The sequence below is a fragment of the Tautonia marina genome, from assembly GCF_009177065.1.
Lineage (GTDB): Bacteria > Planctomycetota > Planctomycetia > Isosphaerales > Isosphaeraceae > Tautonia > Tautonia marina.
On record NZ_WEZF01000001.1, the window covers coordinates 1 to 56,167 of the forward strand.

The window sequence follows — 56,167 nt, forward strand, 5'->3', positions numbered from 1 at the left end:
CGGAAGGTAGCCGAGCAGGAGCAGGGCGCGGTTCATCTCGTCGCGGTCCCAGATGATCCCCTGTTCCAGTTTGGCGTCGAGTTGGACCCAGTGGCGGCTGAGCCACTCGCAGCCGAAGGAGGAGCTTTCCAGATCAAGGACGGTGTTCATGGGGTCTCGGGAGAGGTTTTGCGCGAGGCGTCGGACGGCGTGGCGCTGTTTCTTTTCCCAGCGCTCGACGGCGTCGCGCGAGGACTGGGCCAGGGTGGCTTCCTCGACGGTGCGGCAGCGTTCGAGGCGGGCGTAGGCGAGGGCCGAGGCGCGGATGAGGGCTTCCTCGGCCTCGGTGTCGGCGCCGAGCTGCTTCGTCCAGCGATCGGCGAAGCGTTGCATGAGGGCGGCCTCGGCGGCGCCGTCGGGGAGCTGGGCGGTCAGTCCGTGGCGTCGGGCGTTGTGCCGGCTGCGGCGTTTGCCGCGCTCGGAGCGCGGTCCCGAGGGGCGGGGGGCGTCGGTGTGGGTGTTGGGTTCCTGGGGACGGGGCGATTCATCGGGGGATGGGGAGATCTGGTGCTGGCTCATGAGGGTTGACCTTTGCAAGGGGGGCCGGGGCGATGGGTCGGGGAGATCGTGCTGAAGCGGGATCGCGCGCGGCGGCGTCGCCGGCGCGGCATCAATCGAGGGACTCGTCTCTCATTACCATCGTGGAAACAGGCCGCGCCAGTCACAAAAAGCGGGAGGAGAGGGAGATTGGCCCGGTCGGGCGGCTCTGGGGTGCTGACCCGTGGTGATCGGCCAACGGGCCCTTGTGCAGGGGTGGATCGGGGCGGGGTGGTGAGGGGAGGCCGAGCTGGAAAGGGAGGGGCGAGGCGCCTTCGTCGGCCTCGTGCGGCTGCGCCGCCCGGACGACGGCCGTCGTCCGGGCCACCCGCGAGCCCGATTGACGAGCACCGGGGCCAGCCAGTGAGACGTGATCAAGGCCATCGGGTCCGTGATGGATTCCGACTGCGAACCCCTCTGATCACCGCCCGAACGCTCCCGTTGCCCCCTCGGTCACTCGCGCACCGGCCACCCGTCGTGGTCCCCGAACCGAGTCGCGTAGTTTCGGCCGCTCTGGCCGGGTATGCTGGGTGGAGGAAACCGCGAGTCGTCAATATGGTCTGAAGCTGCGTGAGTTCGAGATGGAGATCCGCTTTCACTACGACCCGGACACCGGCCTACCCCACATGTATGGGCACGGTGTGACCGAGGAGGAGGCGGAGTTCGTTCTGCGCCACCCTGGCGAGGATCGTCCCGGCCGTGACGGGTCGCGTCACGCGCTGGGGCAGACCGCTGCGGGGCGCTACCTTCGCGTGATCTACGTACCAGACGAGGACGGAGACGGCATCTTCGTGGTCACGGCCTACGACATCCGAGGCAAGGCGCTGCAGGCCTATCGAAGGAGGAGGAGACGATGAACGAATCCAAGTATCCCGCCGGCTGGGACGCTGCCCGGGTCAAGAAGCTGATCGACGCCTACGAGAGCCAGTCGGAGGACGAGGAGGTCGCCGAGGACGAGGAGGGAGTGTCCGAGAGTAAAGGCCAAGCCGTCGTCACGGTGCCCGAGGAATTGCTGCCAGAAGTCCGCCGCCTCCTGGCAACGCACAAGAGCGCCTAACCCCTCTCATGGCCTTGGCAGTAAGGCGGGCGGGGTGGCACTGGCGGATGAAAGGTGCTGATGTCTGGGTGCCATTGGCTCTGCCAGTGCTCTGGTTCGGCCCGGCACTGGCAGAGCCCGTGGCACCCAGCGAGCAACCGGAGCCACCCAGGGGGCGGGGTTCCTGTCCGAGTTTGGGGTGAAGCTCGGCGCGGGGGGGGGCGAAGCGTGGAGTCATGGCCATCGCTTCGAGGGAAGGGGACCCGGCAGGAGGGGTTCATCCGATGAGCAGGTCGATGGGGCTGCGGACGCCGAGGGGGCCGGTTTGCAGGACGTGGGTGTAGATCATGGTGGTGCGGACGTCCTGGTGGCCGAGGAGTTCCTGGACGGTGCGGATGTCGGAGCCGGATTCGAGCAGGTGGGTGGCGAAGCTGTGGCGGAAGGTGTGGCAGGTGGCGGGCTTGGCGATGCCCGAGGCCCGGACCGCCGAGGAGACGGCATGCTGGACGGCCCGTTCGGCCAGGTGGTGGCGGCGGACGACGCCGGAGCGCGGGTCGATCCCCCGCTTCAGGGCCGGGAAGACGTATTGCCAGCCGGGCTGCTGGTCGGCATTGGGGTATTTGGTGGCCAGGGCATCGGGCAGGTAGACGCGGCCGTAGCCCTCGCGGAGGTCCTTCGCGTGGACGGCCAGGGCGTGCTCGATCTGCCTGCGGAGCGGGTCGGCCAGCGCCTTCGGGAGCAGGGTGACGCGGTCCTTCTGCCCCTTGCCGTCGCGGACGACCAGGTGGTTCTGGCCGAAATCGACGTCCTTGACCCGCAGGCGGAGGCCCTCCAGCAGGCGGAGCCCGGCGCCATAGAGCAGGCTGGCGATGAGCCATTTCTCGCCGGTGAGGAGGTCGAGGACCGCCTTGACCTCCTCTCGGGTCAGGACGACGGGGAGGCGATCAGGCCTCCGGGCGCGGACGACCTCGCCGACCTCGCCGAGGGGCCGGTCGAGCACCTCCTGGTACAGGAACAGCAGGGCCGCCATCGCCTGGTTCTGGGTCGAGGCCGCCACCTTCCGCTCGACGGCCAGGTGGGTGAGGAAGGCGTTGATCTCGTCTTCTCCCAGTTCGATCGGATGCCTGGTGCCGTGGAAGCGGATGAACTGCGTGATCCAGCCGATGTACGCGTCCTCGGTCCTGATGCTGTAATGCCGGACCCGGATCGCCTTGCGGACCTGATCGAGCAGCTTCGCCATCGCCGTAGATCCCTCGCGCACGGTCTTCGTTCGTGTTTGTCCGTCGAAGACCGGGAATTTCCTTGCAATCTCCCGCGATTGCCGCCACATTATGATGTGACGCCCGGGATGATACGAGCGTTCAGTCGTGTTCTTTCACGAATTTTCGGTCGCCGGTGTGTCGCAATTGCGACGAATCGTGCGCCGAAACAAGGTTAGGCGGCGCGGGAAGTTTCGTACGTGGTGACCGCCTTTGCACGACTTTGCGGTGCTGTCCCACCCCCGGCCAAACCCGTCGAAGCCGGGACGATGGAAGGCTTCGCGGCGGTGGAAACGCGCCTGGCCCTCGAACTACCCAACGACTATAAGCGCCTGGTCTGCGCCTATGGCTCCGGCTCCTGGAAGGGGTTCCTTTGGGTTCTCAACCCGTTCTCGCCGAACCCGTACCTGAACCTCTTGGAGCAAGCGCAGCGGCATCTCGACGCCGAGCGGGTCATCCGCGCCGGCTGGCCCGCCGATGCCCCGTTCGCCCTGTACCCCGAGCGTGGCGGGCTGTTCCCCTGGGGCATGACGGACAACGGAGACCGGCTCTACTGGCTGACGGAGGGCGACCCCGGATACTGGCCGACCGTCGTTTACGAGTCGCGCGGCCCGCGGTATGATTTTCACCGGTTGGGGTGTTGCGAGTTCCTGCTGCGCTGGGTGGCCGGCGAGCTACGGGTTTCCGTCTTCCCGGACGATTTCGAGTACGGGTTCGCGGGTGCATTCGCGCCAATCGAGGCCGCCTAACCTCGCGCTGCAGCGGACCCGGCCCGCCGCGGCGCTCGGTGGTCAGTCACAGCTTTACCTCGGCGGGCCGGTCCGCTGAGCTTGGTCGTTAGGCGTCTCGGAGGGCACACGTTGGGCGAGGGCTGGCGGCAACTTCGCGTCGAGGGGCTTGGCCCCGTCTCCCGAGTCACGGCCGTCTTCCAGGTCGGCCCGCCCCTCGCGGCACTCCCGTTCGCCAGCCTCAAGGTCAAGGTCGTCGAGCGGGCCGACGGCTCCTTCCTCGGTGTCCCCAACGTTGCCGTCTTGTCCCCGGACGGCTCCCCGGATTGGGTCAGCGGGCTGGGCGGCACCGTCGAGGAGGCCCTTGCCGATACGTTGCGATTCTTCGTAAGCTCGCTGGGAGGTCGGTCGGGGCTGGGCGAGGAGTCCTTCGCATGGGCGGCGCCGGAGGACTTCTGACGCCTAACCTCGCGCTTCAGCGGACCCGGCCCGCCGCGGCGCTTGCTGGTCACATCAAGGTTTCCCTCGGCGGGCCGGGTCCGCTGAGCTTGGGCGTTAGGCGTCCCTCCCGAGACTTCTCGCCGTGGGAAAGATCGTCTGCGGCACTTGCATCGCATCGCTCGGCGGTTTCCTCATCCTCTTCGTGCTCGCTTTCGCCAGCATGATCGACCCGGCTCTGTCGGGGAGGCAGTGGTGGTCCGAGTTTGTCGTCCATATCAGCTCGGGTAATGGCTGGCCTCCTATCTTCCTGGGGGCTATCCTCCTCGTATCGGGTATCGTGCTCGTCGCATCGGGGGCTCGGGGGCTGCGCCGGGGAGGCTGACGCCTAACCTCGCGCTGCAGCGGACCCGGCCCGCCGCGGCGGCTTCTGGTATCATCAAGGCTTCTCTCGGCGGGCCGGTCCGCTGAGCTTGGTCGTTAGGCGGCGGAGAGCCATGCCGGCGTGCGATTCCGCCGAACTTGCGTTCGAGAACGCCCGGGTCCTCGACTTGGTCCAGGCGATGTTCGGCGCCATCTCGCCCAACATGCGGGCGATCTCATTGGAGTGCGTCGACGGCGGGGTCCTCCTTCGCTTCCTCCTCGCCGAGGAAAGCGAAGTCGATCGCGAGGAGATCGACGACATCCTCTTCGAGTTCGAGGCGCTGCAGGAGCGAGCCATCGAGATCAGGTCGTCCGTCGTGGTATCATCCAGGCCGGAGGCAAGGGTCGAACTGCCCGGCCGCTGGGTATTCGGCCGCAAGGAAGAATATCCGGTGCCTCCGGGCGGAGACGCCGCCTAACCTCGCGCTGCAGCGGACCCGGCCCGCCGCGGCTCTTCTTGGTCAGTCTCAGCTTTCTCTCGGCGGTCCGGTCCGCTGAGCTTGGTCGTTAGGCGGCGGAGGGACTATGCTGTCGTACCCGCCTGATGGTTCCGACTTGCCTGAGCCGTGGGAGCCCATCGCCGACGAGTCGCGAAGCCTTGAGTTCCCGCGAGTCATGGGCGAATTGTTCGGGGGTTACGAGGCCGATGCATCCCTTTCGGCTGAACTTCAGCGCGAGTGCTGCCCGGCCCACCCCTTGCGCGATCGGACTTGCGTTCCCGTCGCCGCGGCGCGAGACGACCCGAACGAGTTCCTGTTCGTCACGGACCACCCAGAATACGCGATCGCTTTCGTGCATCTGACATGGTCGGTCGAGAGGGACCGGATGTTTCCCTACACCGTAGGCTATGGCTCCTGGGAAGCGTTCAGGCGGGCCTGGCAGAAATCACGCGCCTAACCTCGCGCTGCAGCGGACCCCACCCGCCGAGGCGCGGTCTGGTAGACTCGAAGGTCGCTCGGGCGGGTGGGTCCGCTGAGCTTTTTCGTTAGGCGGCCTTCACATCAATGGCCTTCCGCTGGTCAAAGCCCCTTCGTCTCCTGATCTTGGCGCCTCTCTGCTTTGGCGGCGCGCTCGGGGCCATGCTTGCGATGCTGAGGTTGTGGCTCGCCGTACCGACTTGGGGTATCCTCGGAATCGCTGCCGTCATGATCCCGGCGTGCTGGGCCTTCGCCATGGTCACGGCGGATTGCCTGACCGGTTTCATCGAATGGCTCGCGCGTGGAGGGCGGCGGGACTCCGCCTAACCTCGCGCTGCAGCGGACCCGGCCCGCCGCGGCGCTCTTTCGTCAGTCGTACCTTTCTCTCGGCGGTCCGGTCCGCTGAGCTTTGGCGTTAGGCGGCGGGGGCGAATGGTGCACATCCGGCCTGAAGACCGGTCGTTCCTCGGCGATGTCTCTTCCTTCAACGGTCGCTACAATGCCGTGCGCGTCGGCCAAGGCATCCAGGAGTTGCACCACGGCTTCTGGAGGGACGCGGAAATCGCGAAAGCCGAGGCGATCAAGGCAGATTGGGAAGTGCCGAACGGCCTGGTCCCCTTCTACGGCGATTGGCATGACCTCATCTGTCTGCACGCCGATACCGGCCGCGTGGTAGCGATCGACGATCGTCGCCGATTCGTCGCTGAGTGGCCTTCTGCCCAAGCGTTCGCCGACTCACTCTGCTGGGTCGCGGAGGAGCAGTCGGCAGGGGATTCGGGGATCGTCGAGGATGAGTCGTGGCTCGACTTCTAGGCCCGCCTAACCTCGCGCTGCAGCGGACCCGGCCCGCCGCCGCGCTTCTTCTTCTTGTCGTAGCCTGCTCACGGCGGGCCGGTCCGCTGAGCTTGTTCGTTAGGCGGCGAAGATGGATGCTACCGATCGCGTTCTCGGTTGCGACCGGCTCACGTCCGTCTTCGGGTACTGGCCGACGTTCCACGACGCCGAGGTCGTCTGGCTCCGCCTGGACCGACGGCCGTCCGGCGAGGGTTACGGCCCGACCGTCGAGGCGATGATCCACGCGTTCGAGATGACCAGCGAGGTCGGGTCCGACGGGTGCTACGTCCTGCGGAACCACGTCCTGGTCCACTTCTGCTTCCGAGACGTGGTCGAGCTGCGACTCGATGGCTTCAACCACCAGAACGCCCTTAGCGGCCTGGTTATCGCCGATCTCCGCGAGCGCCAGTGGGAGCACATCCACTTCCAGGTGTCGCTTGACCCGGCCTTCGGCGTCGGCGCATCATTCCAGTGCCACGAGGTCGAGGTCGTGAGCGTGACTCCGTGCGACAGGGAGGGCGCAGCGGTCGCCGACGCCTAACCTCGCGCTGCAGCGGACCCGGCCCGCCGCGGCACTCACCGGTCATGCAACGGTTTCTCTCGGCGGGCCGGTCCGCTGAGCTTGGTCGTTAGGCGGCGGGGGCCCTATGGACGAACTCCCGGAGGTGAAGCTTGTCCCTGCCGATGGCCGCGAGGTCTCCGGCGGCACCCAGTTCGGCGGCAAGCCAACCTTCATTCAGGGCGACTACACCCCCGAGTGCTGCGGGCATCGCATGGTCCTGCTGGCCCAGCTCGACGGCCTCGACTATCCGGAGGCTCGTCTACCCGACAGCGCCTTGGTGTACGTCTTCCTGTGCCCGAAGTGCTTCGATGTTTCGGCCGAGCTTCAGTGCATGTAGAATCGCCGCCTAACCTCGCGCTGCAGCGGACCCGGCCCGCCGCACAGGTTTCCGGGAGTTCGGTAGGCTTGTCTCGGCGGGCCGGTCCGCTGAGCTTTGTCGTTAGGCGGCTCGGGAGGCCCTTATGCTCAAGCGGCCGTCGTTGCACAACGGTTACTTGTGGGTCTGCCGCACCGCCTGGTCGGTCGCACAGGCCCAACGTCTGGAGCAGGAACTCGGCAACATCCGCTGCGAGTTGCGGGTCTGGGATGTCCCCGAGCCGGGTGACCCGTCCGCAGGGCAGATCGTCGAGTTATGGGTGCACCCGGACGACGACGCACGAGCATGCGACCTCGTGAGTCGCATCTCGGCCGATCATCAGCCTCCGAGCACAAGGGATTCCGATCCGTTTTCCGCAAACTGAGGCGGCGATAGCCCGCCTAACCTCGCGCTGCAGCGGACCCGGCCCGCCGCGGCGCTCGCCGGTAGAATCGAAGGTCACACTCGGCGGGCCGGTCCGCTGAGCTTGGTCGTTAGGCGGCGGAGGGGCCTCTTGAGGATCGAGCAACCGAGCGACTTGAGGCCACTCTACGTCGCGTTGCTTCGAAGGAGCACGCGCCTTGGCATTCGGCAGGTCATCGGCTTCGGCCTGCTTCCGAGTGTCCTCATGACCGGCATGCTCGCGATGCAAGCGGCCAACGGTGAGCATGTCTCGCCTTTGCGGTGGTTCGCCGGTCTTGCAATAGGCCCCCTCTGTCTCGCGCTGTTCAAGCCCAGCATCATGCTGCTCTCCGGCGGCGATCGCTTCGCAGAGTTTGTCGACGGTCGAGTCCGCCTCCATCCAATCGGTTACTCGTTTCGTCCGGGGGACCTCGTCCTGGGAGACGTCGTGCCGTACAGCGACTTCCCCGGGGTCTACTGGTTGCACCTTGGCTTTCGTCGCTCACCCTCCGCTCGCCCACTCTACTGGTCCATGCTTGTGGAGGCTCCGGATCAGGCGGAGGGCTTTATTCGGGAACTCAGGGGCCATGCCGCCTAACCTCGCGCTGCAGCGGACCCGGCCCGCCGCCGCGCTTGCTGGTATCATCAAGCTTTGTCTCGGCGGTCCGGTCCGCTGAGCTTTGGCGTTAGGCGGCGGAGGGCCACATCGTGACCGCGAGGGCCGTGGTTCTGGCCGCTGAGTCGCTGGCGTGCATCTACGTCGGTTTTCTGGCGTACATGCTGTCGGGCTGGATGCTGGACGACGATCTAGCCTTCCGACTGGCTCCGTCGGGCTGGACGTGGATCGCGGCCCGCCGTTTCGCGTCATGGGCGCTGGTCGGCCTGGCCTTCGGCGGCGGCATCATCCTCGCGAACCGGCTCCTGCTCCCGCGCGCCAAGCGGGCGTCCCTCTGGCTCGGCGTGTCCGCCGCGGTGCTCATCCTTGCTGCGTCGCTCGCCGGCGCTGTACGCTTCATAGTCGAGAAGCCATTCCTGTAGGCGGAGCGAGCCGCCTAACCTCGCGCTGCAGCGGACCCGGCCGCCGCGGCAGGTTTCTGGTATCGAGGTTTCTGGTATCATCGAGGCTGTTCTCGGCGGGCCGGTCCGCTGAGCTTTGTCGTGAGGCGGCAGAGAGCGTACGGGATGTTTGGCCGATTCAAGCGTGATGGAAGGGGTGCAGCGAAGCCTTCGCTCCACTCCGTCCGCTTCGACACGACCGGCTACGACTTCCGGGGCGAGCCGCAACCTGGCGAGGTCCAGGTGTGGTACACGCCCGAGGGCGACGGCCTCGGCGTGTACTACTTCCCGGTTCCACCCGATCTGCCCGCCAACGCCTGCTCGGTCGAGGAGTTGGCCGGGTTCTACCAACGACTCCTCGGGAACTCGGGCGGCAAACTGGTCGAGACGGAGGTGGTGATCGCGGGCGGTTGCCCGGCGATTCGCACCATCCTGTCCGTCCCGCAACAGCCGCACGGCCGCACCTGCCTCGGGTCGCTCACGGTGCCGTTCCGGGATTTCAGCTTCGTACTCAAGTGCCAGTGCGCCGAGCACGGGGTGACCGGCCTCAAGGCCGCCGTACTGTTCGACCGCAGTCGGGCTGCGAACGAACCGATACAGTTCGAGGGCGAGCGGTTCCACATTCCGGGCTTCGACCCGGACGACCCGAAGCACGACACCGAATTCCCGGACGACCCGGTTGCACGCGCCCGGCGGGTGCTGGATCATGTGGCCGGGTCTCTGGTGGTCGCGGCTGAGGTCAGGGAGCTTCCGGGGTTCGCCCTCCCGCAACGGCCGGCCTAACCTCGTGCTGCAGCAGACCCGGCCCGCCGCGGCGGTTGCTGGTCACTCGAACGGTTACTCTCGGCGGGCCGGTCCGCTGAGCTTGGGCGTTAGGCGGCGGGGGCTTGTTGTGGCTCAGGACGAATTCCCCGATCCTGAATCCGTCGCATCGCGGCTCGCTCTGGCGCAGTTCGTCGATCGCCTCCACGCTAATCTCCAGGCCGCGCCCTCCGATTGGGAGAACCCTACGCTGGAGCAGTTCCTCGAGGCGCTCGCAGCCTACCTGCGGGATGTGCCGGGCTATCTGAAGAATGCTCGCTCTCCCCTCGATCCCGAGAGGCCGAGTTGGGAGCTGTTCGCCTTGGTCCTGGCCGGGGCTCGCGTCTACGAGTAGGCTGATGCCCCGCCTAACCTCGCGCTGCAGCGGACCCGGCCCGCCGCGGACGGCTTCAGTTGATCATCGAGGCATCACTCGGCGGGCCAGTCTGCTGAGCTTGGGCGTTCGGCGGCGGAAACGCGGAGGGAACACAGTGGTCCGTAAGTCGTCCAAGGCCGCCGAGCCGGTCGCCGAGGAGCCGAAGCTCCTCTCGGGTGGCAACCCCCAGATTCCGAAGGGCGACGGCGACGCGCCCGTGCAGGCCTACATCGCCGCCATGCCCGGCTGGAAGAAGGAGGTCGGGCGCCACCTGGACTCGCTCATCGTGCAAACCGTGCCCGATGTCCGCAAGGCCGTGCGATGGAACACGCCCTTCTACGGGCTCGAAGGACGGGGCTGGTTCCTCGGCTTCCACTGCCTCACGAACTATGTGAAGGTTGCCTTCTTCCGCGGCACGTCGCTCGATCCGGCGCCTCCTATCGCTTCCAAGCAGGAGGCCGTGAGGTACCTCCACATCCACGAGGGCGATCATCTCGACGGGGAACTACTCGCGAGTTGGATACGGCAAGCATCGGAGCGGCCCGGAGAGCCCTGTTTCTAGCGGGGGCGGGGAGGGGCACGAGGGATTTCCGGAGACTTGCGAGTCGCGGGAGGCTGCCCGACCCCGCGCATGAGCGGACCCCGGCCGCCGCGATGGGTTCTCGTGGTCCCGAGGTCGTGCTCGCTGGCCAGGTCCGCCGATCTCTGGCATTTGGACCCTCGGAGGGTTCATTGTGACTCAAGGTCAGAAACGTTCGATCTTTCGTTGGATTCACATCATCTCTACCATTCCGGTCATCGGCTCTGCTTAGAGTCCGTTCGAAGAACTACCGAACTCCGCACCTGTAGTTCGGTACGTTGCCATACCCGCGATCATCCTTACAGGGCTATGGATGTGGAAAGGCCATCTCCTTAGGCGTCGGGCTCTTCATTACGTCGAACCTCGCGCCGCGGCGGTCCCGGCCCGCCGCGGCGGTTATTTGGTATCATCGGGGCTGAACTCGGCGGGCCGGTTCGCTGGGCTTGGGCGTTCGGTCACTCTTCACTCAAAAGGACTGATCCGATGAGCATCATGAAGGACGTGAATTCCTACTCGAAGGAGCTTACGAGTGAAGAAATCAGCAAAAAGGCGCACAGGGATTTTGTCGGAGGGTTGTGGGATGAGTTAGGGAAACTGCAACTTGAGTTTTTGATCAAGTCGGGGCTCAAGCCGAACCATAAGCTTCTTGATATTGGTTGCGGCTGCTTGAGAGGCGGTCTTCACTATCTGAAATATCTTGACGTTGGGAACTATTATGGATTGGATCTCAATGAGTCATTGATTGAAGCCGGGAAAATCGAAGTGGACGAGGCGGGGCTTTCGCACAAGAAGCCGAACCTGATTGTTGACGATGCTTTTAAGGTTGGGGCGTTTGGCGAAACGTTTGATTTTATGGTGTCTGTGTCGCTATTTACCCATCTTCCATTCAATATGATTGTTCGGTGTTTGACGCGAGCGAGAGAAAACCTGTTGCCGCATGGCGTGTATTATTCGACCTACTTTCAGGCTCCAACGTCTTCGTACCTGGAACCGCTCAGGCAGGAACCTGGTGAGATTGTCACACACTACGACTCCGATCCCTTTCACTGTTCCGTGGATGAGTTGGCTTATCTGGCGAAGCTTGCGGGGCTTGAACTCAGTGTCGTTGGCGACTGGGGGCATCCGAGAAATCAAAAAATGGCGGCGTTTCGGTTGCCAAAATGACATCACAGGGGGTTGCGCCGCCGGCAATTCCGCGATGCGTCCGTGCCGCCGGTAAGCTTGATCGGGAGGCGGCGGTGTGATGCCTCGCGGAATTGTGAGCGGGCTCTTGCACGGTTCACGGAGCGGCATCCGCATTCTCGTCCGCGCGGGGCGATCTGTGGTCGTCGGACGCCGCCCAGACTGCGAGGTCGTGCTCGATCGCCGGGTGGTTGGGAGTCGAGCGTTTCTGCTCCAGACGGACAAGGGATGTCTCGTTCTGGAAAATGTTCATGCGAGGCTCCCGATTCGCGCTGGGGAAGGTTCTTGTTGCTGGCGCTTGTCGGGTTGATCGGGGTCGTCAAGGGAATGGCTTCTCGGGGATTGTCGCTCGGAGGACCGAAGCAATGTCCGAAGTGCGGAGGCGGACTGTTGAAGTCGGAGTCAAGAGGGAGATGCGAGGACCTGAACTTCTCGGTCGAACTTTCGTGTGAGAACTGCGGGCATCATTTCCGATGGCGACCACTTCGACCCCTCGCCCGGGGTCGGCTCGCGCGGAACCCGGGGTAACTGGCGTTTGGCGGGACGATGCCGAAGGCGAGAGGATGTCCCGCCCCGGTCCGTCTCCCGCATTGCCAAGGATGGCTTTAACCCTGCCACGGCGATCCCAGCGCCAATTCATTACCGAAGAGGAACTTGGAGATCGCTCGCATGATCTTCGACTCGTTGGCTGGCCGCCTGGGTCGGGCCTCGAATTGCACCTCTCTCAGTCCTTCCAGGTATCGTTGCGGGGTGGGGTCGGGCATCCCGGCGCGATCGGGGATGAAGTACAGTTCGTGCCAGGAGAACTTCGGCTTGTACCCGAAGAAGGACAAGCCCAGGAGTTCTCGAGTGAAGACGCGTGGTCCCCACGGTTCGAAGAAAATCGACCTGTTTGAATTGAAGAATTGTTTCCAGGTGTCGTCGCACATTTGTGATCGTCCATGTCGGTTGATGACGCCCTGCTGAGCTTTGTTTGAATACGTTGCGAACAGTTTCCGCCATGCCGCTTGTTCCTCGGGGATCAAGCCCAGCCTGAAGATCTGGCCCGAGGTGATTCCCCCGAGGATCAAGGCGTCATTCAGGATGGGGGTCCAGTTCTGTTCGCTCAGGATGCTCCCCCCCAGGGTGACCGGGGAGGCCAGCCGCGCGGCGGTCTGCTGCTTCAGTTGATCCCGCTCCTGTCGCAGTTCCGGGGTGTTCGCCGAGCGTTCGAGGAACCTCGGATTCAAGACCCCGGCACCATCCTTCGGGAACCTGGCCCGTAAGGCCCGCGTCTGCCGCTCGTTCTGCACGATCCTCCCCGTCACCCTGTCCTGGATCCCGTTGGCCCCGGTCACCCCGAAGTTCTTGATGAGCTGGATGTTCATGCGGATTGCTGTCCCGCCCAGGATCGTCATCTTCAGCTTGTTGGTGGCCGTGGCGGCGTACAGGTTCCACGCGGCCTCGATGTACTCCTCCATCATCTCGTCATCGTTCCAGCTTCCCGGATTCCATTTGCCGACCCAGGCGTTGTCGTCCCGATACTGCTGCTTGAGGTCATCCAACTGGGCCTTGAAGTTGTCCTCGGAAAGCATGTGCTCGCTCCGGTTGTTAGGCGTCTCGTCCGAGGTTCGCCGATGCACTGCGGATCCATCGCGGTTGCACGCCGAGAGGCGACCGGAGGTCTCGACTCGAAGACGGGGGCGTCCGCAGTCGGGTTCGCGGATCGGCTCGAAAGGGATGGCGACTGGGCCGGGGCTCGCGGTTCGTCGGGGTTGGCCATCCTGTCCAAGACGCCGATTGGCGGTCACCGGCTCGCGAATGATGCTCACGCCGGGTGAAGGCGGCCGACAGCCACGGTCTCGGTATGCTAACCCCGTCTCCGAGTCGAAACCAGACTCGGCTTGCTGGGACCGGCTCGTCAGGACGCGACCAGGAGATGCTGACGGTTGATCTTCCTGCAAGAACGTATGCCGAGTGGCCAGGACAGCGCGTGGAGAATGTTGGATCAATTGTTGACATGCGGGTACGCGACGCCTTTGGGGAGGCGTTGGTCATGAGGAATCGGCCTCGAAGGATGTTCAAGCCCAAGTGTCATCCGCTCATGCCTTACGCGGTGGCGACTTCCCGATGGAGCATTGATTGGCAGGATCGTATCAGGGACCATTCCCATCGAGGGGGAAGCGCCCGGAGCGCTGATGTTCTTCATGAAAGGAACGCAAAGGAGATTATAGATGCCCGGACATCGAATCTTTGCGATGCCGTTTGCGGGGGTGTATCCCCGGTATGTCGAGAAGGCCATGCGCAAGGGACGCACGAAGGAGGAGGTGGACCAGATCATCTGCTGGCTGACCGGCTATGACGAGGCGGGGCTGCTCCATCAGATCGAACAGAAGACGGATTTCGAAACGTTCTTTGCTCAGGCGCCGGCAATGAATCCCAATCGTGCGCTCATCAAAGGGGTCGTCTGTGGCGTCCGCGTTGAAGAGGTGGAGGATCCGTTGATGCAGGCGATTCGCCAACTGGATAAGCTCGTGGATGAGCTGGCCAAGGGAAAGGCGATGGAGAAGATCCTTCGCGCGTGAGGATTGCGGCGGGTGGCCGGGGCAGAGCGAGTCTTCGAGCGTGCCCCGGTGAGAGCAGGTGTTGCGGGGCGGGGCACGAAGTCGTTGCTTCGGCCACCCGCCCGATCGGCCGAAGGGTGATGGGACAAGGCCGCCACATGATGGCAACGTCGAGGTGCCCGGGATCAACTCGGTCGAGTCCGGGGAGCAGGGGGAGGATCGAGTTCCTCTCGGGAAGGCGGAGCGCGGTGCCGTGACATCGGAAATCGGGACGAGCGGACCGGCCACGCCCTGGCGGTTGATCGACGTGATGGTGATGATCGCGGCGGTCGCGCTGGGGTGTCAGGCCGCGATGATCCTGTCGCCGCGGGGGCCGACCACGGTCGGGGATCTCGTGGGAGGGGGGGGGACGCTCTCGGCGATTGACTGGGTCGAAGTGGTGGTGGATGTCGGCCTGTACTCGTTGCCGTTCGGGATGACGGTGACGCTCGGCCACCTCGTCCTGCTGGCGATCCGGCCGGCCGAGACGCGGCGGGCCTATTGCGGGACGCGCTCCGGGAAGGCCCAGGTGGTGAGCTCGGTGGTTGTGGCGTGGATCTACCTGAGTGGATGCGTTGTTTACGTCATCGACCAGGTCTTCAAGATTCATTCCCTCAACGTCATTTACAGTCTCTGGACATTCAGCATCATCCTTTCACCGCCAGTGCTGGGGATCGGCTTTCTCGTGGCGCTGGTCGGGCGTTCCGGAGACGGGGCGGGCGGGCTTGGCCGGCTCGGTAAGGCGATCGCGGCATACTGGGTCATCGTCATTCCGATGTTCGCCTACGCCTTGATCTTTTTGTCAGATTAGCGCGGTGTTCGTTTGCATGGAGCGTCTCTGCCGGAACGGGGGACGGGCACCTCGAAGACGCGGAGCCAGTCCCCCGTTCCTGACACGCAACAGTCACGCGGAAACAGCGCTCGCCTTCCCTGTCGTCGTTCGGGACCGGAGAGGGAACAGAGATCGGACAGATTGCATGAACGCCGGTGTCGATCGGTGGAGGGGGGATGGCCCGAACCACGCGGCGAGCGTTACCGTCCGAGAACCACGCCGTAATCGTAGAGTTCGTCGATCTGCTGCTCAGTAAAGCGATCAATGCGTTTCTTTTCGGTGAAGCGAGCGATCGAGCAGCTGAGCAGATAGCGCGATTTGGCACTGAGGCCGGCGATGGGAATCAGCGGGTTGCGCGACCGGTGGATGCAACGTCCGCCATCCCACTCTTCGAGCTCCCCGCCGGGGCCGACTCGGATCTCGTACATCGACGAACGGCGCACGGTTTCGCGGCCTTCGTTGGGGCCAATCTGGTGGCTCTGCGTGATGTGTCCGTACTCATTGGGCCCCTGGGCCGGACTGGTCAGGAAGTAGACGGTGGGATTCTGGTCGATCTGACCGGTGTAGCCGATGATGTTCTCGACGATGTAGAAATCGGCGCGATCGTTCATCTCGATCTCCCAGGAGGGTTGATCCCCGGGCGGCCGGGACAATCTGTTGGGGATGTTCGATCGATCATTTCCTAGACGACAACAGACGCGAATCTCTTCGGTTGAGGGGAGCATTTCCCCGATGAACCGCGCCGAAGGGGGGCCGGATCGGCGCGAGATCCTACCATGGCCTTGCTCAGCGAGCCCCCCCTCAGGCGATCGGCCGAGGCGGGTGACCTCCCGCTGAGTGTTGGTCTCGTGCGAGCGCGAGATGGTGCGATTGGCGTGGAGTGCGGGCGGGGCGGGGCGTGTTGAAAAGGGGGGGAGGCTCATTTAGAGTGAGTCGGCAGACAAAAGCGTTCTGGAGGAGCAAACGATGCCGATTCATGTGCAAGCGTTGTCCCGAAGAGGGTTTCTGGCGGGCAGCGCGGCGGCGGTGGCCGGATTGGCGGTGGGGAGAGGGGCGATCGGGGCGGAGTGGGACGCGAATCGGTTTGCGTTGCTGTCGGATACGCACATCCCGAGTCGGCCGGAGATCGAGGCCCGAGGGGTGAACATGACCCGCAACTTGCAGCGGGTGGTGGGCGAGCTGCTGGCTCTGGAGCAGAAGCCGGCGGGGGTGATTCTGAACGGCGATTGCGCGTATTTGAAAGGGCTGCCCGAGGATTACGCGAACCTGGCCTCGTGTGTCGAGCCGATGGCCGGAGGCGGGCTGGACCTGCACGTGACGATGGGGAACCACGATGATCGCGGGCCGCTCTACGACGCTTTGGTGATGCAGAAGCCGGATCGGGTGGTGGTCGCGTCGAAGCATGTGAGCGTGATCGAGTCGGAACACGCCAATCTGTTCTTGCTCGATACGTTGTTTGAGGTGGACGTGGTGACGGGGGAGCTGGGGCAGGAGCAGCTGGCGTGGTTGGCCGAGGAACTGGATCGGCGGAGCGAGAAACCGGCGATCCTCTTTGCGCACCATAACCCGCAGTTTACGCCGCCGGAGGAAGGAACACGGTGGTCGGGCATTCAGGATACGGCGGCCTTTTTTGAGCTGATCGCGGCGAGGCCGCAGGTCAAGGCGTATGTGTACGGGCATACGCATCGGTGGTCGATCGGGCGGAGGGACGGGCTGTACCTCATCAACCTGCCGCCGGTGGCGTATCTGTTCGAGGACGGGTTGCCGAACGGTTGGGTTGATGCGCACCTGAGGGCCGGAGGGATGACGCTGGAGTTGCGGGCGATCGACCCGAACCACCCGCAGCACGGGCAAGGCGTGGCCCTGGAGTGGGCGTGATGGGCGGGGGGAGGGAATCGGGCTGTTGAATTTTCGAGAGGGTCAAGACGGCGGGGTGCCGCGCCGATAACCATAGAGCCCGGCGGCGATGGTTGACGTCGCGACGAGGCGGCACACGAGCCCGCCCGCCGGGGAGTCTTGGGGAAGTGGTCGTGATTGTCTGGTCAATCCGAGGCAGTCGTGACACAATATGCAGCCCGCACGCGACCGCATGCGGGCCGTGATCTGGGGACAGGTCCCGGCCCGCGTGCGTTCGCCACAGGTTGCGAATGCCCCCAAGAACTGGCACCTGGGATGCTCCACCGCGCGGCGGCCCCCGACTCTCGGTCTGGGGACCACTCCCAATTGGCCCACCCGAAGAACATCATGCGGGAGTTGGGGGCCGTTTCGCGCACTGAGTCGCCTGGAACACCGTCGGGATCGCGGGGGGAAGCTGAGCGTCGAGGCTTGATCTCGCCCATCAGTTTCGATCGCTCCCCCCCCGCGGGTCCCCGGTGGTCTCGTCTCGGCAACCCCGGGCCGGATGTCCCCCGCGTCCTGACCGACGCGGAGGAGCAGACGGGAGGCATCGCGGACGAGCCCGGGGGGCTGGCGTGATGCTCAAGGTTAGCAACCGATGGTGGCCCGCGTCTGAGTTGCGGGGCGGATGAGGCCGTACTCAAACTTCGTGTCGCTCCGCAATCCCGGTTGGTGAGCAACCGGGGCCACCCCAGTCCTGGGACCTTGTTCGCGAAGGTCCCCGATCGTTTTGACGACGGTGAATCACCACGGATCGGCGCGTCGTCCGTTTCTTTCTCTCTGACCCTTTTTTTCTTCCAAACGAGCAAGCACCCGATGAGTACCCATACCCACAACGCGATTCCCGGCATCCGGGGGCAGAACGCCCCGAGCGGCACCGAGCCGGCGACGATCGTGGCCATCAAGGGGCGAGAGATTCTCGACTCGCGCGGCAACCCGACCGTTGAGGTGGACGTGATCCTGGCCGACGGCACGCTGGGCCGGGCGGCAGTCCCCTCGGGGGCGAGCACGGGCGAGTTCGAGGCGGTCGAGCTGCGAGACGGCGACAAAGGGCGCTACGTGGGCAAAGGGGTCCGCAAGGCGGTCGAGAACGTCAACACGCAGCTTTCGAAGGTGGTCGTCGGGCGAGACGCGGCTGATCAGGTCGGGCTCGACCGGGCGATGATCGCGGCCGACGGGACCGAGAATAAGGGGACCTTCGGCGCGAACGCGATTCTGGGCGTTTCGCTGGCCGCGGCGAAGGCGGCGGCGGCGAGCAAGGGGTTGCCGCTCTATCGCTACATCGGCGGCGCGAATGCTCGGGTCTTGCCGGTGCCGATGGCCAACGTGATCAACGGCGGCAAGCATGCCGACAACAAGATCGACTTTCAGGAATTCATGATCATGCCCGTCGGCGCGAAGAGCTACGCCGAAGGGCTCCGGATGGTCGCCGAGGTCTTCCACAGCCTGAAGTCGGTCTTGAAGAAGGCCGGGCACAACACGGCTGTGGGGGATGAGGGCGGATTTGCCCCCGACATCAGCAACGAGGAGGCGATTCCGTTCATCCTCGACGCCGTGAGCAAGGCCGGTTACACCCCCGGCCGCGACAAGGACATCGCCATTGCGCTCGACCCGGCCTGCTCGGAGTTGTTCGAGGAAGGGGGGCGCAAGGGGTACAAGTTCTGGAAGTCGGCGCCGGACAAGCTGTTCTCGGCCGAGCAGATGATCGAGCTGTTCACCGGCTGGTGCGACAAGTACCCGATCGTCTCGATCGAGGACGCGCTCGACCAGAACGACTGGGACGGCTACGCGAAGCTGACGGCGGCGCTCGGCAACCGGATTCAGATTGTCGGCGACGACTTCTTCGTGACCAACACGAAGCGGCTGAGCGAGGGGATCGCCAAGCACTGCTGCAATAGCATCCTGATCAAGGTGAACCAGATCGGCACCCTGACCGAGACGCTCGAAGCGGTGGACATGGCCACCCGCGCCGGTTACACGGCGGTGATGTCGCACCGGTCGGGCGAAACCGAAGACGCGACGATCGCCGACATTGCCGTGGCGACGAACTGCGGTCAGATCAAGACCGGCTCGGCCAGCCGATCGGACCGGATCGCCAAGTACAATCAGTTGCTCCGGATCGAGGAACAACTGGGCGAGTCGGCCGTCTTCGACCCGACCCCCTTGACCCGCCGAGGGGCCTGACCGCCCGCTCGATGAGCCCGATCGGTTAGAATGCGACGGAGGCGACGGCCCAATCTGTGGGGCGTTCGCCTCCGTCGGTCGTTTGTGGCCCCGGTCGGAAGTCAAAAGGGAGCCTGGGTGATGGCGACGCTCGTGCTCGATTCGTACGTCGAAGATCAGATCCTGGAGCAGCGGCGGGCTTCGGGGGGGGATCGGTTCGATGAGGTCTGGGACGGGGTCTATGTAATGTCGCCGCTCGCGAACAACGAACACCAACTGATCGCCACGCGGCTTTCGACGATTCTTCAGGTGATTTTGAATTTTGGAGAGCGAGGGCTGGTGTTCGCCGGGGTGAATGTCAGTGATCGTGATGACGGTTGGAAGCAGAATTACCGCTGCCCCGATGTGGCCGTCTTCCTGAACGGCACGTCGGCGATCAACCGGGAGTCGCACTGGCTGGGGGGGCCGGATTTCGCGGTGGAGGTGGCGAGCCAGGGGGATCGGTCGCGGGAGAAGCTGGGGTTTTATGCGACGGTGAACACGCGGGAAGTGTTGATTGTGGACCGCGATCCGTGGGCGCTGGAGCTGTATCGGCTGGTCGAGGGCACGCTGACGCGGGTGGGGACGAGTCGGCCGGGGGATGCCGAAGCGTTGCCTAGTGAGGTGGTGCCGTTGGCGTTCCGCCTGATCGCCGCCGAGCCGAGGCCGATGATCGAGGTCGCTCGCCGAGACGAGAGGGGAGAATCGTGGCGGATCTGAGGTCAAGGGGATCAGGGCGGCCGGATCACCAGGGAGCCTGAACGATGGCAACGCTCGTGCTCGATTCGTACGTCGAAGATCAGATCCTGGAGCAGCGGCGGGCTTCGGGGGGGGATCGGTTCGATGAGGTCTGGGATGGGGTGTATGTGATGGCGCCGATGCCGAACGACGAGCATCAAGAAATTGTGATGGGTCTGTCGTTTGTCTTGCAAACGGTGGTTGGCCTGGCGGGGCTCGGGCGGGTTCGGCCAGGGGTGAACGTGAGCGATCGAGATGACGGTTGGAAGCAGAACTACCGATGCCCTGACGTCGTGGTGTTTTTGAATGGGACGTCGGCGATCAACCGGGAGACGCACTGGCTGGGGGGGCCGGATTTCGCGGTGGAGGTGGCGAGCCAGGGGGATCGGTCGCGGGAGAAGCTGGGGTTTTATGCGACGGTGAACACGCGGGAAGTGTTGATTGTGGACCGCGATCCGTGGGCGCTGGAGCTGTATCGGCTGGTCGAGGGCACGCTGACGCGGGTGGGGACGAGTCGGCCGGGGGATGCCGAAGCGTTGCCCAGTGAGGTGGTACCGCTGGCGTTTCGCCTGATCGCCGCCGAGCCGAGGCCGATGATCGAGGTCGCTCGCCGAGACGAGGCAGCGGAGTCGTGGCGGATCTGAAATCCTGACGACGGGCAGAATTCGTTTCCAATCGGATGAGCGGACGATCGAAGACCCGGACACGCAGAGTCATGGAGGAGCGGAGCCGGGGGATCGGTCTCCGTGTGCAGTGATGCGTTCGGAAAAATGAGACGACAGCGGATTTTTTTCGTGCGGCAGAACGATGGGGAACGCGTAGAATCGAGAACGTGAGATTTTGTCATAGAGACTTCTTCTGTGAATGGTCGGCCGGCCGAGGTGCTGCCTGGCCGGGAGAATGGACGCAACGATGGCGAAGCGAGCTGATCTCCGAGTGTCTGGTGCGGACACGACACTCGGCGTGACCCGTGCCGGCTACGCGGCCCCGGCGATGGCGTATGGGGACGTGATGCGCGCCGTTGTGTATGGCGACGCGATGGTCGATGGAACGTCGTCGCAGGCGGCCCAGCGCGTCGGTGCAGAGCAGGAGGTGCAGGAGGTTTCGGGGGCCTTTTGGTATGCGAGGCCCACCTTGCCGAACCGGGTGGGGGTGGTGATTCCGACCCGGAATCGGCCGCACTGGCTGCCGCACATGCTCGGCTCGCTGATGATGCAGACGCATCGGCCGGAACGTGTCCTGGTGGTGGACGACGGCGATGACGATTCGGCCGAGGAGGTGGTTGGGCGCTATCCGGGGGTGGAATACCTGCGGGCGAGGGTCGGATCGGGCCTGAGCGGCAACCCGGCGCGGAATGTCGGGATGCGAGAACTGGCCGACCTGCCGTATCTCTGCTTCCTTGATGATGATGACATGATCCCGCCGGATTACCTGGAGGTCTTGCTGGCGACGATCGCCACCGACTGCCGGGCGGCGGCGGCCTATCCTCGTTTGTGGTTCTGTGGCTCGCGTCAGGGGACGTTGAGCGTTCCGTACCATCCGGACCTGCTCGGTCGATCGAACCTGTCGGGGGTGCCGGCCCTGATCCGGACCGATGCGCTGAGTCAGGTCGGTGGCTGGCCGGTCTTCGCTCCCGATCCGAACGGCACGGTTCCTCACGACGACTGGGCGCTCTGGCGGCGGTTCCGCGACCACGGCTGGCGGATGATCCCCGCGCCGGTGGATTATTACTACTATCGCCACGACGACGGCGTTTGCCGATCGAAGGCCCGCGCCAACCACCAAAGCGAGTGGCGGCGGACGATCGACCCGACCGACCTGGTCACGCTGGCGATTCCCTGGTCGGGCCGGGAGCATTTGATCGACGCCGTGCTTGACGCGGTGGCGCGGCAGTCGTATCCGGCGTCGCAGTTGCATTTGCTCTTTTATGATAATTCGGGATCGGAAGCGGTGGGGAAGCGGCTGCGTCGGTGGTTGCTGGAGCAGGACGGCTATGCCGGGCACTCGTACCACCGCGACCCGAGGCCGGCGGTGGCGGGGCTGTCGGCCTCGGAGCTGGCCGATGCGCCGCTGGACGAAGGGGAGCAGGGGCGTCGGCGGCATGGCCGGGCCGTGAACCACCGAGTGGGAGCGATCTGGAACCGGATCGGGCAACTGGCCCAGACCGACCTCATCTGGTGTCTGGAAGATGATGTGATTCCCCCGGCCGATGCGCTCGATCGGTTGCTCGATCGGATGGGGCCGACGGTCGATGGAGTGACGGCGAACTATCGCTCTCGGGTGGTTCCGGGGTGCAGCGTGGCCTGGCGATACACGAACCTGGAGACGGGGGAGCTGGTCCACCTGGAAGGGGGGGCGGGCCTGGAGCCGATCGGGGGAACGGGCCTCGGGTGTGCGTTGGTGCGTCGCGGGGTGTTTCGGGAGGGGCCCGCACGGTCGGGCGGCGAGGCGGTCGGGTACGATTGCAATCTGTGGCTGGATGTGGCGCGACGGGGCGGAACGGTGTTGATTGATTGGGAATTGCGGTGTGAGCATCGGATCGGTCGTTGGGAAGGTCGGGAAGGTGTCGCAGCCCTCGAAGGTTCGAGGGAAATGGTCTGAGGCATCGGGTCCGCCGGCGTGCCGTGGTGAGGATGGGACCTCCCGGCATCGGTTGGCGATTGTGGGAGTGATGATCTCATGTCGAGCAACACCCCGAACCCGCACCTTGAGCCAACAGCACGTGATTCGGCGGTCGGTGGTCGCCGCAAGGCTCCGCCTCCTCCTCCGCGTCCTGCCAACTCGGTGCAGCCGACGGAGCCGGGGACCGAGGTCGGCGAGACCATGCCGATGTCGGCGATTGATGTGAGGAATGCCGCCCGAGCCGACGAGACGATCCGGCTGCAGCCCGACTCGGCCCCCGATCCAACGGTCCCGGTGGCGATCGACCGGGTGATCGCGGGTCGGTACTGCCTGGAGCGCGAGCTGGGCAGGGGGGGCTTCGGGGTCGTGATGCTGGCGTACGATCGGGAATTGCAGCGGCAGGTGGCGATCAAGATCGCGCGGCGGACCTCGGACCTGAGCATCGACTCGTTGATGGAAGAAGGCCGCAAGGTTGCGCAGCTCGATCACCCGAATATCGTTCCAGTGTATGACTGCGGATACTTGGATCAAAAGACGGTTTTTATCGTCTCGAAGTACGTGGACGGGGGGAGCCTTTCGAGCCAGCTTGCCCTGCGACGGCTGCCGGTCGACGAGGTGGTGGCCATCGGCGGGCAGGTGGCCGAGGCGCTGGCCCATGCGCACGAGAAGGGGTTCATCCACCGCGATCTAAAGCCATCGAACATCCTGCTCGATTTGCGGAACAACGCCTACGTCGCCGATTTCGGCCTGGCGCTGCGCACGACCGACCGGAGCGACCAGGACTGCGTGGAAGGGTCGTTGCAGTACATGAGTCCCGAGCAGGTCAGCGGCAAGTCTCGGCTGGTCGATCGGCGGACGGACGTGTTTTCGTTCGGGGTGATCTTGTATGAGATGCTGACGGGTCGTCGGCCGTTTCCGGGGCGATCGAGCGCCGAGTACCGCGAGCAGTTGATTCACGATGAACCGCCGCCGCCACGTCGGTTGGTGCCGGACCTCTCGCCGTGTCTGGAACAGATCTGCATGAAGGCGATGGCCAAGCACCCGGCCGATCGGTTCGCGTCGGCCTGGGAGCTGGCCGAGGCGCTTCGACCGTGCCGATTGGTCCCGAGCCGCCGCGAGCGTCGGGCCCGTCTGAACCGATGGGTGATCCCGGCGGTGGTGGTGCTGGGGGCGGTGGTGCTGGGGCTGGGGCTGGGGGCCTGGGTGTGGTCGTGGAGGGGGGCGGGGGGTGGCCCGGCGCTGCCGGAGCGTGTTCCCGCCGTGGCCTTGCCGCTCGATCGGGAAGTGGCCGAATGGGTGCTGTCGCGGGGAGGAGCGGTCGATTTCAACACGCACCCGGCGACGATCACCCGGCTCGACCAGTTGCCGGATCCGTCGGCCACGGCCGCGCTCCGGACCGTGGAACTGATTGGGATCAAGCCGATCAGCGGATCGGAGATGGCGGCCCTCTGCGCCTTGCCGAGCCTGACCTACCTGCACCTGGGAGAGGCGGATCTGAGCGATGAAGACCTGATGCTCATCTCCCAGTGTTCCAACTTGCAGATGCTCTGGGTCTGCTGGAGCGATTTGACGGATCGAGGGATCATGCAACTGGGCCGCCTGAAGGAGCTGAGATACCTGGACCTGCGACGGACCCAGCTGACCAACGCCGGGGTGCCGGCGTTGGCCAAACTGCCGAACCTGGAGCACGTGATCCTCTCGGGGACCCAGATCACCGACGGCGGTTTGTCGCCCTTGCAAGGACTGCCGAAGCTTCGGCGGCTCATCCTCAACCAGACGATGCTGACCGACGCCTCGATCGACGACCTGCTGAACTTTCAGGGGCTGACGCGGATCGAACTGAAAGACACTGGCCTGACGGCCGAGGGGGTTGATCGGCTCAAGGCGGGTTTGCCGGGATGCGAGATCGTGCGCTGAGACGGACGAAGGGCCGATCAGCGCTGATAAATGGGCAAATAGCGATATTCGACCGCCAGGGCAAGCACTCCCATTGCGGTGCAGTAGTTGCGGCCTCCGGTGCGGTCGTTGCCGGAGGTGGAGAACCAGGAGCCGTCGGGGTCCTGGTGGTCGAGCAGGATGGGGATGAGCTGTCGGTAGTAGGGAAGGAAGTAGTCGTCGCCGAGCTGAAAGAGGGCCTGCGAGCAGTAATAGGCTTCGTAGAAGAAGTAGTCGGAGCCCCAGCTGGGGGGGTGGCTCATGAGGTAATCGCCGCCGGCAAGGGCTTCGGGCGAGGCGTGCTCGCCGCAGAGTTCGAGGGAGAGGATGCCGGTGCCGGTCCTCGGGTTGTTCGGCCCGCCGCGGCCGGCCTGGTAGCTGAAGCCTCCGGAGCGGGGCTCGACGCAGCGCCGGACGTAGTCGAGGGCGTCGTCGATGGCCTCGGAGGGGACGGTGCAGCCGGCGTCCCGGGCGGCCCGCAGGGCGACGACCTGCCAGCCGGAGACGCTCAGGTCGCTGTCGTAGCTGCCCGGCTGGTAGCGCCAGCCGCCGGCGTGGTCGGGCGACTTGGGCACCTGCTGGGCGCGGACGATCAGCTCGACGGCCTTCGCCAGGGCGTTGCGGGCACGCGCGGCGAGGTCGGGATCGGGGGTCATGCCGACGACCTCGGCGAGCATCAGGGTGCTGATGCCGTGGCAGTAGAGCGGCCCGTGGCTCGTGTTCGAGACGAGCATGCCGTCGGGCCGCTGGTGATCGAGGACGTAGGCGATGCCGCGCTCGATGGCCTCGCGGTACGGGCCGTCCTCTCCCGGAACGTGGCCGCAGGCGAGGAAGGCCATGACGGCCAGCGACGTGACCGAGGTGGCCTTGCCGAACCCGCCGGATTCCCAGGCGCCGTCGGCCTGCTGGGCACCGGCCAGGTAGTCGAGCGCCCGGCGGGCGGCGAGGTCGGTCTCGGCGTTCGAGAAGGAGGCGCGGGGAGGCTCGGGCAGATCCTGGGCGAAGGTGGTTTCTGAAGGAGCAATGAGCGGCAGGATCAGCCCGAGGAGGACGACTGGGGCGGAGAATCGCGTCATGACGAGGGGCCTTTGTGGGAGTTCAGCTCGTGGGCCAGGTGGGCGACGGCAAGCTCGATGCGCTTGATCTCTCGGGAGAGGGAATGCCGTTGCATGTCGAGCCAGAACCAGACCTTCAAGGCCAGCGAGACGGCCAGGCCGAGGCCGAAGCCGAGGCCCCAGCGGAGGATGTCGACGACCTCGTCGGTCTGAAAGATCTTGACCGCCGAGACGACGGCGAGGCCGAAGAAGGCGAACGTGACGACCGTGGCGTAGACGTTGATCCAGCGGCGACGGCCCCGGAAGCTCTCGGTCATCAGCTCGGGGAGCGACGGCTCGCCGAGGCGGTCGAACATGGTGCGTTCCTCGGCGGAAAGGGCTGCTCGAATCAGTGTATCGAGTTCGTGGTCCTGGGTCTTCATGGCGATTGCTCCATCCGGCGTTTGAGATGTTGGCGGGCGTGGAACAGGCGAGACTTGACCGTTCCTTCGGGAATGGCGAGCAACTCTGCGATCTCTCGAACCGAACGGCCCTCGGTGTAGGAGAGGGCCAGCAGGAGTCGCTGATCGCTTGGCAGATCGTTCAGGGCGCGTCGGAGCCGATCGACGGCGTCGAGCGGTTCCTCGGCGTCGGGTGATCGGGTTTGGGGATTGGGGTCGATGACTTCGGGATGGGCCTGGAGCCGGTCGTCGAGTGATCGCTGGCGGCGGCGACGGCGGAGCCAATCGACCGCCTTGTGATCGACGATGCGGTAGGCCCAGGCCGGAAAGCGAGACGGATCGTGGAGCCGAGGCAAGCCGCGGATGATCGCCAGCCAGGCCTCCTGGGTGGCCTCGGTGGCTCCCTCGGTGTGCGCCGTGCGACGGTAGGCATGGGCGATCAGGCGACGATGCCAGCGCCGGGCGAGCGTTTCGAAGGCATGGACCTCCCCCTCTTGAGCGGCCAGCACGAGCCAGTCGTCCAGGACCTCGTCGGGTGATCGGCCCACCGGTTTGTTCTCCGCGTTGCCTGAAGGCATGGGCTTGTCCGTCTCAACATTCAGTCGGGCGCCGAGCGGATGGGTTCACGAAAATCGAGAAAGGAACGCGCGAGGGACATGGAATCGGAATGCATGCACGTCCATTCGCATCTGGGGGGCTTGGATCGCTGCGGCTCTTGGTCTACGATGGGACCGCAATGCATGAGGCACAGGAGACGCGGGTTGGCTTGACCCTGGGGTCAGGATGCCCTGAGCGATCCCGACTCGCAAGCGTCGTCGCGGTCGAACGAGCCTGAGTGGTCAGAGAGAGAACGGCCTTCGGTCCGACGGTCCGAGGCGTTGGGGGCGCGGAAGAACCCAAGAGGCCAGGAGAGATCGATGAGCGAGTCGTTGGCAGACCGCGACCCGGTCGAGTTGCTGGCCGATGCAATCATGGAGCGCTTCCGGAACGGGGAGCGGCCCGATGTCGAGGAGCTGATCCGGGATTATCCCGAGCTGGCCGATGATCTGCCCGCGATCCTCCAGACGATGATCGACCTGGAACGCATGTTTCCCCGAGAGGGGACGGCCGTCGATGACGCGACGTCAGCCTCGGGAGACGTGCCCCTTCGCGCGACGGGCGAGCCCCGGTTCTGGCAGGTGGGCGATTACCACCTCTTGCGAGAGATTGGGCGAGGGGGGATGGGGGTCGTCTACGAGGCCGAGCAAATCTCGCTCGGCCGACGGGTGGCGTTGAAGATCTTGCCGAGCCACATCGTCTTCGATCCGGCCATGCTCGAACGGTTCCGGCGCGAGGCGAGGGCGGCGGCCCGCCTGCATCATACGAACATCGTGCCGGTGTTCGAGGTCGGCCAGGAAGGGGAACTGGCCTACTACGCCATGCAGTTCATCCAGGGGCGCGGGCTCGACCGGGTGATCGAGGAGCTGCGGAAGCACCGCGAGCATCAGGTGGCCGAAACCCTCTCACCCGAGGAGGCGAGGGCGATCAAGGCGGAGGCCCTGACCTCGGATCGGGACGAAAGCAGCCTGAGCCTGGCCGCCCGATCGCTCTGGACCGGGCAGTTCGCGGTTCGGGCGTTCGACGCGGGCACCAGCCTGATTGCCATTCCCAGCACCGACGCGACGTTGATCGAACCCTCGGAGTGGTGGGAAGACGTCCGGAGGCTCGGCAATCCCTCGGACCCGGGGGCCAGGACCGACCGGATCGGCTCATCGACGTTGCGGTCGAATGGGCGGTTGCCCTATTTCCGGAGCGTGGCCAGGCTCGGAAAGCAAGTGGCGCAGGCGCTGGCATATGCTCATGGTCGGGGGATCATTCACCGCGACATCAAGCCGAGCAACCTGTTGCTCGACGACGACGGGGTGATCTGGGTCACCGACTTCGGGCTGGCGCAGGTGGAGCAGGATCGGCCGTTGACCCGGACGGGGGACCTGCTGGGGACGCTCCGTTACCTGGCTCCCGAGTGCTTTCGGAACCGGGCCGACGCGAGGGCCGATCTGTATGCGCTGGGCCTGACCTTGTACGAGATGCTGGCCCTGCGTCCGGCCTTTTCCGCGGCCGACCGGCTGCTGCTGATCGAGCAGATCCGGACCGAGGAGCCGACACCGCTCCGGCAGATCGACGCGAGCATCCCGCGGGATCTGGAAACGATTCTGCTCAAGGCGACGGACAAGGACCCCGACGCGCGGTATCAGACGGCTTCGGCCCTGGCCGAGGACCTGGGCCGGTTTTTGGAAGACCGGCCGATCGCGGCGCGGCCGATCGGCGTGCCCGAGCGTCTGGTGCGCTGGTGCCGTCGCAAGCCGGATGTGGCGGCGATGACCGGGGCGATCTTCGGGCTCTTGCTGACGATTGCCGTGGGGGCGTCGGTTCTGGCCGTGCGGCTGGAACGCTCGGCCCGCGATGCCTTTGCCTCGGCCGAGGCGGCCAACGACGCGGCGACGAGGGCGCTGCGCGCCCGGGTTGAAGCCGATGCGGCCAACCGAGAGCTGTTCGCCACCCAGGATCGGCTGCGACGGAACCTGTACGCCTCTCGGGTCAACGCGGCGCTTTCGGCCTGGAACGCGAACGATATGGGGCAGTTCCACGTCTTGCTCGACAAGGCCGAGCCGAGCGAGGAGGATCAGGACCTGATCGGCTGGGAATGGGATTATCTGCGGCGGCTGAGCGGTCCCGATCGGCTGCGGTTCGACGAACACACCCGAGAAGTCAATGCGGTCCACTTCAGCCCCGACGGCCGGACGCTCGCCTCGATTCAGTGGGGCGGCCGGGTCGTGCTTCGGGACGTGAGGACCGGCTCGGTGCTGCGCACGTTGCCGGGGTCGGACAATCTTGAGATTACCGGCCCGAAAAGCATCGGGGTGTTCGGGGTGGCGTTCAGCCCCGATGGTCGGATTGTGGTGGCGCAGAATCCGGACACCCTGCAGCCGACCAGTTACGAGGTGGCGAGCGGTCGGCGGCTGACCTCGTATGACGGGGTCGAAGGTTCGGTCATCGACCTGGAGATCAGCCCTGATGGGCGATGGCTGGCCGGGGCGATCTCGACGCACCGCCTGATGCTCTGGGACCTGGCGACGGGGCGGCTCGTGACCACGATCGACGGCGCCCATCGGTCTTCGGTGTTGAGTCTGGCGTTCAGCCCCGATGGTCAGACGCTGGTGACGAGTGGGATGGATGGCGTGATTCAGCTCTGGGACGTCGAGCCGTTACGGTCGAGGGCGCGGTTGGTGGGGCACGCGGGGCAGGTCTTCGGGGTGGCGATCAGTCCCGACGGCCAGACGATCGCCTCGGTCGGGCGGGACGGCTCGATCCGGCTCTGGGACATGGAGGAGCAGCATGAGAGCGCCCTCGTGCAGCGTGCCGGTCCCTTGCAAATCGCCGTGGCGTTCAGCCCCAATGGTCGGCAGCTGGCCTCGGCCGGCCTGGACAAGGCGGTGACGGTCTGGGACCTCGATTCGGGGGAGCCGGTTCGGGTCTTCCAGGGGCACGAAGATACCGTGGTCAGCCTCGACTTCAGCCCCGACGGCCGGTTGATCGCCTCGGCGAGCTTCGACCGAACGGTACGACTCTGGAACCTGGACGAAGCAAACCAGCCGCGCACGCTGCGGAACGTCGAGGCCCTGGCAAGCCTGGACCGACCCATCGACCTGGCCTTCACTCCCGACGGTCAGCGGGTGGCGGCCTCGTACGCCAACGGATTTTTGAAGGGATGGACGGTGGATCAGGGAGAGATCGTCATCTTCTTCCCCATGCTCGATCCCAATGATGGGCGCCAGGATCGGCGGATCGACGCGATTGCCTTCAGCCCCGATGGTCGTCGGCTTGCGATGAGCAGCCCCGACCATCAGATCATTTTCTACGACGCGGACCCGCATTTCATCGCGGGGGTCATCCCCTCGGCTCATGAGGATACGATCAAGGATCTTGCCTTCACCCCGGACGGGAAGCGGATCGTCTCGGTCTCGGACGATGGACGATTGCGGCTCTGGGATGCGACGACCTACGAGAATCTTTTTACGTATGAAGGCTTGTTGGAAGGAATTCATCACGTGACGATCAGCCCCAACGGCCGGTTGATTGCCGCGGCAGGCGTGGATGGGCGGGTCAAGGTGCTGGAGGCCGCGACCGGCGCGGAGTTGCACTCGTTTTCCGGCCATGCCGGGGCGGTCTACAGCGTGGTCTTTCATCCCGACGGGCGTCGGCTGGCCTCGGCCGGGGTCGATGCGAGGATTTGCTTCTGGGACGTGGAAAACGGGAAGCCGCTCGACACGATGACCGGGCACTCGGGAGTAATTCATGACCTGGCCTTTAGCCCCGATGGGCGTCGGCTCGCGTCGGCCGGGTCGGACCGAACGGTTCGCCTCTGGGACATGACCAGCGGTCTGGAAGTGCTGACCATGAAAGACCACACCGATCGGGTTCGCCGGGTCGCCTTCAGCCCCGACGGCCGGACCCTGGCTTCAATCAGCGATGACCAGACGGTCAAGCTCCGGGACGCCTTGCCGATGCCAGACGGTTCCGACGCGACGACCGTTGCGGACGACTCGGAAACGCCCGCGCGGCTTGCCGACGAACCGAACCTTGCGGTCGGCGAGTGGTCGGAGGCGGTGCGTCGGCCTCAAGGAGCAGGGGGAGGTGTGGGAGTGGACGGCGTCGGGCCGGGTGGTTCGGGGGCCGGGGCCGAGGAGGCGCGGGCGATCTCCTGGAAGTAGAGACGGATCAAGGAGGCGTAGTCGGGGTGGTAGCGGTCGGTTGAGGAGCGGAGCATCTCGGTGCGGAGGTGGCCGGGCAAGGAGCCCCAGAGGCGATCGGAGCGAAGGTTGAGATCGGCGTCGGGATCAGTCTGTCCGGCGGCGGTCGATCCGGAGGGAGGGGCGGAGGGCTCCTGATCGGTCGGAGCCGAGGGGGGGGCGGAGCCGGAGGATTGGGCGAGCATCTGGGCGAGCTGTTCGGCCTGGGCGTTCGGGTCGGCGGGGCCGGAGGCCTGGCGGAGCTGTTCGGCGGCGCGTCGCATGGCGTCGGCGGCAGATCGGGCGGCGTCGGAGGCCTGCGAGGGGTCGCCGCCGGCCTGTTCCAGATCGCGTTGCGCGGCGTCGGCCTCGGCTCGGGCCGACTGGGCGGCCTCGTCGAGTTCCGGAGTGCGTTCGATGAGATCGGCCAGGGCCTGGGTGAGTTGTTCCTGGGCCTGGCGAAGCTGTTCGAGGGCCTCGGGAGAGATCGAGGGTTCGGCGGCGGCAGGGTCTTTGGGGGGGGCGGTCATGGCCTCGGCCTGGTCGGCCAGGTCGGATTCCTGGCGGGCGAGGTTGGCCAGCTCGGGGCGAGCGGCGGCGGCCCGGGCGAGGTCGTCGAGCCGTTCCGAGAGATCGTCGAGCCGGTCGGAGGTGGCGGCTAGTTCCTGCTCGGCGCGGCGGAGGTCGTCGGGGCGGTCGGCGGTTTCGGCGGTCTGGGCGTCGTTGAGGGCGGCTCGGGCAGCCTCGGGCTCGGCCTCGGCGGCCTGGCGGATGGCGTCGCCGATCGGGCCGAGCATGGCGTCGTCTCGGAGTGATTCGGCGAGGGCCTGGAGCCGATCGACCCGTTCCTGGGCCGATTCGGCGAGGCGGTCGAGATCGCTTTGCTGGCGGTCGGACCAGCGTCTCGGGTCTCGCTGGGCGGCCTCGGCGGCGGCGCGGAGTGGGCCGGAGCGGAGGCGATCCTCGGCGGCCTGGCGGGCGAGGTCTTCGAGAGCCTCTCGGATCGGCCGGAGGGCCTCGTCTCGCTGCTCGGCGGTGTGGCGTTCGATGTCGGCAACGATGGCGACCGGCCGAGGGCTCGACCAGGCCTCGTTCGGCCCGCGAGGGGGGGGCAGAGAGTCGATGACCCGAACCCGGAGGGACACGGTGTCGCCGTCGTTCAGGGCCAAGGGGGTCAGATCGAACTCGGCCAGCCCCTTCGCCGAAGGGGAGCCGAGGCCGTCGAGCGTCAGCGGGATGACTTCCTGTTCCGGCTCGTCGTGCGGGGAGTCGAGGCGGTTGATCGTGACATGCAACTCGGCGGCGGTGACGGCCAGATCGTCTCGGGAGGCGACGGGGACGACCAGGCGATCGCCGGGGCCGACGGCCTCGGCTCCGGCACCCAGGGCGACGGCCGGAGGAGCATCGGGCTGGACCTCCAGGCGTCCGGAAGGGCCGGAACGATCGGTCAAGCCTTGCGCATCGGCGGCGGTGAGGCTGAAGCGTCCCGAGCCGGTGGCGACGACCTCGGCGGTCCAGATCGTGCCGTCGGTGTCATCGCTTGCGGGCGACAACGAGATCGGGGCGATGGAGCCGTCCTCCTCGGTCCAGTCGAGGGTCACGCGGCGGCTCGGGAGGTCGGTGGTCGTGGTGATCGCTACGAGGCTGTCTTGCCAGGCGACGACGACGGAGGACGAGGGGTCGTCGATCGTCGAGGCTGGCAGGCCGGTGTACGACGGCGGGGTGATCGTCCAGCGTTGCGACACGATCCGGGGAGGATCGACGACCGAGATGCGGAAGGCCCGGCTTCGGGCGGAGCCGGCGGTGATGCGGTAGGTGATCGCATCCTCCACCGAAGGAAGGGTGAGGGCGAAGGTCTGATCGTCGGGGTTGCTCCCTTCCAAAGGGGAGCCGAGGCCCATCGTCAGGGAATGGGAGGCTCCGGAGGCGTCGGCCCATTCAAGCTGGGCGGAGTCGGGGACGGATGGGCCGAATCGGGAGTGGACGACGGCGGAGATGGTCAGGGAATCGCCGCGGGCGAGGAGCGTGTCTCCCGGCTCGACGAGGATGGCGAGCCGCCCGGCGGTTCCGGGATCGGTCCAGGGCATCAGGACTCGACGGGCGAGCAGGGCGAAGGGATCGGGGACGAGCAGAGGGGGCAAGGTGACGAGGGCGACCGCCGCCAGGCCCAGAGTGAGGCGTCGCCGAGGGCGGCGAAGCGGGACGGCGAGGCGAGGGGCGATCGCTCGGGCGTCGTCGGCGGCGCGATCGACGAGCGCGGCGATCAAGGCGGGAGAGCCGTGGGCCAGCTCGCCGTCCTCGACCAGGGCGACGGCCGTCGAGAGGCGATCGCCGGCGTCGGGGCATGCTCGCTCGGCCACGGCGGCCAGGGCCTGGCGGGTCGGGCGTCGGAAGGCGGCCCGCAGCAGGATCAAGGCGAGCCCGATCGAGGCCAGGCCCACTCCCGCGAGCCAGACGGCCCAGCGGGTGGGATCAGACATCGGCCGGAGTCCATCGAGAACCATGACCGCGGCGACGATCACCGCCAGGGTGCCGAGCAGCCAGCCGAGCCCCGTCATGATCCCCGCCAGGCGCAACCGGCGATCGACGCCTCGGAGCGCCTTGCGGATCGGCAAGGGCAGTCGAGGCGATCGGGGACGCTTCGGTGCTGCGGCGGGCGGGGCGAGGGTCATGGGTCACGATTTCCCTTTGGCCGCGGTCCTTCGACATCGGAACCGCTCGGGCGCGGGTTCTCCGTGTGTTCTCAGTGTATCGCGGGGGGCGAGGACCGGCCACGCGGTTGCCTCGGGGTGTTTCGAGGCCTCGGCTGCCCTTCCCGGAGGCGACGCTGGGTGGGGGACGGCGGCGGGAGAAGCGAGATGGTCACGAGGGAACAGCGCGGGCTGGTTTAATTCCCCTTTTCGGCGCGGGGGGGAGGGGGCTCGATTTCGGGCTCGGTCCACTTGAGGGCGCGGGCGCGGCCGATGGGGGCGATGCGGAGAACGATCTCGCCGTTCTGGAAGATGCGGACGGTGCCGGTGGACTCGCTGACGGCGACGGCGACGGCGGTGGTGACCTTGGTGATGGCCGCGCCGGTCCAGTGGCGGGTGCCGAGCCCCTTGGGAAGGGCAAGGCCGGTGGTCGGGGCGTCGATCATCTGGCAGGCGGCCTCGACGGTGCCGTCTCGGGAGACGACGATGGCGCCGTCGAGCTGGGCGATCTCCTTGATCGCCTCGCGGACGCGGGCATCGCGGATGTTGCGTTCCTTGCGGCGGTAGCCCTTGACCGGGTCGAAGCCGAGGGTGCGGGAGCGGGCCATGACCTCTCGGGTATCGCCGACGACGATCAAGGTGCCGACGGGCTTGCCCTCGCGGCCTTCGCGGCCGACGGCCACGGCGATATCGACGATGGCCTTGAGGGTTTCGAAGGGAACGCTGGTTTCGAGGGCACGCAGGTCTCGGGCGCTGAGGCGTTCGAGACGCTCGCCAAGGCGGATGGTGCTGATCGAATCGAGCTCGGAATCGAAGGCCGCGTACACGACCACGACGCGAGCGCCGGAGCGGAGCAGGTCGTTGGCGACCGACTCGATGAGCGCCAGGGTGATCCGTTCGACGATGCCGGCATCGACGGGCTCGACCTCGACGGGGATCAGGCCGGCCTCGGCCACGGTTTCGACGTGTTTTTCGACCACGGCGACGAGGACGCGGGTGGTCTGGCAGACCTCTCGAACGGCGTTCCAGTCGAGGTTTCCCTCGGGGAGCACCAGCAAGCCGGCGGCGCCGAGCTGATCGACGGCCTCGCAGGCCATTTCCAGCAGGTGCGCCGTCGCCTTGTTCAGTGTGCTCTGCAACGTCACGACTGGCCCCCGCCTCGGTGCGTCACGACGAACTCCGGATTCCGAACCGATCCACCGGCCGACTGAACCACCCGGAGGACGGACGCGGAGCGCAGCGTTTAAGTGCCCGGATGAGCCCTCCCGGCATCGACCCGTCTGCCCTCGCTCGATCGTTCCTCCGAGCCCGGCAGCTTAACAGCGCATGGCGGATCTGCCAAGCCGATCGCTCTGATCGGAGCGCCGAATCTTGTGAGGAAGGTGGCCGGTGGGGCCTGCCCACGGGGCGACAGGATTGGGGAGGGGAGGATGGTCCCCCCCCTCGTTCAAGGAGGCGGGGGACGCGTGGAAAAGGAGCGAGGACGTCGAAGGGGGCGGGACCGCCGGGGGTGGCGGTCCCACTCGGGGCGGGTGAGGGTGGCGATTACTCGGGAAGCCGCTCGGTCTCGACCGGGGGCAAGGGGCCGGTGCAGGCTTCCATGAAGGCGACGAGGTCGAGCTTTTCTTGCTCGGTCAGGTCGATCGGCTTGATCTTGTCGCTGAGGTTTTTGTTGGGGATGCCCCCCTTGGCGTAGTGCTCGACGACTTCGAGGAGGGTTTTCTGGCTGCCGTCGTGCATGTACGGGGCGGTCTGGGCGACGTTGCGAATGGTGGGAGTCTTGAACGCTCCCCAGTCCTTCGGGTCGCCGGTGACGGCAAAGCGGCCGACGTCGGGGTCGTCCGAATCCATGCCGACGCCGAGGTTGTGATACAGCTCGTCGGCCAGGTTTGCACCGACGTGGCAGGCGGAGCAGTTGACGCGCTGGCTGAAGAACAGCTCTCGGCCGCGGCGGGCGTCCTCGGTCATCGGGTTCTTGGCGGCGTCGGCCTTCAGGGCGAGGTACTGCTCGTACAACTCGGGCTCGAATTCCTTGATGTCTTCAAGGTCTTCGGGGGTGAACTGCTCGAACTTGGCCAGTTCCTCGGCATAGTCGAAGGGAGACGGGCCGGTGACGATGGCGCGTTCGAAGGTGGCAATGGCCTTGCCGATGGTCTCGATCGTCACGCCGTCTTCGGGGAAGATGCGCTCGAACTGGAGGACGTAGCCGGGGATGCGGCGGATGGTGTCGACGGCGACATCGTGGGTGTTACCCATTTCGATCGGGTTGGCGATCGGGCCGATGGCCTGCTCTTCGAGCGAGGCGGCCCGGCCGTCCCAGAACTGAGCGCCGGAGAGAATGCGGTTGTAGGCCGTCGGCGAGTTGCGGTTGCCTTGCTGGTCGAGGATGCCGATGCCGAACTGCGTTGGGGCGGCATACCCCGTGCCGGGAGCGTGGCAGGTGGCGCAGCTGATCGTGCGGTCGGCCGACAGGCGGGTGTCAAAGTAGAGCTGACGGCCGAGCTCGACCTTGGCGCGGGTCATCGGGTTTTCGGTCAGGCCGATCATCTGCGCGGCGCCGGCCGAGAGGCCCAGGGGCAAGGTCACGTCGAGGACCTTGTGGTTGTCCTCGTCGGCCAGCCAGGCCTTGATCTGATCGGTCGTCAGGGGGCCTTCGCCCGGGATTCCGGCGGTCAGGGTCGGGTCGCCGAGGACGACGGCAAGTCTTGCGTCGTCCTGAGCGCGGATCGGAGCGGCCAGGGCGACCGCCAGCAAGGCGGCCGGAACAATTCGGGGCATCATACGCATCGACTCCTGGGAAGCATGCCGATTCCGCAAAGTCTTGCGAGCGTCTCGGGGAAACCGGCGGGGGGGGAGAGGGCGGATGGACGGTGGGGAAAACGGACAGCGCACACATCCGGCCAGCGGAACGCCAGGCAATCGACCCAATTCTTGTGTACGGTTCGGCGTACCGGGCCGATCGGCGGAATCCGTTCCGGAGTGATGACCTGGGCGGCAAACCGGCATTGGTCGCGCCTTCGGTCATCTTTCATTGTAGTATGATGATTCCACCGGTGACAGTCCCCTGTTTCGGCGGTCTTCCCGAGGTCCGGTCGCCGGGTGAGGGTCCTCAGAGGGTTCGGGTGGAGAGGTGACCGGGGGGGTTGGGGGCTTTGCGTTGAGCGATTTGAAGCGAGGGGCTGATGGGATGATCGGATTCTGGCCATCGTGCCGAGAAGGTGAGCCGTTCGGAAGGAAATTATGACTTAAGGTTGAGAGAGAACGCGAAGGATCGCCGGGGACGGATCCATCAGGAGGGAGCAACCGTTTCACTTCGGATCGCACCGACGAGCGCGGCATCCATGAGCACGATCCGGCGGCGAAACCGGGCAACCCGGTTGGAGGTCTGTGCGCTCGAAGCGCGAAGGCTGATGAGCGTCGATCTCGATGGAGTGCATGCGCTCTTTCATGCGCATCTGAACTACGGTCGCCAGGTGGGTATGTCGCACTGGGGGCCGCTGGGAGTGAAACCGGAGGCGATGGTGGGCTGGGAGCCTCGACCGCCGTTGACTCCTGAAGCGGGGGCTCGGGCCGCGAACGTGGAGTGGGCGAGCCGGATCGACGAACTGCAGCGGCTGGGGCATGCGGGGCTTCACCACATCGACCCGATCACCGGAACGACGCCCACCGACCGGCACGAGGGGCACGTGATCGCCGGGACGGGCATGGCCGAGAACGTGTACGGAGGGAATCTCCCGGGTTCACTGAACCTGACGCCGCGAGGGCCGATCGAGGCGCTCGGGCCGTGGGTCGCCAGCCCCGGTCACTTCAACAACCTGAACACGATCTGGGACGGTTGGGATTCGCAAATGCTCAAGAACATCGACCGCTACGGGGTGGGGTCGAACTGGGAAGGCACGCCGGAGGATCGGCTCAGCGGGTCGTTTGTCTCGTTCTCGACGTATGGGAGCGTCTTCCCGAGTCCGCCGTTTGCAACCCGAGCCCTGACGGGGGTGGTCTTCGACGACCAGAACGGGAACGGCTGGCTCGACCTGGGAGAGGGGCGGTCGGTGACGATTCGGGCCACGGCGCTGGACACCGGAGCGGTGGTCGAGACGACCTCGACCAGCGGGGGCCTGTATCAGCTGTCGCTGGCGACCGACGCAAGCTATCGGGTGGAGGTGACGGTCCAGGGAATCACGTCGCCAATGGTCGCCGATGTGTCGATGAGCCAATGGAACCGGACGGCGAACGTGGTGATCGGGCGAGGGGTGTTCTTCGATTATGCCGAGGTGATCGTGCCGACCATCCCCCGAACCGGGCCGTCGGCCTTTCCCGAAGCGGTGAATGTGGTGGCCGGATCGCCGATCGTGGTTGAGCTGACCGATTCGGCGCTGCCGGGGCAAGGGGCTGGGGTGTTCGTGGTCGATGCGATGACCACCGAGGGAACCCCGGTCACCACAACGGACAGCGGCATCACGCTGACCCCCGTGGTGGGCACGACGACGGTGATTTATGTGATCGCCAACGAGGCAGGATTGCTCGACGCCTCGACGGTGACGATCACCGCGACAAGCCCCCCTCCCGGATTCCCGACGCCTCCGCCACCCCCCACGGAACCAACCGAGCCGACCACGAACGAACCGGCCGATTACGACGGCGACGGGATCACCGACCTGGCCCTGACGCACTTCGATACGAGCCTTGGCGCGATGGTCTTCGAGCTTCGGCTCTCGAACGGGGGGAACCCGCGGACGGAGCAGCGGAGGATCGACGGCGTGTCGCCGAACGTGATTCCGGTCGTCGGGGATTTCGACGGCGACGGGAAGACCGATCTGGCGGTGGTCGATCCGATGGCGGTGGTGGGAAGCGGATCGGTGCCGAACGCGACGGTCTGGATCGTCGTGGCGTCGCGATCGGGCCTGCGCCAGGAGATTCCGTTCGGGGCCGCGGGGGTGCTTGATCGACCGGCCCCGGCCGACTTCGACGGCGACGGGATCACGGATATCGCCACCTTCCGCGCCAGCAGCGACCTGACCCCCGGCGCGGCCGAGTGGTTCATCCTGCCTTCAGGGGCGGGAGGGGCGTTCCGGGTGGCCTTCGGCGCGGCGGGAGGGTCGGACCTGCCGGCCCCGTTCGACTTCGACGGCGACGGCCGGGCCGAGATTGCCACCTTCCGGCCGGTCAGTGACCTGGCCCCCGGCGCGGCGCAGTGGTTCATCTTGCCGTCGTCGGCGAATGACCTGCAATTCCGAGAGCGTCGGGGGGCGTATCCGGTGACGTTCGGGGCCTCGGGCAATGCCGATCAGCCGGTGGTGGCCGACTACAACGGCGACGGCCGGGCCGACATCGCCGCGTTTCGATCGGTCAGCGACCTGGCCCCCGGGGCGGCGCAGTGGTTCATTCTGCCTTCGGCCGAGCCGTTCCCGAACTTCGGCGGCGGCTATCCGCTGACGTTCGGGGTGGCCGGGGTGATCGCCGCCGTGGGGGACTACGACGGCGACAAACGGCCCGATCCGGCCGTCTTCGACCTCGTTTCGGGCCGGTGGACGATCCGACGCTCAACGGACGGGATGATTGAGGAGATCGCCTTCGGATCGACCGGCGCTCAGGTGGCGCCGGTGCTGGCGCCGCTCTATTTCCGGCTGCGGGCGACGCAGAACCTGGCGTGATCAAAGCGGGGCCGCGAGTGGCTCGGCGGGGTGGCTGGGGTCGAGCGCAGCGAGCCCCCAGCGCCGTCGGCCTGCGATTCTGGGGGCTCGCTGCGCTCGACCCCAGCCACCCCATTGGAATCAGATCAAGCGACGAATCGGCCTGGCCGTGCTGGGGAGGATGGGGATGGGGCGGCCGGCGAGGTCGTCGACGAAGGCGTGGGGGTCGATCCCCATCGCATGGTAGACGGTGGCGAGGACGTCTTGATAGTGGATTGGCGAGGCGACGGCGTAGGCGGCGTGCTTGTCGGTCGAGCCGATGACCTGGCCGACGTTCAGGCCGCCGCCTGCGATGAGGGCGTTGGAGACGGGGGCCCAGTGGTCGCGGCCGGCGTCCTTGTTGATCTTCGGGGTGCGGCCGAACTCGCCCCAGACGACGACGGTGACGTCCTTGTCGAGCCCTCGGGCGTAGATGTCGTCGACGAGGGCGGAGATGCCGCGGTCGAACAGGGGCAAGTGGTTGCGGAGGTGGTTGAAGTTGTTGCCGTGGGTGTCCCAGAAGCCGTAGGCGACGGTGACGACGCGGGCGCCGGACTCGACCAGGCGACGGGCCATCAGGAGCTGATCGTTCCACATCGGGGCGCCGTCGCCGAGGTGCTTCGACGAGCCGATGCCGTAGCGGTCGCGAACCTTCGGGTCTTCCTTGGTGACGTCGAGGGCTCGGGCGACGGTGTCGGAGGTCAGGACGTTGAAGGCCCGCTGATAGAAGGCGTCGAGGCCGGCGACGGGCTGGCTATCGACCTCGCGTCGCCAGTCGTCGAAGCGGTCGAGCAAAGCGCGGCGGCGGTCGAAGCGATCGGGCTCGACGGTGGTCTGGGTCATCAGCTTGGCGTCGCCGTCGCCGAGGCGGGCACCGGCGTAGGCCAGGCCGAGGTGGCCGGGGCCTCCGCTGTTGTACGGGCGGTGCTGCATGGTCGGGAAGAGGTCGACGAACGGCGGCACGACGGGATCGACCACCCCCTGGACGCGGGAGACGATGGAGCCGAAGTGCGGCTTGCCCTCGCGCTGGGCCTGGCTCATGGGGTAGCCGGTGAGGTTCTGCCAGCTCGTGTGCTCGTCTCGGAGGCCGACGATGGAGCGGATGACGGCGAGCTTATCGGCCGATCGGGAGAGCATCGGCAGGAGTTCGCCGAACTGGACGCCGGGGAGGGCGGTGTCGATCGGGTTGAACTCGCCTCGGATCTCGGCGGGGGCGTCGGGCTTGAGGTCGAACGTGTCCTGGTGGGAGATGCCGCCGGAGAGGTAGACCATGATGACCGCCTTGTGCGATCGGCCGATCCCCGCGGCCTGTTCGGCGCGCAAGAGGCCGGGGAGGCTCAGCCCTCCCATCGCCAGGCCGCCGAGCTTCAGGAACGATCGGCGCGACTGGCCGTCGCAGTAGCGATACGAAGGGCCTCCAAGCGTCATCATCGCCGATCGCCTCCCGAGTCAGTCTGAACGGATCATTCCACCGATGTTCGAAGAGTATCAAACAGAAGGGGGTGAGCGATAGATGGATGTGGTGATCGGAGCGGGTTGCGCGCTCCAGTTCAACGCGAGCCGAAGTAGAAGCCGATCCAGGCGGCGGCCAGGTGCTCGGGGCCGTTCGAGCCGAGCCGGGGGATGACCACGCGGAGGTCGTCGGGCAGGAAGGGGGAGGCCTGATCCCAGGTCAAGACGACCAGGACGGCAGCGGCACCGAGCGCGATGAAGGCCTTGAGATCCTCGACCAGTCGCATGGCGTCGGGATTCTTGGAGAAAGCGTCGCCGGGCATCAGGGCCTTGAACAGGGCTCCGAGCAGGAACCCACCGATGAGCAGGAGGGTGACGGCGGCCGGGCTGGTGTCGATCGGGCCGAGCCGGTTCTCGCCGTAGAGGAAAACGGCCACTCCCACAAAGGCGCCGACGAGGAGCAATCGGACGGTCCCCTTCGGCAGGTAAAGCGGCGGCGGGACAGCGGTGTCGGCCTCGGTGTGGGCCTCGGAGCGGGGGCGGCTCCGGGAGGCGAAGTAGTGGCCGAGGATGATGAACATCAGATCGCGGAGGTAGGCCGGCACCTCGCGATCGGGGTGCAGGACGAGCGATCCGCAGACCGTCGCCGCGATTGCCAGGGCGAGCAAGGCCCGGACACTGCCCGGAGGCAGGCCGAAGGCGTTGCGCTTCTTCCATTCGGGGGGACTCGGAGGCTTCTCGTAACGATTTGCCATGGGTTCAATGGCTCTTGGGTGAGACGGATGGGTGTGTTTTCGAAGGCTCGACGGCACCCTGCGAGACTTTCCACTCAATCAGGGTGGGTATTCCCTGGGTGGCCCCGGTTGCTCGCCAACCGGGGTCGCGGAGCGACGAGCGGATTCGGAGCGGCCTCCCACCACCTCTTGCGGCTGCGCCGCCCCGGTTGGCGAGCAACCGGGGCCACCCAGGGCAAGGGCAACGCATCAGTTGAGGGTCGAAGCGTTCCTACGGGAAAGGCGAAACGCTGGGGCGTTGCGTCGTGAGGGCTGCGTCCGCCATCCTATCAGGGAGTTCGTCGGATCTGGTCCTGGATTCTTCGCCTCGGCCGGATGGCCTTCGATTCGTTGCTCACATTCGCATGTCCAAAGAAGGGGGAAGCTCCCATGATCGCGATGCCCCGTTCCGGTTCCGCGCCCAGGTTCGAGGCCCGAGCCGGGTCCATCGCCCTTGGGGCCTGGCTGATGATGACGATGATCGTGGTGCCATCGGTTCTCGCCGCAGACGCCGAGGAGGCCCCGGCGACCATCGTCCTGTTCGACGGCGAGACGCTCGACGGCTGGAAGGCGGCCGACTTCTACAAGCCGGGCGAGGTGTCGGTGAAGGACGGCGCGATCATCATGGCCGCCAGCGCCGTCTCGGGGGGGATGACGGGGGTTACCACCACCCGAGAGGACCTGCCGACGACCAACTACGAGTTCTCGTACCGCGCCAAGCGCTTGTCCGGCCGCGACTTCTTCGCCGCCGCGACCTTCCCGGTGGGCGAGACGTTCCTGACGCTCGTCAACGGCGGTTGGGGGGGGAGCGTAACCGGCCTGTCGAGCATCGACGGGGCGGATGCCTCGGAGAACCTCACCGGAACGTATCAGAAATATGCCGACGATACCTGGTACAGCTTCCGCATCCGTGTGACCGACGCCGCCATCGAATGCTGGATCGATGACGAGAAGCTGATCACCTTCACCGACCCCGGCGATCACCACCTCGACACCCGGCTCGAAACGCGGATGAACCACCCGCTCGGCTTCGCCACCTGGCAGACCGGAGGGGCGGTGAAGGACATCACGGTGCGCCCGCTCTCGGCTGAGGAGGTCGCGGCCGTCAAGGACAAGGATCAGGGCGACGACCGCTGAGCCTTCAGGTCGATCAACGGAGATGGGGGAGGGGGATTGCGCGCAGTGACGCGGAGTCGCAGAGGAGAGAGAGGAGAGCGTGGGACGGAGACTCCTCTCTCTTCCTTCTCTGTCTCTCTCCTCTCTGCGACTGCGCGTCACTGCGCGCAATCCCCCTCCCCGTCGCCAGCATCCCCTGGCGCCTCCTTGAGCCGTTCGATCGACAGCACGGTTCTCGACAAACATGGTAGACTTGACGGAGGTTGCCAGGTTTGCCACCCGGCGATGGCCGCGATGCGCCGAGGCGCCGCACCCCCGAACGGCTCGGAGGGATCCTCCCGATGAACTTCCGCCGCAAATTGATCCTGCTGGTCGTGGTGATTGTGGCCGTCTTGCTCACGCCGTATTTCCTCTGGCACGAGCAGATGGACGCCTATTTCGAGTCGGAGGGCTACCAGGCGTGGCTGATCTCGGTCAAGCCGTTCGCCTGGCTGATCGGGCTGTCGTTGATCGTGGGCGACCTGGTCTTGCCGATCCCGACCCCGCCGATCATGGCGACCTTGGGGACGCTCTACGGAACCTTGCTCGGCGGCATGATCGCCTCGACCGGGTCGGTTCTGGCGGGCTTGACCGCCTATGGCCTGGCCCGGATCTTCGGCGATCGGGGGACCCGGTTGCTCGCGAGCGAGGAGGAGATGATCCGCTTCCGAGGATTCTTTGACTCGTGGGGGGCGGCCGGGATCATCGCCTCGCGGGCCTTGCCGATCTTGCCGGAGGTGCTGACCCTGCTCGCCGGAGTGGCCGGGATGCACTTCGGCCGGTTCCTGGTCGCGCTGGTCATTGGCTCGGTGCCCGTCGGGATGCTCATGGCCGGGGCCGGGGCGTGGGCGGGAAGCTCGTCGACCTTGCTGGTGGTCTTGACCCTGATTCCGGCGAGCTTGTGGATCGGGTATCTGCTCGTGATGGGAGGTCGCGCCGAACCCGTCGCCGCGAGCGAGGCCGAGCCAATCGCCGAGCCGACCCAGTAACGGAGGTCTGCGAGGCGAGGCATCCACCGGAGGGAATTCGCGTGCCTCATGTCGCCTTCGTGCCGTTCACCGGGTTTCGCGTCCGGGATGAGGAGATGCGGGACCTGGGGATGGCGATGCCCGGCCTGCAAGAGCGGGCCGGGGCGATCGGCCAGTTGCCGGCGCTGGGGGTGTTGACCCTGGCGGGGATGATGCCGGCGTCGTGGTCGGCCAGCCTGCATGAGTCGGGAACCTTGGACCTGGAGGACCTGGCCGAGCGGGTGCTCGAAGGGCGGCCCGATCTGGTGGCCGTCTCGGCGCTGACGGCGTCGGTGGAGGAGGCGTATCGGTTCAGCGCCCTGGTCCGACGGGCAGGGGTGCCGGTGGTGCTGGGCGGTCTGCACGCGGCGGCCTGCCCGGAGGAGGCAAGTCGATCCGTCGATGCCGTGGTGGTGGGGGATGGGGAATCGTCGTGGCCGGTGGTGTTGCAGGATGCCGAGCGGCGGGCCTTGAAGCCGATCTATCGGGCGGAACGGCCCTTTGATTTGAGGCAGGCGCCGATGCCGAGGTTCGACCTGCTCGGCAAAGGGAATCGGCCTCGGTTCACGGTCCAGACGCAGCGCGGGTGTCCGTTGGCGTGTGATTTCTGCGGGGCGAGCCGATTGCTCGGCCCGTGGCGAGAGAAGCCGGCCGCGAAGGTGGCGGAGGAGCTGGCGGCGATCCGGGCGATCGAGCCGCGCCCGGTGGTCGAGCTGGCCGACGACAACACGTTCGCCGGGCGTCGGGAGACAGGGCCGTTGCTGGAGGCGTTGGCCGGGTCGCGCGTGCGGTATTTCACCGAGGTCGATTGGCGGGTGGGAGAGCGGCCGGAGATTCTGGAACGCCTGGCCGCGTCGGGATGCGTTCAGGTGCTCATTGGTCTGGAATCGTTGGAGATTCGCCACGCGGGGATGGGGCCGAAGGCGGCCCCGATGGCTCGGATGATGGAGGCGGTCGCGGCGATCCAGGAGGCGGGGGTGGCGGTCATCGGCTGCTTCGTGGTCGGGGCTGAAGGAGAGACGGAAGGGTCGCTCGACCGGCTCGGCGCGTTCCTGGAATCGGCCCCGCTGGCCGATGCGCAGCTCACGCTTCAGACGCCGTTTCCGGGGACGGCGTTGTACGATCGGCTCCGCAAGGAGGGGCGACTGCTGGCCGAGCGCGGCTGGTCGTCGTATACCCTGTTCGACGTGACGTATCAGCCGGATACGATGAGTGTCGCGGCGCTGGAAGCGGGGTTCCGGGGGCTGGTCCGTCGTGTCTTTTCGGCCGAACCGGCGAAGCGGAGGCGGGCGATTCGGCGAGCGGTCTGGGCCAGGCATCCGGGGATAGCACCATGAGCATCACAGCGGTCTTTGCGTATTTGATGGGCGATCGGCGGGCGATCCTGGCGATTGCGTCGGACCGGAAGGCGCTGGTGGTGGGGGCGTTGCTGGTGCTCTCGGCGGCATTGGCGAGGAATTATGATCGGGTTTGGTTGATCCACGAACCCTGGCGATTGCTCGGGCCGTTCGTGGCCTCGCTGGCGATCAGCGTCCCGTTGTTCTTGACGATTTATGGTTTCGCTCGCCTGAAGGGGATGAAGCCGGTGGGGATGGCTCGGGCGTATGGCTCGTTCCTCGCGCTTTACTGGATGACCGCGCCCCTGGCCTGGCTGTACGGGATTCCGTACGAGCGATTCCTCCGGCCTCTGGACGCCGTGAGCGCGAACCTCTGGACGTTGGCGTTGGTGTCGGTCTGGCGGGTGGCGTTGATGGTCGAGGTCGTTTCGGTGATCTTCGGGATGAAGGTGCGGGTGGCGATCCCCCTGGTGATGCTGGTGGCCGACGCGGCGGCGTTGACGGCGCTCTGGTTCATCCCCTTGCCGGTCGTCGGCATGATGGGAGGGGTGAGCCCCGAGCAGTCGGCCGTGGCGATGACGGCCTTGCTGGTCAGGGCGTGGGGAATCCTGAGCCTGCCGGTCTGGATCATCCTGGTCATCTGGTTCGCGAGCAACTCGGAGGATATCCCCAAGTGGCAGGTGCCCGCGGAACCCGAGCCCCGCTCTGCCGGTCGAGGGGCGATCGTCTTCACTGGGCTGGCCCTGCTCGCCTGGGCGGCCTTGCTTCCGATCACGCAGCCGGAGCAACTGCGGGCGCACCGGGTCGACCGGGCCTATGACGAGGGCGGCCCGACGGCGGCCCTGGCGTTGATGTCGGACCACGATCGGGGCGATTTTCCCCCCGCCTGGACCGCTCCTCCGCATCGTTTTCCCGGCGAGCCGACGACCGACGAGGTACTCGACATGCTGGAGGCCCTCGCCGAGCAGCCTCATGCCGACTGGGTCGAGGATGTGTATGCCGATCGGTTCATGGATCGAGTCCGCTATGACTGGTTCGAGTGGCCCCCGGAACTGCTGGATCAGCATGCCGAGCGGCTCGCCGCCATCCTGCCCCGCCTGCGACGCGGTCCCGAGATGATTCGGGAACTGGATCGAGTGGCCCGGGAATGGGGGAACCAATCGATCGAGCGACGGTTGGAGGACGAAACCCTGTCGGAATCGAAGCAGGAGGCCCTTCAGACCCTGCATCGCCTCTCCCGCTCCGAAGACGAATCGAATCCCTAGCCCTGGAGGGTCCGCTGTGCAGATCGCTGCCGCCGGGAGAGGTCCGCGCACCGGAGACTACGGGGCTCAACCCATGAGATGGAAAAAAAGGCAATTCGATGTTCTTGAAAATTTTCTTGACTCCCCCCCCCCCGATATTCTAGAAAAGCTGAATCGTACAGAAGTCCATGTTTAAACCAGATGGATTGAGAGAATGAGAATAAAGACGTGCTGGGATGTCCTGGTTCGACAGTGTCCTCTCAATCTCTTGATGTTCGTCGTGTGTTCAGGATGTGGCCAGTCACGGGAAGAGTGGCCCCGGATCACAGAAACTCCCAACGAATATGAAGTGCGCATTGTTGAACCAGGCGAGGGAGCGGTTGTCACCATTGGGCAACCGATCGAGGTCAGGGTCGAGGTCGCAAATCTGACCGGTGATGGGGCCCCAACGAGTTTGAGCGTTTCCATTCGGCATCGTGGGATGAGCTACGATGCGGCCGGCTTTCCGCTTTCGAGCGAGCCGCGGGACTCGGAGAACGCTCCGTTCGTGTTTCTTGGCTCGCTCAAGTTGCCTGGTAGTGCTCCTGAAGGGAAATACATCATCCAGGCACAGGCCGTTTCGACGTGGGTTGAGGAATCCACGGGAACGGACGAACCTCCGGCTTTGGAGTCTCGCAGTTTCAAAGCCCCGGAGATTGAAGTTGTGGCGAAGTAGACGCGGTGGCGGCGATTGTGGCGAGCGTGCCGCTTGGAGGCTTTCAGATGGCTAGGGTGATTCGTCGAAAAAAAGGGGTGACGCTGATTGAGATTCTGGTCGTGATCGCCGTGATCGCCCTTCTTGCCGGGCTCTTAATCCCCGCCGTCTCGGCGGCCCGCTCAGCGTTTCGCCGTGCGGAGTGCGCGAACAACCTGCGTCAGATCGGGCTTGCCTTGCATGCGTACGAAGCCGTCTCTGGAATGTTCCCCACAGCATCGAGCGGTCCCCCAAGTGTTCGATCGTTTCTGGTGGCGATCCTCCCCCAACTGGAACAATCGCCACTTTATGACACAATTAACTTTCAATTTGATCTTGCTAAGCACGGAGGACCCAATCATACGGTTCAGTCGATAAAACTCGATGTTTTAACGTGCCCATCCGACGATTCTATCCTGACCGGCTGGCCCTCCGCGACGAACTATGCGGGCAATCAGGGGAGCGGTGTCCAGAAATATGGCGAGAACGGCGTCTTTCGAGGACTTCAGGCGGTGCGGATTCGCGACATCAGCGATGGAACGAGTCATACAGTCGCGGTTTCGGAATGGTTGATCGGGCCGCAATCTCCCGAGATCCGCGACCCTCTCCGCTCAGTTTTTCAAACACCAACCAGGCTCATCGAGCCGGATCAACTCGATCGCTTCACGGAGTCCTGTCGGGCTGTGAATCCCATCGAAACGCCGGTGACCATTCATCCCAAGGGGAGCAACTGGTTCTTCGGCCAGTTGGGATATTGCCTCTACAATCATGTCCTGACGCCCGGAGAGAAGAGTTGCCTGAACGGTACCGCGTATCAGCAGGGGGCCTGGACCTCGGGAAGTTTCCACGGGGCCGGTGTGAATCTCCTCTTTGCGGACGGGCGAGTCCAATTCCTGCGAAGCAACGTCGACCTGGAGGTCTGGCGTGCGTTGGCGAGCCGAAATGGGCGTGAGGCCGTCAGCGTTCCTTGAAGTGAATGAACGCCCGCGTCCTCAACGAAGTGCCGGTTGGGCGAGAGATGCCACTCCTGCTTGGCTCACTTCGGCGAGGCTAATTCTAGGGGATATCATGATGACTGTAAGACGATTTTATTTGTTCCCGATCGTCGCCACGGCCTTCGTCGGGTTGCTCGCTCAACCGCTCTATGTGGTGGCGGCCACGGTTTCCATCACCACTTTCAGTGCCGACGGCTCAACGGTGCCTCCGGGCACGAAGTTGCATGTTGCTGGCAACACCTCGTGGTTGACCTCGAGCGTCGATACGGTCCAGGTCCGAGTTCGACACTCGAATTCCGGCGATATCACCGACTCGATGGGCTTGCTTGTTACGAAATTACCGGCTCCTGCCAGGTTTGGAACGTGGGATTCCTTGGACTCTGGTCCCTACGCCAAGACGGCAACCGGGCATACTTCTGGCGATACTTACTTCGTCGAGGTAGAAGCATATAATGCTGCGGTGGGTCCGTTCAATCCCTCCGTGGAGGATTCGGTTGATTTTGTCATCAATTAAGGGATCGAAGCAGATGTTCTGAGGATGACTGGGTGGGGTTGTCGGATTCCACCCAGTCCCGTAGAGTCCGTGGTGCAGATCTCCGACCAGACCGCTCCGGCCAGGGGAGGTGTGAATAGCGGACTCTACAGGGTTCCTGACGCGCTCACTCGATGATGTGTCGAGAACGCTCCGCGGCCCAACGCATCGCTGCGTTGGGTTCGGGGTCGGTCTGGTCGAGGAATGCAAGGAATCGATCACGCTCCTCGATCGAGAGGATCGTGACATCCCGTTCGTGAAGGACTTCAACGGCTTTCGGGATCGCCAGGCTCAGGATGAAGCTGCTGACCGGCTGGCCGAGCCACTCGGCCGCCTGTTCGATGAGCCGCTTCTGTTCGGCCGGGAGCCGCAGGTCAATGCGGTCGTCCTGGGGAATGGTGCTCATGATCGAGGCCCCTTGAGAGGTTCCCGCACGGACAATCACCATACAGGACCAGTGTTCGGCCCGCAGCGAGACGGGTCAAAGTGACGATCGAAGCGGCCGGGTGAGGGAGGCCACGCCGAGACGAATCGGCGTGGCCTTTCGATTCATGATCCGTTGTCGGTGGCCTCGTCCTTCTTCTCCTCCGACGCCTTCGCTTCGGCCTCCTCGGCCTTCTTCTCGGCTTCCTGGGCGCGGCGCATGGGGTTGTCGCCGGAGCCGCGGCCCTGGGATTTGAAGAGCTGGAAGCGGGAGGGGGTGGGGCGGCGGGGCCAGTGGTTGTTGGCGAGGTCGATGTCGGCGGTCTCGAGGTGAGGATCGAGCGTGATCGAGACGACGGGCTTCTCGGTGATGAGGAGCTTGGTCACGTGCTCGGCGTTGCGGCGCCAGATCTCGGCGGGGATGCGGACCTCCTCGGTCGAGTCGTCCTCGAAGGTCAGTTCGAGGATGACGGGCATGACCAGGCCGCCGACGTTCGACAGCTCGACGATCGAGAAGTGGGCCTTGGTGGCGAGCAGCTCTTTTTCCTCGTCGGTGAGGCCGGCGAGGAAGCGCTCGAAGGATTCCTTCTCATCCTCGGTGACGGCGAGGTCGTCGTACTCGTTGTAGAAGTCCTTCAGCTCGGGCTTCTCGTCGACGAACTTGGGCAGGTCCTTGTTGCGGGCCTGGGAGAGGGTGGTGGGGGCCTCCTCGCGGGCCTTGCGTTCGAGGGCCTTGCGGACCTCGGGATCGCCGGTGTCGATGGTGTAAAGGGTGAGGTTATCAAGCGACAGGTCGACATGATCGGTGGTGTAGAACCAGCCGTGGAAGAACCAGTCGAGGTCGGTGCCGGTGGCGTCTTCCATCGTGCGGAAGAGGTCGGCGGGCATCGGCCGCTTGAACTTCCAGCGCTGGGCGTACTCCTTGAAGGCGTAGTCGAACAGGTCGCGGCCGAGGATGCTCTCGCGGAGGATGTTCAGCGCCGTGGCCGGCTTGGCGTAGGCGTTGGGGCCGAACTGGAGGATCGTCTCGCTGTTGGTCATGATCGGCACCTGCTGGGTGCTGCGCATGTAGGAGACGATGTCCTGCGGCTCGCCTCGGCGGGAGGGGTAGTTTTCTTCCCACTCCTGCTCGGACAAATATTGCAAGAAGGTGTTGACCCCTTCGTCCATCCAGGTCCACTGGCGTTCGTCGCTGTTGACGATCATCGGGAAGTAGTTATGCCCGACTTCGTGGATGATGACCGAGATGAGGGCGTACTTGGTGCGGTCGGAATAGGTGCCGTCCTTCTCGGGCCTCGGGCCGTTGAAGCAGATCATCGGGTATTCCATGCCGCCGACCGGCCCGTTGACCGACTGGGCGATCGGGTACGGATAATCGAACGTGTAGCGCGAGTAGACGTTCAGGGTGTGGATGATCGAGGCCGTCGAGTACTGGCTCCAGAGCGGTTCCCCCTCGTTCGGGTAGAAGCTCATGGCCATGACCTTGTTGCCGCCGACGTCGTGCCCCTGGGCGTCCCAGATGAACTTGCGGGAGGAGGCGAAGGCGAAGTCGCGGACATTCTCGGCGCGGAAGATCCAGGTCTTCTTGCCGGAAGGTTTGGACTTCTCGTTCTCCTTGGCTTCCTCGGGGGTGACGATGAAGACGGGTTTCTCGGCGGTCTCGGCCTCATTGAGGCGCTCGATCCATTCGGGCTTGAGCACGTCTTCGGGATTGACCAGGACGCCGGTCGAGGAGACGACGTGGTCGTCGGGCACGGTGATCCGCACGAGGTAGTCGCCGAATTCGAGGGTGAACTCGCCTCGGCCGAGGTACTGCTTGTGCTGCCAGCCATTGACGTCGGTGTAGGCGGCCATGCGGGGGAACCACTGGGCGATCTCGTAGATGCAGTTGCCGTCTTCCTCGAAGTACTCGTAGCCGGTCCGGCCGCCGATGACGCTGGAGTCGTTGATGGCGTAGTCCCAGGCGATCGAGAAGACGAACTGCTCGCCGGTGCGCAGGGGGTTCGGCAACTCGACGCGCATCATCGTCTTGTTGATGGTGTAGTCGAGCGCCTCGCCCGAGGAGGCCTCGACCGATTCGATCGTCACGCCGCCATCAAAGGTCTGACGCGCAAGGATGCCCTTGAGCGCATTGAACGAGACGCGATCGCCGAAGCCGGGGGCGGTCTCGGTGGTCACGGCGTCGGCGTCGGGGCGGAAGATGTTCGGGTCGAGCTGCAGCCAGACGTACTTCAGCGTGTCGGGCGAGGCGTTGGTGTAGGTGATCGTCTCGCGGCCGATGATCCGGCGGTTCTCGTCGTCGAGTTCGACGTCGATGACGTGGTCGGCCCGCTGCTGCCAGTAGCCCTTGCCCGGCGCCCCGGAGGCAGTGCGGGCCTCGTTGGGCGTGGGGAGCACTTCCTCAAGCTGTCGGAATTTGTCTTCCTGAGTGTATTTCTCGTTCTTGATCTGAGCCGAGGACGGCGAGACCACGAGCAAAACGGCAAGGATCGGGACCATTGCCGCCGAAGGGCAGGGGAATGATCGGGTTCTGAGGCGCATCGTCATCGGCATCGACTCGCTCGGGCGGGGCCGTTGGGGGCGTCGATCGGAGCGTCACAAAGAGCGCGTGTGCTGGGAGAGGGTCTTCGATCTTGTCGATCTGCCCTGGCCAGTGTCAAGGAGACGGACCTGGAGAACCCTTGCCGGCACGGTTCGCGCCCGAGCCCAAGGAGAAGGAAGGCCGGATGCTTCGGAGCGGTCAGCGGAAGTTGTAGCCGGGGTTCGTCGGGTCGAAGTCCTCGTCGCTCAGGACGACGCTGGGATCGAACGTCTCGATGACGTAGCGGCCGCCCAGGACGGGCTCCGAGCCGGGAGCGTCGGGCCAGTCGTGGAAGGAGTAGGCGCGGGGCAGGAGGGTTTCGGGGTCGTAGTGGACCTCGAAGCGAGCGAAGGGGCGGTCGGGCGAGGGCTCGACGTAACGATGGAACGATCGGTAGAGGGGTTGGCCCTCGTCGTCGGTGATCCGGTCGAGCGTGACCGAGGCGTTGGGGTCGTTCAGGTCGCGCTGGATGTCGTTCAGGAGCATGCGGGCGACGGGAAGCACGCCGGCCTCGGTGATCGGGAAGCGGCTTTGCGACATGGCCAGGCTCGATCGGGGCTCGACCTCGATCGGAGGCATGAGCATGCCGAGCAAGCCGCCGCCGGTGTGGGTGATGAGCTTGCCGTTGCGGACCCCATCGACATAGATGATTTCGCAACCTTTGGGGCGGCCGATGTCTTTCATGTAGACCGAGACGGGCTCGTGGCGAACCTTCAACTGAAGGGTTTGCTCCATGAGCCATCGGCCGTTGACGCGCTCGTGACGCCAGATGGTGGCCTCGTACCCGCGGAGGGCTTCAAGGCGGGTGACCAGGTCGGTCAAGGCTCCGTTCAGGAGTTGCTTGGCCTTGGGGCCTTCCAACGGATCGAGGGGCCAGTTCGTGAGGCTCTCGTCCAGAGGGGCCGGCGGGTCCGGTGGGTTCAGAGGAGCCGCGATCGAATCGGCCGGTTCCTCCGAGATCGTTGCGAACGATCCGGCGGCGTCCAGCGGCGCCGCGATCATCCATCGAGCCACGAAGACCAGGGCCACGGGCGCCAGGCAGAGGGCCAGGGCTCGCTTGCGGTATTGCCGGAAGGTGAGAAGACGAGAGAGCGTGTCAGTCATGGGCAGTTCATCAGGGTGGCGAATCGATGATGACGCGAGAGACGACTCGACAGGGGGCGCAGGCCCCGGCCACGATCGCCAATCCTTCGAGGAGCCCGAGCCGGACCAGGCAATCGGGCGAGGCAAGGAGTTCCGGGAACCTCAGAGGATCGAGGCGTCGGAAAGAGCGGGGGAGTTCTTGAGTCGGAATCACGCGATGCAAATGGAGTTCCATCGGTGAAAACGTCATGAGTGTCTGGACCAGTTTATCTCGCAACTTGGGGTGTGGTCAATTTTTTCGTCACAGAAATCCGGACAGGGTGGGATCGGGGCGCAGGGGAAAGCTGGTCGGGTTCGGGTGAGAATGAGGGCGGATTCGCCAGGACTCTGGCATCGGTCGGGCCGATTGGTGCCCCCCTTGACGAGGCAAGCCCGCTCGCCCTCGACGTGGGTACGTGAGGGGAGCGGGCTTGCTGGATTCAGTCAGACGAGCCCTTGAGACCTGACGGCGATCAGGGGATGAACAGCGGGCCGATCGGCGGCAGGTTGGGAATCACGATCACGTCGGGCCGGGTTCCCGGCGGCCTCGGGGCGGGGGTGACGAGCGAGACGTTGCGGCTTCCTGGTCCGAGATAGACGTGGTTCAGGGGGAAGCCGGCGATGAACGAATCGCGGGCGCGGTTGATCCCGACCAGATGCAAGGTGCCCAGGGTGTTGAGCACCAGCCCTCGGGCATCCTGGGCGAGGAACGCCTGGACGTCTCCCTGAATGTCGAAGACGGCCGTGCCGGTCAGTTCGGGGCGGAACGACTCGGAGAGCCCGTTGAGCAGGTTCGGATAGTCGAGTTCGGTCGAACCGACTCGTGCCAGCGTGGTCCGGCTGACGAAGTTGACCTGGTTCTTTCCACCGTCCACCCCGACCACGCGAGCCACGGCACTATCGACGCTGCCGAGGGCTTCGTCGGTTCCCAGCGGAGGAGCCAGCGGCAAGCCAGGGGCCCCGGTCCGGTCGAGTTCCTCAAGGGACGTGCCGGTGGTGTCGATCGCCATTGCGCCGAGAATTTCGGTCGTCGGCTGGAACTCGTCGAAGAAGCCTCGGCCGAGGACGGCGAGGGGGTCGAAGCCGGGAACACCAGTTGCCCCGCCGAGGAAGGTAAACTCTCGTGTCGGCGAGAAGGCCGCGGGATTGGTCGGAACTGCCTGACCGCCGGCGAGGCTCGCCGCGAGATCGACCCCCTGGGCCGCGCCGATGCCTCCGGAGGTTGCGTCGATGAGGACGGTGCGCAGGTCGGTTGTGCCGATGCCGTCGATGGCGTTGATCGCCGGCAGGGTGTCGGTCGTGAACTGGCCGACCGGCGAGCCATCGAGCGCGTCGAAGGCCCGGACGAGATTGGCCTGACCGACCAGGACCAGGAGGCGGCCGTCGACCTTGGCCGTACTGACGCCGGCCGAGGTGGCGATGCTGGGCACGACCGTCGATTGCAAGACGGCTCCCGTGACGGCATCGAAGCGAAGCAGTTGACCGGCCGCCGCATCGTAGCCGTAAATTTGCGGGTTCCCGATCGTCAGCTCGTCGTGGGGATCCGTGCCCGGGGGGAGCGGGGCGAGCGGCTCGGCGTTGATTCGCCCGGCGATCTGAATACGGATGCCCGGCGGCGGCCCGGTTTGCTCGACCGGGGCCGGAGTCAGGACCGGGAAGAAGTTGCCGTCGGTCAGGACCAGCTCGACGCCGCCGGCCTGATCGGTGGCGAAGGTGGTGTCGCGTCCAGCCTGAGCGGCGCGTTCCAGGGCGACCTCGGGAAGCTCTCGGAGGAAGACCTGGGTGTTCGCGCCGACGTTGTTGATGCCAAGGCGACGGACGCCGCCGATCAGGTTGATCGTACCGCCATCGATCAGGTTGAACGGTCGGAATCCGGCCAGTCCAAGCTGATTGGCCCCGGCCCCGGCCTGGGCATCCACCGGCACGTCGGCGTCTCGAACCGTGGCAAGCGGAGCAACGCCGGTTGCATGGGCGAAGATCTGGCTGTTCGGGCCGGTGCCGTCGTAAACCAGGTCGAGCGCCCCATCGGGCCGAACCGTCGAGCCGGCCAGCGTGCCGGGACCGCTCAGGTTGACGGCGACCCGCACCCCGCGAGGCGTGGTGTAACGCAGGGTTTTGACCGGGGGCTCGGGCAGGCCGTTCTGGGCGGCGGACTGCTCGGCCGAAGTCGATGAGGCCGCCACCATCGTCACGCCGACATCGGCGAGTGTGGGGCCATCGGACGCGCCTTGATCGGACGAGATCGCCACCGAGCCGGGGGCAAGGCCGTCGGATCGCAGCTCGACGGGGTTGAGCGTTGCACTGGTGGCTCCCGGTCCGAATCCGAGGCTGAGCCCGCCGCCGTCCAAGAGCTGGCGGCCCTCCAGCGACTCCAAGCCCGGCCGGGCCTTTCTGGTCCTGCTCCTGGTCGCTCCCCGAGGCATGATTTCCGCCCTCCTTGGTCAGTCGGCCTCAGATCCAAACCGGCCCCAGCGACGCAGGCGCGCCGGCTGTCCGGACGATCCGTCACACCGACAAGATCGGCAAGATCGGCCCGAGACATCAGCCCGAGCGTTCGGAACGCCCGTGCTGGGGGAGCGCCCGCTGACCCGAACGCCGAGCCGGTTGACGATCGAGACCGTTCCAAGCACGATGGAACGCGGGTGTTCATGCGACCGATCAATCCGGGGTGGTTCCCCTGTTCTCAAGGAGATTTTTTCGATGCGATGGCGCGCTTCGCATGCCTGGGGCCTGGCGGTTCTGACCGTTTCCGCACTGGGCGCGGCGGCGGTTCTGTCCGCTCAGGCGCCCGAGTCTGGACCGAAGCTGGGTGAAATCGTCACGCCCTTCGACGTTTACGATGTCACCGGTCCGAACCAAGGCAACGAGCTTTGTTACGTCTGACAGTACGGAATTAGCCCGGTCGTCTGCATCTTCACGCGGACGACATCCGGGCCCTTGACCAGTTTGGTCAAGGCCGTGGAAGACACGATGGCGGAGCATCCCAGGCTCAATGCCTTCGTCGTTCACCTGACGGATACCGAGAACGAGGCCAAAACCGTCACGAATCTCCGGAAGATCGCGGCCGATGCCGGGATTTCCAAGATCCCGCTGACCCTGATGGAAAACCCCGCCGGCCCTCCTGCGTACAAGATCGCGGAAGAGGCTGAGGTGACCGTGCTTTTCTATCGCTTCTTCGATGTCCGAGCCAAGCAGGCCTTCGGCCCCGGCGAGCTGACCGAGGCCGAGGTCGAACGGGTCGTCGCCGACCTGTCGAAAATTCTCGGTGAATAAAGGAGCGCGCCGACCCCTCGCCGCGCTCGTCGTTCGTGCGACGAGGCGCGGCAGGAGTCGGGAACCGTCTGGACCGTTTCGACGACGCAAGGCCTCGGACGGGAGCAACCTGGCGATCGTCGCGCGACGAAACGCGATCGTCCCGTTGACGATCGGATCGGTTCCGGCAACGATGGACAGTGGAAGTCCACGCGACCGCTCGGCAGGAAGGGTTTGGGCCCTTTCCGAAGGAGGTTTTTCCCTATGCGATTGCGATCTTCGCACGCCTGGGGCCTGGCGGTACTGACCGTCTCCGCACTGGGTGCGGCGGCGGCCTTGTCCGCACAAGGTCCCGATTCCGGGCCGAAGATCGGCGATGTCGTCAACGCCTTCGACGTTTACGATGTCACCGGTCCGAACAAAGGCAACGAGCTCTGTTATCGCTGACGCTACGGTGCCAGCCCGGTCGTCTGCATCTTCACGCGGACGACATCCGGGCCCTTGACCAGTTTGGTCAAGGCCGTTGATGAGAAAGTCGCTGAGAACGCCAACCTCAAGGCCTTTGTCGTCCACCTGACGGACACCGACAACGAGGCCAAAGCCGTC

The 56,167-nt window shown here is 65.6% G+C and carries 54 protein-coding genes (1 of these 54 cut by a window edge); 37 read left to right on the forward strand and 17 right to left on the reverse strand.

Annotated features, from left to right (window positions below):
* Positions 1 to 558, reverse strand: a 558-nt coding sequence (locus GA615_RS00005) for a hypothetical protein (RefSeq protein WP_152049215.1), incomplete at its 3' end; no start/stop codon positions are given.
* Positions 559 to 1,157: 599 nt separating this feature from the next.
* Between GA615_RS00005 and GA615_RS00015 the strand changes: the two genes are divergently transcribed.
* On the forward strand, positions 1,158 to 1,433 hold the full coding sequence (locus GA615_RS00015) for a DUF4258 domain-containing protein (RefSeq protein ID WP_152049217.1): 276 nt from the start codon (positions 1,158 to 1,160) through the stop codon (positions 1,431 to 1,433).
* On the forward strand, positions 1,430 to 1,633 hold the full coding sequence (locus tag GA615_RS00020) for a hypothetical protein (protein WP_152049218.1): 204 nt from the start codon (positions 1,430 to 1,432) through the stop codon (positions 1,631 to 1,633). The genes GA615_RS00015 and GA615_RS00020 overlap by 4 nt, the downstream gene beginning before the upstream one ends.
* A gap of 256 nt (positions 1,634 to 1,889) precedes the next feature.
* Here the strand turns inward: GA615_RS00020 and GA615_RS00025 are convergent, their stop codons facing one another.
* On the reverse strand, positions 1,890 to 2,852 hold the full coding sequence (locus GA615_RS00025) for an integron integrase (protein ID WP_152049219.1): 963 nt from the start codon (positions 2,850 to 2,852) through the stop codon (positions 1,890 to 1,892).
* 288 nt (positions 2,853 to 3,140) lie between these two features.
* Here GA615_RS00025 and GA615_RS00030 point away from each other — a divergent pair, with 288 nt between their 5' ends.
* The 15 genes from GA615_RS00030 to GA615_RS00105 all read left to right on the forward strand — a co-directional run bounded on the left by GA615_RS00030 (position 3,141) and on the right by GA615_RS00105 (position 11,507).
* On the forward strand, positions 3,141 to 3,620 hold the full coding sequence (locus GA615_RS00030; protein ID WP_161602071.1) for an SMI1/KNR4 family protein: 480 nt from the start codon (positions 3,141 to 3,143) through the stop codon (positions 3,618 to 3,620).
* Positions 3,621 to 3,731: 111 nt separating this feature from the next.
* The gene (locus tag GA615_RS00035; protein ID WP_152049221.1) at positions 3,732 to 4,058 is read left to right on the forward strand and encodes a hypothetical protein; all 327 of its coding nucleotides are present in this window, start codon (positions 3,732 to 3,734) and stop codon (positions 4,056 to 4,058) included.
* 124 nt (positions 4,059 to 4,182) lie between these two features.
* Positions 4,183 to 4,422, forward strand: a complete 240-nt coding sequence (locus GA615_RS00040) for a hypothetical protein (protein ID WP_152049222.1) — start codon at positions 4,183 to 4,185, stop codon at positions 4,420 to 4,422.
* Positions 4,423 to 4,534: 112 nt separating this feature from the next.
* Positions 4,535 to 4,879 (forward strand): hypothetical protein, encoded by a 345-nt coding sequence (locus GA615_RS00045; protein WP_152049223.1) that lies wholly within the window; start codon positions 4,535 to 4,537, stop codon positions 4,877 to 4,879.
* A 106-nt stretch (positions 4,880 to 4,985) separates the two neighbouring features.
* Entirely contained in the window at positions 4,986 to 5,357 is a 372-nt protein-coding gene (locus tag GA615_RS00050; protein WP_152049224.1) for a hypothetical protein, read from the forward strand.
* Between the two features lie 452 nt (positions 5,358 to 5,809).
* A complete protein-coding gene (locus tag GA615_RS00055) occupies positions 5,810 to 6,190 on the forward strand; it encodes a cell wall assembly protein (RefSeq protein WP_152049225.1) in 381 nt (126 codons plus the stop codon).
* Between the two features lie 112 nt (positions 6,191 to 6,302).
* On the forward strand, positions 6,303 to 6,752 hold the full coding sequence (locus GA615_RS00060; RefSeq protein WP_152049226.1) for an Imm50 family immunity protein: 450 nt from the start codon (positions 6,303 to 6,305) through the stop codon (positions 6,750 to 6,752).
* A gap of 124 nt (positions 6,753 to 6,876) precedes the next feature.
* Complete coding sequence (locus GA615_RS00065) at positions 6,877 to 7,110, forward strand: hypothetical protein (RefSeq protein WP_152049227.1); 234 nt, start codon at positions 6,877 to 6,879, stop codon at positions 7,108 to 7,110.
* A 124-nt stretch (positions 7,111 to 7,234) separates the two neighbouring features.
* On the forward strand, positions 7,235 to 7,513 hold the full coding sequence (locus GA615_RS00070; protein ID WP_152049228.1) for a hypothetical protein: 279 nt from the start codon (positions 7,235 to 7,237) through the stop codon (positions 7,511 to 7,513).
* A gap of 129 nt (positions 7,514 to 7,642) precedes the next feature.
* Positions 7,643 to 8,128, forward strand: a complete 486-nt coding sequence (locus GA615_RS00075) for a hypothetical protein (RefSeq protein WP_152049229.1) — start codon at positions 7,643 to 7,645, stop codon at positions 8,126 to 8,128.
* A 110-nt stretch (positions 8,129 to 8,238) separates the two neighbouring features.
* Complete coding sequence (locus GA615_RS00080) at positions 8,239 to 8,568, forward strand: hypothetical protein (protein WP_152049230.1); 330 nt, start codon at positions 8,239 to 8,241, stop codon at positions 8,566 to 8,568.
* Between the two features lie 144 nt (positions 8,569 to 8,712).
* Positions 8,713 to 9,369 carry a hypothetical protein gene (locus GA615_RS00085; protein WP_152049231.1) on the forward strand — a complete coding sequence of 219 codons (657 nt, stop codon included), beginning with the start codon at positions 8,713 to 8,715 and terminating at the stop codon, positions 9,367 to 9,369.
* 109 nt (positions 9,370 to 9,478) lie between these two features.
* Entirely contained in the window at positions 9,479 to 9,742 is a 264-nt protein-coding gene (locus tag GA615_RS00090; protein ID WP_152049232.1) for a DUF7660 family protein, read from the forward strand.
* A 136-nt stretch (positions 9,743 to 9,878) separates the two neighbouring features.
* Positions 9,879 to 10,325, forward strand: a complete 447-nt coding sequence (locus tag GA615_RS00095; protein WP_235904948.1) for a DUF1801 domain-containing protein — start codon at positions 9,879 to 9,881, stop codon at positions 10,323 to 10,325.
* Between the two features lie 501 nt (positions 10,326 to 10,826).
* Positions 10,827 to 11,507: a class I SAM-dependent methyltransferase gene (locus tag GA615_RS00105; protein ID WP_152049234.1), complete on the forward strand. Its 681-nt coding sequence runs from the start codon at positions 10,827 to 10,829 to the stop codon at positions 11,505 to 11,507.
* A 115-nt stretch (positions 11,508 to 11,622) separates the two neighbouring features.
* Here GA615_RS00105 and GA615_RS27285 read toward each other — a convergent pair whose 3' ends face one another.
* Both GA615_RS27285 and GA615_RS00110 read right to left on the reverse strand, forming a co-directional pair.
* Positions 11,623 to 11,778 carry a hypothetical protein gene (locus tag GA615_RS27285; protein WP_161602072.1) on the reverse strand — a complete coding sequence of 52 codons (156 nt, stop codon included), beginning with the start codon at positions 11,776 to 11,778 and terminating at the stop codon, positions 11,623 to 11,625.
* A 352-nt stretch (positions 11,779 to 12,130) separates the two neighbouring features.
* Complete coding sequence (locus GA615_RS00110) at positions 12,131 to 13,099, reverse strand: hypothetical protein (protein ID WP_152049235.1); 969 nt, start codon at positions 13,097 to 13,099, stop codon at positions 12,131 to 12,133.
* A 639-nt stretch (positions 13,100 to 13,738) separates the two neighbouring features.
* On the opposite strand from GA615_RS00110, the gene GA615_RS00115 reads away from it, so the two are divergent.
* Positions 13,739 to 14,089 (forward strand): DUF2200 domain-containing protein, encoded by a 351-nt coding sequence (locus tag GA615_RS00115; protein WP_152049236.1) that lies wholly within the window; start codon positions 13,739 to 13,741, stop codon positions 14,087 to 14,089.
* Positions 14,090 to 14,321: 232 nt separating this feature from the next.
* Positions 14,322 to 14,918, forward strand: coding sequence for a hypothetical protein (locus tag GA615_RS00120; RefSeq protein ID WP_152049237.1), 597 nt, complete (start codon positions 14,322 to 14,324; stop codon positions 14,916 to 14,918).
* 221 nt (positions 14,919 to 15,139) lie between these two features.
* Here GA615_RS00120 and GA615_RS00125 read toward each other — a convergent pair whose 3' ends face one another.
* The gene (locus GA615_RS00125; RefSeq protein WP_152049238.1) at positions 15,140 to 15,550 is read right to left on the reverse strand and encodes a hypothetical protein; all 411 of its coding nucleotides are present in this window, start codon (positions 15,548 to 15,550) and stop codon (positions 15,140 to 15,142) included.
* A gap of 355 nt (positions 15,551 to 15,905) precedes the next feature.
* On the opposite strand from GA615_RS00125, the gene GA615_RS00130 reads away from it, so the two are divergent.
* The 6 genes from GA615_RS00130 to GA615_RS00155 all read left to right on the forward strand — a co-directional run bounded on the left by GA615_RS00130 (position 15,906) and on the right by GA615_RS00155 (position 24,314).
* On the forward strand, positions 15,906 to 16,817 hold the full coding sequence (locus GA615_RS00130; protein WP_152049239.1) for a metallophosphoesterase family protein: 912 nt from the start codon (positions 15,906 to 15,908) through the stop codon (positions 16,815 to 16,817).
* Positions 16,818 to 17,651: 834 nt separating this feature from the next.
* On the forward strand, positions 17,652 to 19,019 hold the full coding sequence (eno, locus tag GA615_RS00135; protein ID WP_152049240.1) for a phosphopyruvate hydratase: 1,368 nt from the start codon (positions 17,652 to 17,654) through the stop codon (positions 19,017 to 19,019).
* Positions 19,020 to 19,139: 120 nt separating this feature from the next.
* The gene (locus GA615_RS00140; RefSeq protein ID WP_161602073.1) at positions 19,140 to 19,757 is read left to right on the forward strand and encodes a Uma2 family endonuclease; all 618 of its coding nucleotides are present in this window, start codon (positions 19,140 to 19,142) and stop codon (positions 19,755 to 19,757) included.
* Positions 19,758 to 19,801: 44 nt separating this feature from the next.
* Positions 19,802 to 20,419: a Uma2 family endonuclease gene (locus GA615_RS00145; RefSeq protein WP_152049242.1), complete on the forward strand. Its 618-nt coding sequence runs from the start codon at positions 19,802 to 19,804 to the stop codon at positions 20,417 to 20,419.
* A 268-nt stretch (positions 20,420 to 20,687) separates the two neighbouring features.
* Positions 20,688 to 22,376, forward strand: coding sequence for a glycosyltransferase family 2 protein (locus tag GA615_RS00150; protein WP_161602074.1), 1,689 nt, complete (start codon positions 20,688 to 20,690; stop codon positions 22,374 to 22,376).
* A 78-nt stretch (positions 22,377 to 22,454) separates the two neighbouring features.
* A complete protein-coding gene (locus tag GA615_RS00155) occupies positions 22,455 to 24,314 on the forward strand; it encodes a protein kinase domain-containing protein (RefSeq protein WP_152049244.1) in 1,860 nt (619 codons plus the stop codon).
* A gap of 17 nt (positions 24,315 to 24,331) precedes the next feature.
* Here the strand turns inward: GA615_RS00155 and GA615_RS00160 are convergent, their stop codons facing one another.
* The 3 genes from GA615_RS00160 to GA615_RS00170 are packed head-to-tail and all read right to left on the reverse strand — an operon-like array spanning position 24,332 to position 26,375.
* Positions 24,332 to 25,408 carry a prenyltransferase/squalene oxidase repeat-containing protein gene (locus GA615_RS00160; RefSeq protein ID WP_152049245.1) on the reverse strand — a complete coding sequence of 359 codons (1,077 nt, stop codon included), beginning with the start codon at positions 25,406 to 25,408 and terminating at the stop codon, positions 24,332 to 24,334.
* Positions 25,405 to 25,809 carry a DUF6768 family protein gene (locus GA615_RS00165; protein WP_152049246.1) on the reverse strand — a complete coding sequence of 135 codons (405 nt, stop codon included), beginning with the start codon at positions 25,807 to 25,809 and terminating at the stop codon, positions 25,405 to 25,407. Before GA615_RS00165 ends, GA615_RS00160 begins: the two co-directional genes overlap by 4 nt.
* Entirely contained in the window at positions 25,806 to 26,375 is a 570-nt protein-coding gene (locus tag GA615_RS00170) for an RNA polymerase sigma factor (protein ID WP_161602075.1), read from the reverse strand. Before GA615_RS00170 ends, GA615_RS00165 begins: the two co-directional genes overlap by 4 nt.
* Before the next feature lie 369 nt (positions 26,376 to 26,744).
* On the opposite strand from GA615_RS00170, the gene GA615_RS00175 reads away from it, so the two are divergent.
* Positions 26,745 to 30,578, forward strand: coding sequence for a WD40 repeat domain-containing serine/threonine protein kinase (locus GA615_RS00175; protein WP_152049248.1), 3,834 nt, complete (start codon positions 26,745 to 26,747; stop codon positions 30,576 to 30,578).
* Here GA615_RS00175 and GA615_RS00180 read toward each other — a convergent pair.
* The 3 genes from GA615_RS00180 to GA615_RS00190 form a co-directional block, all read right to left on the reverse strand.
* Positions 30,485 to 33,268 carry a hypothetical protein gene (locus GA615_RS00180; RefSeq protein WP_152049249.1) on the reverse strand — a complete coding sequence of 928 codons (2,784 nt, stop codon included), beginning with the start codon at positions 33,266 to 33,268 and terminating at the stop codon, positions 30,485 to 30,487. The genes GA615_RS00175 and GA615_RS00180 overlap by 94 nt on opposite strands.
* 215 nt (positions 33,269 to 33,483) lie before the next feature.
* Entirely contained in the window at positions 33,484 to 34,431 is a 948-nt protein-coding gene (locus GA615_RS00185; protein WP_235904950.1) for a DNA integrity scanning protein DisA nucleotide-binding domain protein, read from the reverse strand.
* Between the two features lie 400 nt (positions 34,432 to 34,831).
* Complete coding sequence (locus tag GA615_RS00190; RefSeq protein ID WP_152049672.1) at positions 34,832 to 36,064, reverse strand: cytochrome-c peroxidase; 1,233 nt, start codon at positions 36,062 to 36,064, stop codon at positions 34,832 to 34,834.
* 563 nt (positions 36,065 to 36,627) lie between these two features.
* Between GA615_RS00190 and GA615_RS00195 the strand changes: the two genes are divergently transcribed.
* The gene (locus GA615_RS00195) at positions 36,628 to 38,937 is read left to right on the forward strand and encodes an FG-GAP-like repeat-containing protein (RefSeq protein ID WP_152049250.1); all 2,310 of its coding nucleotides are present in this window, start codon (positions 36,628 to 36,630) and stop codon (positions 38,935 to 38,937) included.
* A gap of 120 nt (positions 38,938 to 39,057) precedes the next feature.
* On the opposite strand, the gene GA615_RS00200 is transcribed toward GA615_RS00195, so the two are convergent.
* Positions 39,058 to 40,386 (reverse strand): DUF1501 domain-containing protein, encoded by a 1,329-nt coding sequence (locus GA615_RS00200; protein ID WP_152049251.1) that lies wholly within the window; start codon positions 40,384 to 40,386, stop codon positions 39,058 to 39,060.
* 119 nt (positions 40,387 to 40,505) lie between these two features.
* Entirely contained in the window at positions 40,506 to 41,162 is a 657-nt protein-coding gene (locus GA615_RS00205; RefSeq protein ID WP_152049252.1) for a hypothetical protein, read from the reverse strand.
* A gap of 408 nt (positions 41,163 to 41,570) precedes the next feature.
* Here GA615_RS00205 and GA615_RS00210 point away from each other — a divergent pair, with 408 nt between their 5' ends.
* The 6 genes from GA615_RS00210 (at position 41,571) to GA615_RS00235 (ending at position 48,165) form a co-directional block, all read left to right on the forward strand.
* The gene (locus GA615_RS00210) at positions 41,571 to 42,317 is read left to right on the forward strand and encodes a 3-keto-disaccharide hydrolase (RefSeq protein WP_235904951.1); all 747 of its coding nucleotides are present in this window, start codon (positions 41,571 to 41,573) and stop codon (positions 42,315 to 42,317) included.
* A 320-nt stretch (positions 42,318 to 42,637) separates the two neighbouring features.
* Complete coding sequence (locus tag GA615_RS00215) at positions 42,638 to 43,324, forward strand: TVP38/TMEM64 family protein (protein ID WP_152049253.1); 687 nt, start codon at positions 42,638 to 42,640, stop codon at positions 43,322 to 43,324.
* Between the two features lie 41 nt (positions 43,325 to 43,365).
* Positions 43,366 to 44,679 carry a B12-binding domain-containing radical SAM protein gene (locus GA615_RS00220; RefSeq protein ID WP_152049254.1) on the forward strand — a complete coding sequence of 438 codons (1,314 nt, stop codon included), beginning with the start codon at positions 43,366 to 43,368 and terminating at the stop codon, positions 44,677 to 44,679.
* Entirely contained in the window at positions 44,676 to 45,944 is a 1,269-nt protein-coding gene (locus GA615_RS00225) for a hypothetical protein (protein ID WP_152049255.1), read from the forward strand. The genes GA615_RS00220 and GA615_RS00225 overlap by 4 nt, the downstream gene beginning before the upstream one ends.
* Before the next feature lie 741 nt (positions 45,945 to 46,685).
* Positions 46,686 to 47,627 (forward strand): DUF1559 domain-containing protein, encoded by a 942-nt coding sequence (locus GA615_RS00230; RefSeq protein WP_152049674.1) that lies wholly within the window; start codon positions 46,686 to 46,688, stop codon positions 47,625 to 47,627.
* Between the two features lie 121 nt (positions 47,628 to 47,748).
* A complete protein-coding gene (locus tag GA615_RS00235) occupies positions 47,749 to 48,165 on the forward strand; it encodes a hypothetical protein (RefSeq protein WP_152049256.1) in 417 nt (138 codons plus the stop codon).
* A 145-nt stretch (positions 48,166 to 48,310) separates the two neighbouring features.
* Here the strand turns inward: GA615_RS00235 and GA615_RS00240 are convergent, their stop codons facing one another.
* The 4 genes from GA615_RS00240 to GA615_RS00255 all read right to left on the reverse strand — a co-directional run bounded on the left by GA615_RS00240 (position 48,311) and on the right by GA615_RS00255 (position 54,732).
* The gene (locus GA615_RS00240; RefSeq protein ID WP_161602076.1) at positions 48,311 to 48,589 is read right to left on the reverse strand and encodes a type II toxin-antitoxin system TacA family antitoxin; all 279 of its coding nucleotides are present in this window, start codon (positions 48,587 to 48,589) and stop codon (positions 48,311 to 48,313) included.
* 143 nt (positions 48,590 to 48,732) lie between these two features.
* Positions 48,733 to 51,147, reverse strand: coding sequence for a M1 family metallopeptidase (locus GA615_RS00245; protein ID WP_152049675.1), 2,415 nt, complete (start codon positions 51,145 to 51,147; stop codon positions 48,733 to 48,735).
* A 199-nt stretch (positions 51,148 to 51,346) separates the two neighbouring features.
* Positions 51,347 to 52,291, reverse strand: a complete 945-nt coding sequence (locus GA615_RS00250; protein ID WP_152049258.1) for a DUF1571 domain-containing protein — start codon at positions 52,289 to 52,291, stop codon at positions 51,347 to 51,349.
* A 491-nt stretch (positions 52,292 to 52,782) separates the two neighbouring features.
* A complete protein-coding gene (locus GA615_RS00255; RefSeq protein WP_152049259.1) occupies positions 52,783 to 54,732 on the reverse strand; it encodes a hypothetical protein in 1,950 nt (649 codons plus the stop codon).
* A gap of 277 nt (positions 54,733 to 55,009) precedes the next feature.
* Here GA615_RS00255 and GA615_RS00260 point away from each other — a divergent pair, with 277 nt between their 5' ends.
* The 4 genes from GA615_RS00260 to GA615_RS00275 form a co-directional block, all read left to right on the forward strand.
* Positions 55,010 to 55,192 (forward strand): hypothetical protein, encoded by a 183-nt coding sequence (locus GA615_RS00260; RefSeq protein WP_152049260.1) that lies wholly within the window; start codon positions 55,010 to 55,012, stop codon positions 55,190 to 55,192.
* 54 nt (positions 55,193 to 55,246) lie between these two features.
* Positions 55,247 to 55,582 carry a hypothetical protein gene (locus tag GA615_RS00265; protein WP_152049261.1) on the forward strand — a complete coding sequence of 112 codons (336 nt, stop codon included), beginning with the start codon at positions 55,247 to 55,249 and terminating at the stop codon, positions 55,580 to 55,582.
* A 243-nt stretch (positions 55,583 to 55,825) separates the two neighbouring features.
* On the forward strand, positions 55,826 to 56,008 hold the full coding sequence (locus GA615_RS00270) for a hypothetical protein (protein ID WP_152049262.1): 183 nt from the start codon (positions 55,826 to 55,828) through the stop codon (positions 56,006 to 56,008).
* Between the two features lie 54 nt (positions 56,009 to 56,062).
* Positions 56,063 to 56,167, forward strand: the 5' end (the start) of a protein-coding gene (locus GA615_RS00275; RefSeq protein WP_152049263.1) for a hypothetical protein. The gene runs 231 nt beyond the window's last position; the window shows 105 of its 336 coding nt (coding positions 1–105); the start codon lies at positions 56,063 to 56,065; its stop codon lies off the right edge, out of view.

Excerpts from the sequence above, each read along its gene's own strand:
- GA615_RS00015 (WP_152049217.1), top strand. The coding sequence starts at position 1,158 with ATGGAGATCCGCTTTCACTACGACCCGGACACCGGCCTACCCCACATG.
- GA615_RS00020 (WP_152049218.1), top strand. The coding sequence starts at position 1,430 with ATGAACGAATCCAAGTATCCCGCCGGCTGGGACGCTGCCCGGGTCAAG.
- GA615_RS00025 (WP_152049219.1), bottom strand. The coding sequence starts at position 2,852 with ATGGCGAAGCTGCTCGATCAGGTCCGCAAGGCGATCCGGGTCCGGCAT.
- GA615_RS00030 (WP_161602071.1), top strand. The coding sequence starts at position 3,141 with ATGGAAGGCTTCGCGGCGGTGGAAACGCGCCTGGCCCTCGAACTACCC.
- GA615_RS00045 (WP_152049223.1), top strand. The coding sequence starts at position 4,535 with ATGCCGGCGTGCGATTCCGCCGAACTTGCGTTCGAGAACGCCCGGGTC.
- GA615_RS00050 (WP_152049224.1), top strand. The coding sequence starts at position 4,986 with ATGCTGTCGTACCCGCCTGATGGTTCCGACTTGCCTGAGCCGTGGGAG.
- GA615_RS00055 (WP_152049225.1), top strand. The coding sequence starts at position 5,810 with ATGGTGCACATCCGGCCTGAAGACCGGTCGTTCCTCGGCGATGTCTCT.
- GA615_RS00060 (WP_152049226.1), top strand. The coding sequence starts at position 6,303 with ATGGATGCTACCGATCGCGTTCTCGGTTGCGACCGGCTCACGTCCGTC.
- GA615_RS00070 (WP_152049228.1), top strand. The coding sequence starts at position 7,235 with ATGCTCAAGCGGCCGTCGTTGCACAACGGTTACTTGTGGGTCTGCCGC.
- GA615_RS00085 (WP_152049231.1), top strand. The coding sequence starts at position 8,713 with ATGTTTGGCCGATTCAAGCGTGATGGAAGGGGTGCAGCGAAGCCTTCG.
- GA615_RS00105 (WP_152049234.1), top strand. The coding sequence starts at position 10,827 with ATGAGCATCATGAAGGACGTGAATTCCTACTCGAAGGAGCTTACGAGT.
- GA615_RS27285 (WP_161602072.1), bottom strand. The coding sequence starts at position 11,778 with ATGAACATTTTCCAGAACGAGACATCCCTTGTCCGTCTGGAGCAGAAA.
- GA615_RS00110 (WP_152049235.1), bottom strand. The coding sequence starts at position 13,099 with ATGCTTTCCGAGGACAACTTCAAGGCCCAGTTGGATGACCTCAAGCAG.
- GA615_RS00115 (WP_152049236.1), top strand. The coding sequence starts at position 13,739 with ATGCCCGGACATCGAATCTTTGCGATGCCGTTTGCGGGGGTGTATCCC.
- GA615_RS00125 (WP_152049238.1), bottom strand. The coding sequence starts at position 15,550 with ATGAACGATCGCGCCGATTTCTACATCGTCGAGAACATCATCGGCTAC.
- GA615_RS00130 (WP_152049239.1), top strand. The coding sequence starts at position 15,906 with ATGCCGATTCATGTGCAAGCGTTGTCCCGAAGAGGGTTTCTGGCGGGC.
- eno (WP_152049240.1), top strand. The coding sequence starts at position 17,652 with ATGAGTACCCATACCCACAACGCGATTCCCGGCATCCGGGGGCAGAAC.
- GA615_RS00140 (WP_161602073.1), top strand. The coding sequence starts at position 19,140 with ATGGCGACGCTCGTGCTCGATTCGTACGTCGAAGATCAGATCCTGGAG.
- GA615_RS00145 (WP_152049242.1), top strand. The coding sequence starts at position 19,802 with ATGGCAACGCTCGTGCTCGATTCGTACGTCGAAGATCAGATCCTGGAG.
- GA615_RS00150 (WP_161602074.1), top strand. The coding sequence starts at position 20,688 with ATGGCGAAGCGAGCTGATCTCCGAGTGTCTGGTGCGGACACGACACTC.
- GA615_RS00155 (WP_152049244.1), top strand. The coding sequence starts at position 22,455 with ATGTCGAGCAACACCCCGAACCCGCACCTTGAGCCAACAGCACGTGAT.
- GA615_RS00160 (WP_152049245.1), bottom strand. The coding sequence starts at position 25,408 with ATGACGCGATTCTCCGCCCCAGTCGTCCTCCTCGGGCTGATCCTGCCG.
- GA615_RS00165 (WP_152049246.1), bottom strand. The coding sequence starts at position 25,809 with ATGAAGACCCAGGACCACGAACTCGATACACTGATTCGAGCAGCCCTT.
- GA615_RS00175 (WP_152049248.1), top strand. The coding sequence starts at position 26,745 with ATGAGCGAGTCGTTGGCAGACCGCGACCCGGTCGAGTTGCTGGCCGAT.
- GA615_RS00180 (WP_152049249.1), bottom strand. The coding sequence starts at position 33,268 with ATGACCCTCGCCCCGCCCGCCGCAGCACCGAAGCGTCCCCGATCGCCT.
- GA615_RS00190 (WP_152049672.1), bottom strand. The coding sequence starts at position 36,064 with ATGCCCCGAATTGTTCCGGCCGCCTTGCTGGCGGTCGCCCTGGCCGCT.
- GA615_RS00195 (WP_152049250.1), top strand. The coding sequence starts at position 36,628 with ATGAGCACGATCCGGCGGCGAAACCGGGCAACCCGGTTGGAGGTCTGT.
- GA615_RS00200 (WP_152049251.1), bottom strand. The coding sequence starts at position 40,386 with ATGATGACGCTTGGAGGCCCTTCGTATCGCTACTGCGACGGCCAGTCG.
- GA615_RS00205 (WP_152049252.1), bottom strand. The coding sequence starts at position 41,162 with ATGGCAAATCGTTACGAGAAGCCTCCGAGTCCCCCCGAATGGAAGAAG.
- GA615_RS00210 (WP_235904951.1), top strand. The coding sequence starts at position 41,571 with ATGATCGCGATGCCCCGTTCCGGTTCCGCGCCCAGGTTCGAGGCCCGA.
- GA615_RS00215 (WP_152049253.1), top strand. The coding sequence starts at position 42,638 with ATGAACTTCCGCCGCAAATTGATCCTGCTGGTCGTGGTGATTGTGGCC.
- GA615_RS00225 (WP_152049255.1), top strand. The coding sequence starts at position 44,676 with ATGAGCATCACAGCGGTCTTTGCGTATTTGATGGGCGATCGGCGGGCG.
- GA615_RS00230 (WP_152049674.1), top strand. The coding sequence starts at position 46,686 with ATGGCTAGGGTGATTCGTCGAAAAAAAGGGGTGACGCTGATTGAGATT.
- GA615_RS00240 (WP_161602076.1), bottom strand. The coding sequence starts at position 48,589 with ATGAGCACCATTCCCCAGGACGACCGCATTGACCTGCGGCTCCCGGCC.
- GA615_RS00245 (WP_152049675.1), bottom strand. The coding sequence starts at position 51,147 with ATGCGCCTCAGAACCCGATCATTCCCCTGCCCTTCGGCGGCAATGGTC.
- GA615_RS00250 (WP_152049258.1), bottom strand. The coding sequence starts at position 52,291 with ATGACTGACACGCTCTCTCGTCTTCTCACCTTCCGGCAATACCGCAAG.
- GA615_RS00255 (WP_152049259.1), bottom strand. The coding sequence starts at position 54,732 with ATGCCTCGGGGAGCGACCAGGAGCAGGACCAGAAAGGCCCGGCCGGGC.
- GA615_RS00260 (WP_152049260.1), top strand. The coding sequence starts at position 55,010 with ATGCGATGGCGCGCTTCGCATGCCTGGGGCCTGGCGGTTCTGACCGTT.
- GA615_RS00270 (WP_152049262.1), top strand. The coding sequence starts at position 55,826 with ATGCGATTGCGATCTTCGCACGCCTGGGGCCTGGCGGTACTGACCGTC.